This window comes from Scytonema millei VB511283 (genome assembly GCF_000817735.3).
Classification (GTDB): Bacteria; Cyanobacteriota; Cyanobacteriia; order Cyanobacteriales; family Chroococcidiopsidaceae; genus Chroococcidiopsis; species Chroococcidiopsis millei_B.
On the sequence record NZ_JTJC03000007.1, the window covers coordinates 57,672 to 115,342 of the forward strand.

The 57,671-nt window shown below is 43.0% G+C and carries 48 protein-coding genes and 2 CRISPR repeat arrays (2 of these 50 cut by a window edge); of the genes, 14 read left to right on the forward strand and 34 right to left on the reverse strand.

All coding sequences use genetic code 11. The features are described from left to right. Positions 1–532, forward strand: the 3' end of a protein-coding gene (gene coaBC / locus QH73_RS21490; protein WP_039716230.1) for a bifunctional phosphopantothenoylcysteine decarboxylase/phosphopantothenate--cysteine ligase CoaBC. The gene continues 677 nt to the left of window position 1, outside the view; only the last 532 of its 1,209 coding nucleotides appear in the window; its start codon lies beyond the left edge, outside the window; it ends in the stop codon at positions 530–532. An 81-nt stretch (positions 533–613) separates the two neighbouring features. Here coaBC and QH73_RS21495 read toward each other — a convergent pair whose 3' ends face one another. The 5 genes from QH73_RS21495 to QH73_RS21515 form a co-directional block, all read right to left on the reverse strand. Then, complete coding sequence (locus QH73_RS21495) at positions 614–1,345, reverse strand: alpha/beta fold hydrolase (protein ID WP_039716229.1); 732 nt, start codon at positions 1,343–1,345, stop codon at positions 614–616. Between the two features lie 78 nt (positions 1,346–1,423). Then, entirely contained in the window at positions 1,424–1,933 is a 510-nt protein-coding gene (fldA, locus tag QH73_RS21500) for a flavodoxin FldA (protein ID WP_039716228.1), read from the reverse strand. Positions 1,934–2,063: 130 nt separating this feature from the next. Continuing rightward, the gene (locus tag QH73_RS21505) at positions 2,064–3,587 is read right to left on the reverse strand and encodes a chlorophyll a/b binding light-harvesting protein (RefSeq protein ID WP_039716227.1); all 1,524 of its coding nucleotides are present in this window, start codon (positions 3,585–3,587) and stop codon (positions 2,064–2,066) included. An 85-nt stretch (positions 3,588–3,672) separates the two neighbouring features. Then, on the reverse strand, positions 3,673–4,734 hold the full coding sequence (locus tag QH73_RS21510) for a chlorophyll a/b binding light-harvesting protein (protein WP_039716226.1): 1,062 nt from the start codon (positions 4,732–4,734) through the stop codon (positions 3,673–3,675). A gap of 179 nt (positions 4,735–4,913) precedes the next feature. Next, positions 4,914–5,612, reverse strand: a complete 699-nt coding sequence (locus tag QH73_RS21515) for a phosphoribosyltransferase (RefSeq protein WP_039716225.1) — start codon at positions 5,610–5,612, stop codon at positions 4,914–4,916. Positions 5,613–5,871: 259 nt separating this feature from the next. On the opposite strand from QH73_RS21515, the gene QH73_RS21520 reads away from it, so the two are divergent. Further along, on the forward strand, positions 5,872–6,564 hold the full coding sequence (locus QH73_RS21520; RefSeq protein WP_039716224.1) for a uracil-DNA glycosylase: 693 nt from the start codon (positions 5,872–5,874) through the stop codon (positions 6,562–6,564). A 20-nt stretch (positions 6,565–6,584) separates the two neighbouring features. Here QH73_RS21520 and QH73_RS21525 read toward each other — a convergent pair whose 3' ends face one another. Next, positions 6,585–7,367 (reverse strand): hypothetical protein, encoded by a 783-nt coding sequence (locus tag QH73_RS21525; protein ID WP_132867457.1) that lies wholly within the window; start codon positions 7,365–7,367, stop codon positions 6,585–6,587. After that, complete coding sequence (gene pyrF / locus QH73_RS21530; RefSeq protein ID WP_039716223.1) at positions 7,364–8,077, reverse strand: orotidine-5'-phosphate decarboxylase; 714 nt, start codon at positions 8,075–8,077, stop codon at positions 7,364–7,366. The genes QH73_RS21525 and pyrF overlap by 4 nt, the downstream gene beginning before the upstream one ends. Between pyrF and QH73_RS28965 the strand changes: the two genes are divergently transcribed. Next, positions 8,064–8,198, forward strand: a complete 135-nt coding sequence (locus QH73_RS28965) for a hypothetical protein (RefSeq protein WP_286194158.1) — start codon at positions 8,064–8,066, stop codon at positions 8,196–8,198. The two genes, pyrF and QH73_RS28965, sit on opposite strands and share 14 nt — an antisense overlap. Here the strand turns inward: QH73_RS28965 and tyrS are convergent. Beyond that, positions 8,173–9,444: a tyrosine--tRNA ligase gene (gene tyrS, locus QH73_RS21540; protein ID WP_039716222.1), complete on the reverse strand. Its 1,272-nt coding sequence runs from the start codon at positions 9,442–9,444 to the stop codon at positions 8,173–8,175. The genes QH73_RS28965 and tyrS overlap by 26 nt on opposite strands. A 180-nt stretch (positions 9,445–9,624) precedes the next feature. Here tyrS and QH73_RS21545 point away from each other — a divergent pair, with 180 nt between their 5' ends. Both QH73_RS21545 and QH73_RS21550 read left to right on the forward strand, forming a co-directional pair. Further along, positions 9,625–11,535, forward strand: coding sequence for a transglycosylase domain-containing protein (locus QH73_RS21545; RefSeq protein WP_039716221.1), 1,911 nt, complete (start codon positions 9,625–9,627; stop codon positions 11,533–11,535). A gap of 194 nt (positions 11,536–11,729) precedes the next feature. Then, positions 11,730–12,428, forward strand: coding sequence for a pirin family protein (locus QH73_RS21550; protein ID WP_039716220.1), 699 nt, complete (start codon positions 11,730–11,732; stop codon positions 12,426–12,428). A gap of 169 nt (positions 12,429–12,597) precedes the next feature. Here QH73_RS21550 and QH73_RS21555 read toward each other — a convergent pair whose 3' ends face one another. Beyond that, the gene (locus tag QH73_RS21555; protein WP_039716219.1) at positions 12,598–13,965 is read right to left on the reverse strand and encodes a phospholipase D-like domain-containing protein; all 1,368 of its coding nucleotides are present in this window, start codon (positions 13,963–13,965) and stop codon (positions 12,598–12,600) included. 583 nt (positions 13,966–14,548) lie between these two features. Between QH73_RS21555 and QH73_RS21560 the strand changes: the two genes are divergently transcribed. Beyond that, on the forward strand, positions 14,549–15,799 hold the full coding sequence (locus QH73_RS21560) for a vWA domain-containing protein (RefSeq protein WP_132867458.1): 1,251 nt from the start codon (positions 14,549–14,551) through the stop codon (positions 15,797–15,799). Between the two features lie 57 nt (positions 15,800–15,856). Here the strand turns inward: QH73_RS21560 and mltA are convergent, their stop codons facing one another. Next, positions 15,857–17,053 (reverse strand): murein transglycosylase A, encoded by a 1,197-nt coding sequence (gene mltA, locus QH73_RS21565; protein ID WP_039717598.1) that lies wholly within the window; start codon positions 17,051–17,053, stop codon positions 15,857–15,859. Positions 17,054–17,425: 372 nt separating this feature from the next. Between mltA and QH73_RS21570 the strand changes: the two genes are divergently transcribed. Continuing rightward, positions 17,426–18,205 (forward strand): hypothetical protein, encoded by a 780-nt coding sequence (locus QH73_RS21570; RefSeq protein WP_039716217.1) that lies wholly within the window; start codon positions 17,426–17,428, stop codon positions 18,203–18,205. A 113-nt stretch (positions 18,206–18,318) separates the two neighbouring features. On the opposite strand, the gene QH73_RS21575 is transcribed toward QH73_RS21570, so the two are convergent. After that, a complete protein-coding gene (locus tag QH73_RS21575; RefSeq protein WP_039716216.1) occupies positions 18,319–18,990 on the reverse strand; it encodes a 2OG-Fe dioxygenase family protein in 672 nt (223 codons plus the stop codon). Positions 18,991–19,650: 660 nt separating this feature from the next. Then, positions 19,651–23,331 (reverse strand): transcription-repair coupling factor, encoded by a 3,681-nt coding sequence (gene mfd / locus QH73_RS21580; RefSeq protein WP_039716215.1) that lies wholly within the window; start codon positions 23,329–23,331, stop codon positions 19,651–19,653. 242 nt (positions 23,332–23,573) lie between these two features. Between mfd and QH73_RS21585 the strand changes: the two genes are divergently transcribed. Next, positions 23,574–24,902, forward strand: a complete 1,329-nt coding sequence (locus QH73_RS21585) for a hemolysin family protein (protein WP_039716214.1) — start codon at positions 23,574–23,576, stop codon at positions 24,900–24,902. A 247-nt stretch (positions 24,903–25,149) separates the two neighbouring features. On the opposite strand, the gene glgA is transcribed toward QH73_RS21585, so the two are convergent. Then, a complete protein-coding gene (gene glgA / locus QH73_RS21590) occupies positions 25,150–26,574 on the reverse strand; it encodes a glycogen synthase GlgA (RefSeq protein WP_039716213.1) in 1,425 nt (474 codons plus the stop codon). Positions 26,575–26,660: 86 nt separating this feature from the next. Then, the gene (gene hemC, locus QH73_RS21595) at positions 26,661–27,650 is read right to left on the reverse strand and encodes a hydroxymethylbilane synthase (RefSeq protein ID WP_039716212.1); all 990 of its coding nucleotides are present in this window, start codon (positions 27,648–27,650) and stop codon (positions 26,661–26,663) included. A gap of 309 nt (positions 27,651–27,959) precedes the next feature. Between hemC and QH73_RS21600 the strand changes: the two genes are divergently transcribed. Further along, positions 27,960–28,430 (forward strand): Spy/CpxP family protein refolding chaperone, encoded by a 471-nt coding sequence (locus QH73_RS21600; protein WP_039717597.1) that lies wholly within the window; start codon positions 27,960–27,962, stop codon positions 28,428–28,430. Here QH73_RS21600 and QH73_RS21605 read toward each other — a convergent pair. Beyond that, a complete protein-coding gene (locus tag QH73_RS21605) occupies positions 28,427–28,579 on the reverse strand; it encodes a hypothetical protein (protein ID WP_165587761.1) in 153 nt (50 codons plus the stop codon). The two genes, QH73_RS21600 and QH73_RS21605, sit on opposite strands and share 4 nt — an antisense overlap. Then, the gene (locus QH73_RS29420) at positions 28,573–28,704 is read right to left on the reverse strand and encodes a hypothetical protein (protein ID WP_445263849.1); all 132 of its coding nucleotides are present in this window, start codon (positions 28,702–28,704) and stop codon (positions 28,573–28,575) included. Before QH73_RS29420 ends, QH73_RS21605 begins: the two co-directional genes overlap by 7 nt. A 183-nt stretch (positions 28,705–28,887) precedes the next feature. Between QH73_RS29420 and QH73_RS21610 the strand changes: the two genes are divergently transcribed. The 3 genes from QH73_RS21610 (at position 28,888) to QH73_RS21620 (ending at position 30,888) form a co-directional block, all read left to right on the forward strand. Further along, entirely contained in the window at positions 28,888–29,886 is a 999-nt protein-coding gene (locus QH73_RS21610) for a sirohydrochlorin chelatase (protein WP_039716211.1), read from the forward strand. 117 nt (positions 29,887–30,003) lie between these two features. After that, on the forward strand, positions 30,004–30,294 hold the full coding sequence (sipA, locus tag QH73_RS21615; RefSeq protein WP_039716210.1) for a regulatory protein SipA: 291 nt from the start codon (positions 30,004–30,006) through the stop codon (positions 30,292–30,294). Positions 30,295–30,330: 36 nt separating this feature from the next. Continuing rightward, on the forward strand, positions 30,331–30,888 hold the full coding sequence (locus tag QH73_RS21620) for a peroxiredoxin (protein WP_039717596.1): 558 nt from the start codon (positions 30,331–30,333) through the stop codon (positions 30,886–30,888). On the opposite strand, the gene QH73_RS28970 is transcribed toward QH73_RS21620, so the two are convergent. Further along, positions 30,885–31,007, reverse strand: a complete 123-nt coding sequence (locus QH73_RS28970; RefSeq protein WP_286194159.1) for a hypothetical protein — start codon at positions 31,005–31,007, stop codon at positions 30,885–30,887. The two genes, QH73_RS21620 and QH73_RS28970, sit on opposite strands and share 4 nt — an antisense overlap. Before the next feature lie 45 nt (positions 31,008–31,052). On the opposite strand from QH73_RS28970, the gene QH73_RS21625 reads away from it, so the two are divergent. After that, positions 31,053–31,529: a hypothetical protein gene (locus tag QH73_RS21625; protein ID WP_039716209.1), complete on the forward strand. Its 477-nt coding sequence runs from the start codon at positions 31,053–31,055 to the stop codon at positions 31,527–31,529. 111 nt (positions 31,530–31,640) lie between these two features. Here the strand turns inward: QH73_RS21625 and QH73_RS21630 are convergent, their stop codons facing one another. The 14 genes from QH73_RS21630 to QH73_RS21695 form a co-directional block, all read right to left on the reverse strand. After that, positions 31,641–32,204 carry a hypothetical protein gene (locus tag QH73_RS21630; RefSeq protein WP_039716208.1) on the reverse strand — a complete coding sequence of 188 codons (564 nt, stop codon included), beginning with the start codon at positions 32,202–32,204 and terminating at the stop codon, positions 31,641–31,643. A 139-nt stretch (positions 32,205–32,343) separates the two neighbouring features. Continuing rightward, the gene (hpsJ-A, locus tag QH73_RS21635; protein ID WP_052290124.1) at positions 32,344–32,988 is read right to left on the reverse strand and encodes an HpsJ-like protein, cyanoexosortase A-associated; all 645 of its coding nucleotides are present in this window, start codon (positions 32,986–32,988) and stop codon (positions 32,344–32,346) included. Between the two features lie 154 nt (positions 32,989–33,142). Further along, the gene (locus QH73_RS21640; protein ID WP_039716207.1) at positions 33,143–33,823 is read right to left on the reverse strand and encodes a cyanoexosortase A system-associated protein; all 681 of its coding nucleotides are present in this window, start codon (positions 33,821–33,823) and stop codon (positions 33,143–33,145) included. Further along, positions 33,820–34,695 (reverse strand): cyanoexosortase A, encoded by an 876-nt coding sequence (gene crtA / locus QH73_RS21645; protein WP_039716206.1) that lies wholly within the window; start codon positions 34,693–34,695, stop codon positions 33,820–33,822. Before crtA ends, QH73_RS21640 begins: the two co-directional genes overlap by 4 nt. 35 nt (positions 34,696–34,730) lie before the next feature. After that, positions 34,731–35,861, reverse strand: coding sequence for an aldo/keto reductase (locus tag QH73_RS21650; protein WP_039716205.1), 1,131 nt, complete (start codon positions 35,859–35,861; stop codon positions 34,731–34,733). A 173-nt stretch (positions 35,862–36,034) separates the two neighbouring features. Next, positions 36,035–39,147: a CRISPR direct-repeat array (repeat unit 37 nt; unit sequence GTTTCAATCCCTAATAGGGAGACAATTAAATTTCAAC). A 210-nt stretch (positions 39,148–39,357) separates the two neighbouring features. After that, entirely contained in the window at positions 39,358–40,260 is a 903-nt protein-coding gene (locus tag QH73_RS21655; protein ID WP_132867129.1) for a transposase family protein, read from the reverse strand. Positions 40,261–40,391: 131 nt separating this feature from the next. Then, positions 40,392–42,401: a CRISPR direct-repeat array (repeat unit 37 nt; unit sequence GTTTCAATCCCTAATAGGGAGACAATTAAATTTCAAC). Positions 42,402–42,613: 212 nt separating this feature from the next. After that, positions 42,614–42,901 (reverse strand): CRISPR-associated endonuclease Cas2, encoded by a 288-nt coding sequence (cas2, locus tag QH73_RS21660; RefSeq protein WP_039716204.1) that lies wholly within the window; start codon positions 42,899–42,901, stop codon positions 42,614–42,616. Positions 42,902–42,922: 21 nt separating this feature from the next. Continuing rightward, a complete protein-coding gene (gene cas1d, locus QH73_RS21665) occupies positions 42,923–43,927 on the reverse strand; it encodes a type I-D CRISPR-associated endonuclease Cas1d (RefSeq protein WP_039716203.1) in 1,005 nt (334 codons plus the stop codon). A 42-nt stretch (positions 43,928–43,969) separates the two neighbouring features. Beyond that, complete coding sequence (cas4, locus tag QH73_RS21670) at positions 43,970–44,563, reverse strand: CRISPR-associated protein Cas4 (RefSeq protein ID WP_039716202.1); 594 nt, start codon at positions 44,561–44,563, stop codon at positions 43,970–43,972. Beyond that, positions 44,550–45,410, reverse strand: coding sequence for a CRISPR-associated endoribonuclease Cas6 (gene cas6, locus QH73_RS21675; protein ID WP_039716201.1), 861 nt, complete (start codon positions 45,408–45,410; stop codon positions 44,550–44,552). The genes cas4 and cas6 overlap by 14 nt, the downstream gene beginning before the upstream one ends. 23 nt (positions 45,411–45,433) lie before the next feature. Then, complete coding sequence (cas3, locus tag QH73_RS21680; protein ID WP_236147119.1) at positions 45,434–47,650, reverse strand: type I-D CRISPR-associated helicase Cas3'; 2,217 nt, start codon at positions 47,648–47,650, stop codon at positions 45,434–45,436. Between the two features lie 52 nt (positions 47,651–47,702). Further along, positions 47,703–48,461: a type I-D CRISPR-associated protein Cas5/Csc1 gene (gene cas5d, locus QH73_RS21685; protein ID WP_039716199.1), complete on the reverse strand. Its 759-nt coding sequence runs from the start codon at positions 48,459–48,461 to the stop codon at positions 47,703–47,705. 3 nt (positions 48,462–48,464) lie between these two features. Next, complete coding sequence (gene cas7d / locus QH73_RS21690) at positions 48,465–49,493, reverse strand: type I-D CRISPR-associated protein Cas7/Csc2 (RefSeq protein ID WP_039716198.1); 1,029 nt, start codon at positions 49,491–49,493, stop codon at positions 48,465–48,467. 16 nt (positions 49,494–49,509) lie between these two features. After that, on the reverse strand, positions 49,510–52,203 hold the full coding sequence (locus QH73_RS21695; protein ID WP_039716197.1) for a CRISPR-associated protein Csc3: 2,694 nt from the start codon (positions 52,201–52,203) through the stop codon (positions 49,510–49,512). A gap of 182 nt (positions 52,204–52,385) precedes the next feature. Here QH73_RS21695 and QH73_RS21700 point away from each other — a divergent pair, with 182 nt between their 5' ends. Further along, the gene (locus QH73_RS21700; RefSeq protein ID WP_039716196.1) at positions 52,386–53,249 is read left to right on the forward strand and encodes a WCX domain-containing protein; all 864 of its coding nucleotides are present in this window, start codon (positions 52,386–52,388) and stop codon (positions 53,247–53,249) included. Positions 53,250–53,286: 37 nt separating this feature from the next. On the opposite strand, the gene QH73_RS21705 is transcribed toward QH73_RS21700, so the two are convergent. From QH73_RS21705 to QH73_RS21715, 3 genes are all read right to left on the reverse strand, one after another. After that, positions 53,287–53,724, reverse strand: a complete 438-nt coding sequence (locus tag QH73_RS21705; RefSeq protein ID WP_039716195.1) for an Rrf2 family transcriptional regulator — start codon at positions 53,722–53,724, stop codon at positions 53,287–53,289. Positions 53,725–53,811: 87 nt separating this feature from the next. Continuing rightward, positions 53,812–55,527: a response regulator gene (locus QH73_RS21710; RefSeq protein ID WP_039716194.1), complete on the reverse strand. Its 1,716-nt coding sequence runs from the start codon at positions 55,525–55,527 to the stop codon at positions 53,812–53,814. An 8-nt stretch (positions 55,528–55,535) separates the two neighbouring features. Beyond that, positions 55,536–57,671 carry the final stretch of a hybrid sensor histidine kinase/response regulator gene (locus QH73_RS21715; protein ID WP_039716193.1) on the reverse strand. 3,948 nt of this gene lie beyond the right edge of the window, so 2,136 of the gene's 6,084 nt are visible here — the last part of the coding sequence; its start codon lies off the right edge, out of view; the stop codon is at positions 55,536–55,538.

Genomic DNA, 57,671 nt, shown 5'->3' on the forward strand with positions numbered 1-57,671 from the left:
ACAAGCAGCTGTCAATCGGGGTGCAGATGTAACTCTAGTACATGGTATTGTCAACGCAGAAATACCGTCAGGAGTGCGATCGCTACCTGTTGTCAGTGCGGCAGAAATGGAGAAGGCAATGTTAGAGTGCTTTCCTACTGCTGATATTACAGTGATGGCGGCGGCTGTAGCAGATGTGAAACCTGCAAACTACAGCAGCGAAAAGTTACCCAAGCGATCGCTACCCGAAAGTTTGCCCCTCGCACCCGTGACTGATATTCTCGCCCAGTTAGGACATTGCAAGCAGCCCCAACAAATTTTAATTGGCTTTGCTGCCCAAATGGGAGATATAGTCACTCCAGCCTTAGAAAAATTACACCGCAAAAAATTAGATGCGATCGTTGCCAATCCGATCGATCTACCCGATAGTGGCTTTGGCAGCGACAACAATCAAGCGATTTTTTTAAACAAAGCAGGCGATCGAATTGCGATCGCACCTGGGACTAAGTTAGAAATGGCACATCGGATTTTCAATCTGGTTGTTAGTTATTAGTCATTAGTCATTAGTCATTTGCTATTTATAGCTAATAATTTTGAACTTTTAATTTTTGACTTTTGACCTTTAACTTTTGACTTAACCCTTATTGACTATTACCTGCATTTGATTTAACAGACATAAAGATTGCCAGAAGCTAAGAATATGTTTTCCTGCTTGTTGCGATTGAAAGAAGTGAAAAAAGTGTCCGCCGTCAGGATGAAGGTGGAAGCGATCGCTTGCTTTTAACAAAGGTTGCCATTTATGGAGTTCGGTAGCTTCTACAATTGGATCGTCTAGGCTTCCACAAACCATTAATGGTACTGACACGCCATTATGAGGGAAATTAGCTCTTTGCCAAAGAGAATGGGGTGAAAGCGAACTATCGAGATCTTTTTCTAAAATCTTTACCAATCCCTCAATTGTGCGATCGTCATAACAACCAAATAAATTATAAGCCATTGTAGATAAAACTTTTTTCCGATTCAGAGCTTGTAAGTGAGTGTAATAGTGAACTTGCCAATCAAGGGCAACATCTGCACCTACACCTAGAAGAGTTAAAGAAGCAAGATTTTCAGGATATTGGCGTGCGTACAAGAATCCTAATAAGCCACTCGTGCTATGTCCAATTAAGTGAACGGGATGGGGTGTATTTTGTAGATAGTCGTGTAACAATCCTATGGCAATATCGAGCGAACTAGCTTCATCCTGAGTCTGCAAATATTCCCAACGAGCAATTGAAACTCGTTTAGATAAATAATTTAACAAAGGCTGTTCAAAACAACGCAAACTCGAACTAGTGTTTAACCACAAATAATGGGGAAATGACATGAAAAATTCCTTCAGAGTTGAGATGACTGGTAGGGTGCGTTGATGAACGTACCCCACAAATTTCTGTTAACTATGAAACTAAATGCCAAACTCTTTCTTGAGTTGTGCTACCCAAGCTTTGACTCGTTCGTCAGTTAAATCAGATTGATTATCTTCGTCGATCGCCAAACCAACAAACTTTCCGTTCTTTACAGCTTTAGATTCATTAAAGTCGTAACCATCTGTGGACCAATATCCAACAGTTGTACCACCTAACTCCGCAATTTTTTCTTCTAGAATACCCATTGCATCTTGAAAGTTATCGGCATAACCAACCTGATCGCCAGTACCAAAATAAGCTACCTTCTTACCACTGAAATCAATACTGTCTAGATCGGGGAAAAAACCATCCCAATCGCTTTGAAGCTCGCCAATGTTCCAAGTAGGGCAAGCAACAATCAAATTAGTATACTCCTCAAAATCGCTTTCATCCACGTCAGCGATATTATGCAAATCTACTACATCTTGACCAAATTCTTTTTGAAGTGATTCGACAACCATTTCAGTTTTTCCGGTTGTGGAACCATAAAAAATACCAACTTTTGCCATTCTATTCACCTTGATTTGTACTGATTGATAATGAGACTTGCGCTGAAAATGGGAGTCGGGAGTGGGGAGTCGGAGTATTTTGGATTTTAGATTGAACTCCCTCAGCTCCCTCAGCTTCTTCAGCTCTCTTCTAACCCCCGATCGCGGGAATCATCTGAAATAAAATCAGATTATCTAAGAGCAAATAAGCAAAGATTGCTCCGCCAATTCCACCAATAAAGAATCCAGTCGAAAATTGACTCCAGTTATCTACGGTTTGTAAAGACTCTGGAACGTTTGGTACTGTGATTGCAAAATTCGGTCGCGGAACTGTAACTAAGGTTTTTTCCTGTGAGGTACTACCGTAAATTGAGAACCCAATCGTCAGGATGGCAATCAAACTGCCTGCGGCGAGTAGACCGAGTAAATTACTGGCACGACTGTCGTTTAAGGAACCTAGCGAACTTAATATTGTAAAAGGACCAACCAACCAATAACCGTGAGCCATCCCAATTTCTAGCCCCCGTGAGAGAGGTGTTATACCAGGACGATAAATTGGTAAGTATTTCAGAAAGTTCAGCGTCAGATCGGCAGCATCAACTGACGAGAAGCGATCGCCTGTTTGAGGATTTGATAACGGTGGCTGGATCAAGTCGCCTTTTTTCAAATCGAATCCAGCGGCGATCGCTCGGGAACGGAGGGCGTGCCAAATGTGACCCAGGAGGAATATGACAGCTAGGACGAAATGGAAAGTTACCAACCAACCACGGCTAGAAACAATCCCAGGAGAACTTTCCAAAGTGCGAATTGGACCGTAAAACACTTCAGGGTATGCGGTATTGTTCACTGAGGCAAAGTACGCCGCAAAAAAGCCCATATAGGCTACAGCGCCAATACTATAGGCAAGATACGCTTCACCCGAATAAATTAAAACTCGACGCGCCCAGGCAAACGGCTGAGTCAAGATGTGGAAAATACCACCACCAATTAACATCAAACCAACCCAGATGTGACCGCCAACAATATCTTCCAAATTATTAACAGCCGCCATTCCTTCCGAACCCCAAGCACCGAACAAGTAGCCAAAAATGCGGACGGGGTTCAGCGTCGGATGATTAATAACCCTCACATCTCCGCCGCCAGCTACCCAAGGGTCAAATAATCCACCCCAAAACATTGCCTTGGCGACGAGAAGCAAAGCACCCAAACCTAAAAGCATCAGGTGGATGCCTAAGATTGTCGTCATCTTACCTGTATCTTTCCAGTCATAACCGAAAAAGCCAGCCAAGGTGGGATTATCTTCTAATACCTCGGGTCCCAGTAAAGAGTGATAAATACCACCTGCTGCCAGAATTACTGAAGGGATCAGATGCAAAACGCTGATGACGAAGTAGGGATAGGTACTAGTAACTTGCCCGCCAGCACCAACACCAAAACCGAGAGTTGCTAAATGAGGGAGCAGGATTAACCCTTGTTCGTACATTGGTAAACTTGGGTTGTAACGAGACAACTCGAACAAAGTCATTCCGCCAGCCCACAACAGGATTAATGCAGAGTGGGCAATATGAGCGCCCAACAATTTGCCCGATAGATTGGTGAGACGAAAGTTACCAGCCCACCAGCCAACTTCAGGGATTTGGTTTCTGTATGGACTATCAGAAATTACTGCTGTCATTTATGCCTTCCTTGAGAAATATTTTCATTTTTTTGATCGCAAGCCCAAACTTAAGTTGAAATTATTTGCATTAAGTCAGTAAACTTCAGGCGATCGGTTTGGGAAGGATTGCTGCCTCGCTCACTCTCCCTTTACGAAAATCCAGCCCGCGCGATCGCAGCGCGTGCCAGATATGCCCTTGGAGAAAAAAGAAAGCTAACCAGAAGTGAGTGTTGGCTAACCAAGTCCGAGAAGTCACGAACTCAGGATCGGGCGATGAAAAGTAAGGTACGAGATTCTGCCGAATCGTGAGTGCAGGACCGTAAAATACTTCAGGATAAACGGTGGTGTTGACCGAGACGAAGAGGGTCGCGATAAAGCCCATGAGCGCTAAAGCACCCAAACTGTAAGAAAGGTAAGCTTCTCCCGACCAAACAAATAGCGGATGCGTCCATTGAAACGGTTTGGTTGCAATATGGAACAACCCGCCCAAAATCAACATTCCACCAACCCAAATGTGACCGCCAACAACATCTTCTAGGTTGTCAACGCCAGCAATCCAGAAATTGCCTACTGCACCAAATAGATAACCGTAAATTCTGGCTGGATTGAGTGTAGGGTTGGTAACGACGCGCACATTTTCCACTGCTGGGTCGTACAAACCACCGAAGTACATTGCTTTGGCGACCAATAAGAACGCACCTATCCCCAGCAATACCAGGTGAATGCCAAGAATTGTGGTCATTTTGCCTATATCTGCCCAATCGTAGCCAAAGAAACGAAACCGACCTTCCAGAGTATCTGGTTCCCGCAGGGCATGAAAAATCCCACCATAACCCAAAAATGCAGATGAGATTAGATGGATCGAGCCGATCGCAAAATAGGGGAATGTGCTTGTCACCTCGCCGCCAGCACCCACGCCCCAACCCTCAGCCGCTAGGTGAGGTAGTAGAATTAAGCCCTGCTCGTACATGGGCTTGGCTGGATTAAAGTGAGCCAGCTCAAATAAAGTCATTGCTCCCGCCCAGAACACAATTAGCCCTGCATGGGCTACGTGAGCGCCCAGGAGTTTTCCTGATAAGTTGGTCAGGCGAAAGTTACCCGCCCACCAGGGAACTTCGGTAGCGTTTTGCTCCACCGATAACGGACTTGTAGCAACAGTTGTCACTGTGCCTCCTATTGAGAATAATATTCAACAGTCTGAGAGAACAGATTACAACATGAATCGAGTTATTGACAATAGTTTTTATTAAAATTTTTGAGGGAGCAGGGAGCAGGGAGCAGGGAGCAGGAGGAAAATAACTTACGACTTACGACTTACGACTTACGACTTACGACTTACGACTTCTAACGCCCTAACCACAACTTCTGTTGTTGCAGACAAGCAAGGGCGATTCTTGTTTCTACTTGAGGAAATTCTTCGTAAAAGCGACTGACACTCAGAAAAGATTTGGGCGTGTGCAAGACGACGATCCGATCGCCCCATTGCTCTAGCCAAGGTAGTAAGGTTTGAGGTGCGACGGGAGTGCAGAGCCAAACTGCGATGTGATTTTGCGATCGCAGCGTTTGGGCGGCTACTGCCATGGTCATTCCAGTGGCAACGCCATCATCGACTAAGATTGCAATCGTATCTCGCGTTTGTTGGGCGATCGCGCTTTGTTGTGGACGACCGGAATTGAGGACTGCCATCTGCAATTTTGCCTTGCTCAAGGCTGCTTCCAACGCTATTTTTCCCGTTGGTGAATTTTGCAGCGCGATTGATGTTTGTCCTGCCCACAAGACGTTACCATCTGCTGTAACTGCTCCAATCGCTAGTTCTTGATTTTGGGGATGACCGATCTTCTTTGCCACAACAATATCTATCGGACAACGCAGCCGCCGCGCTACTGGCACTGCTACGGGCAATCCCCCTCGTGGTAAAGCATAAACAATCGGATAAGGGGCAACGTTAGAAACAGCCGCAATTTTGTCCAGAAGACGATGAATTTCCGGTGCTAGTTGTTCTCCAGCAGCAACGCGATCGCGAAACAATATAGCAGTTGACATACTTTCGGCTGAGGACGGCTACTGCTTATATCTTCAAGGATGTTTCCGCAGTTTAACTGTGTTCTACAGGCTTTTTTCCAATCGGCTAGCAAATGCAACAAGATTTATTTGGTAATAGTTTCCTCATTTTCAGTCTTAATCGGGAGTCGGTACGGGAGTCGGGAGTTGTAGGGGAGATAAGTAGCTAGAAAGAGAGTTAAAGAAGTCACAATTTCGCTACAATTGGAAGGTTTGCTAGCGCAGCTACAATTTTTATTCCATGTCTAGCGAAGACCAACTCAGCTTATTTGCAAGTTCAGATGTCGTCGAACCAGTCGCACCGCCGCAACTGGATCTGATTCCTACAGATGCGAAAATTCCCATTCCCATAGGGACTTACCCCAGCCTAGTTGAATTGGCACAGCACTGCAATCAGTGCCAGCGCTGCGAACTGGGAGAAACGCGCCATCATGCGGTAGTTGGGCGAGGTCATCCCCAAGCCCCGATTATGATTATTGGCGAGGCACCAGGGCAAAACGAAGATGAGACAGGGTTGCCCTTTGTGGGGAAAGCCGGACAACTTCTAGATAAAATTTTAGATTCTGTAAAATTAGATACAGACAAAGACATATATATCTGCAATATCAATAAATGCCGACCACCAGGAAATCGTACCCCCACGACTGATGAAGTAGAGGCTTGCAAGCCTTATTTATTAGAACAAATTCGCCTAATCGATCCAAAAATTATTCTTTTAACTGGCGCAACAGCACTCAAAGGTTTGCTAGGCGAAAAAAGAGCGATATCTAAAATTCGTGGTACGTGGTTGGAGTGGCAAGGACGCTTGTGTATGCCCATCTTCCACCCTGCTTATTTGTTACGCAACCAATCTCGCGAAAAAGGTAGTCCTAAGTGGTTGATGTGGCAGGATATTCAAGAAGTGAGAAAAAAACTGGATGAGATGCGCCAGTAGGGTGCGTTAAATAACGCATCCTACTCCTTCGTATCTCGCGCCCGACTTCTGGCTCGACAATCGCGCAACCAAGTTTCAATCGCCTGGGCAATAATACCATCACTCGTTTCCTCTGGTGGTGTGGGGGGTCTTTTGCCAGCGCGATCGCCAATGCGAGTAAACATACTAGCCAAACGCCATCCATCTTCAGTTTTGGTGAAAAAAGCCCAGTGAAACCCCTGCAATTCTACGGCGCGATCGCTCAAATACTGTCGCTCTAGGGTAGTAAAAAAGACCTGCTGCACGTCCTCACCATCCGCCTGCGGCGATTTAGGCTGGTAAACACCAGGATCGGTCGTTAAAGGTTCAAACTCTGGATTCCCTGCTATCAATACATACGTATAAAGGTCTGTACTGCGACTCAACCTACGAGCGCGTTGACTGGTGCGATTGGCATATCCCGGTAAATCTCTGAGAAGTCGATCGGTCAGAGTTTTAATATCTTGAGTAGAACAACGGGAGTCGGGAGTCGTAGGGGCGGGTTTAGCAAATAGATTCACCACCTCACCCGGAAATCTTGGTTCAAAACCCGCCCTTACAGGGGAGTCGGGAGTTGGGTAAATCCTAGTAGGGGCGGGTTTACCCAAGATATTTGTTATTAGTGAAGTATCTCGGTAAACCCGCCCGTACAAAAGTTGGTAGGAGCGCACGGCTGTGCGTCCGGCTGGGGTAGTCGAGACAGCAGGAAGTGGGGATAAAAAGGCAACAAAAATCCAGAGAAACTGTAAAATCCTCACTTTCCCAGCTCCCTCAGTTCTCTTCATTCAGCCGCTATCTCCTGACAAATCCGTTCCCACGCCTCCTCTGGACTGGCAGCAGCAGTAATTGGACGACCGATGACGAGATAATCTGCCCCTGCTTGAATTGCCTGCGCAGGAGTCAGCGATCGCGTTTGATCGCCTTTTGCTGCCCAGCTCGGACGCACCCCAGGACAAACTAAGAGAAAATCATCGCCGCAAGTCTGCCGCAACTGTTCCACCTCTTGCGGCGAACAAACAGCCCCATCTAACCCTGCTTCCCGTGCCAATAAAGCCATCTCTAAGGCGTATTCTGGTAGTTCTAGGGGAATTTTTAACTCAAAGGCAAGCTGACGGGCAGAAAGGCTCGTTAAAACAGTAATCGCAATTAATTTTGGTGGTGCTACACCTGCTATCTTTGCTCCCTCCTGCGCTGCTTGTTGAGCCAGTGACAAAGCCTCTTTACCAGCAGTCGCATGAATCGTCACTAAATCGACTCCATACCCTGCTGCTGCTCGACATGCCCCAGCTACCGTATTCGGTATATCGTGAAACTTGAGGTCTAGAAATATTCGCTTTTGCCGCTGTTTCAACGTAGTGAGAATACCACTGCCACAGCTCACAAATAATTCCAACCCTACCTTCCAAAAGCTGACCTGCGGCAACCGATCCAGAAGCGCGATCGCCTCTGCTTCTGTCGGTACGTCTAGGGGGACAATGATTTTGTCTGAAAGCATAGAAATCGGGAGTCGGGAGTCGGGAGTCGGGCAAGAGAGCAGGGGAGCAGGGGAGCAGAGGGAGCAACTACCAACTACCAACTACCCATTACCCATTACCCATTACCATTTACCAATTTGACAAATTTATTCTTGCCAACCTGTAAGACTTTACCATCCAATTCATCTGGAGAATTGAAGATTAGGTCTACTTGGTTGAGGCGATCGCCATCTAGTTTAACGGCTCCGCCTTGAACCTGCCTACGGGCTTCAGAACTAGTCGGACACAAACCACTGGCGCTGACAATGTAAAACAATTTCGCCGGAAATTTGATTTGAGCTAGTGAAAATTCTGGTACGGCTGAAGTATCGGCTGTATTGCCTTGTACCAGTGACATTGCTGCTTTTTGAGCGTTTTGAGCGGCTTCTTTGCCGTGGTATTGACTGACAACCTCTAAAGCAAGCAGTTTTTGGCGATCGCGGGGAGTTTCCGGCAATCCATCTAAGGGTAAATTTGTCAATAGCTCGAAATAATCTTTTAGCAAATGGTCTGGGGTTTTTTCCAGCTTAGAATACATCAATAGCGGGTCTTCTAGCAGTCCCACTTGATTTCCCAGCGACTTAGACATTTTCTGGTTGCCATCCGTGCCAATCAAAATTGGTAACAGCACGCCAAACTGTGGCTTTTGTCCGAAATGTCTTTGCAAATCTCGCCCTACAGCAATGTTAAATTTTTGGTCTGTTCCACCCAACTCTACATCTGCTTCTAGCGCTACAGAATCGTATCCCTGTACTAGGGGGTAGAGAAATTCGTGGATGTAAATGGGATTTTCTTTCTCGTAACGTTCGGCAAACCCTTCTTTTGCCAACATTTGCCCGACAGTCATCGTAGACAACAATTCTAGAATTTTGGTCAAATCGAGTTTTGACAACCATTCTGAGTTGTAACGAACTTCCAGCTTGTCGGGAGCAAAATCTAAAATTGGACGTACCTGATCTAAATAATTCTTAGCATTCTCGGCAACTTCTGCTGCACTCAATTGACGGCGAACTTCCGATCTGCCAGTCGGATCGCCAATTCTAGCCGTGAAATCGCCAATCAGCAAAACTGCTTTATGTCCGGCATCCTGAAACGCTCTGAGCTTGCGGACTGGAATACTATGACCTAAATGAATCTCAGCGCCAGTGGGGTCAATCCCGAACTTGACACGCAAGGGTCTAGTTGTCATTTTTAACAATTTTTCCAGACTTTCTTCAGGATTGCTAGAATCAGGCTGGTCTGGAAAGATTTCGCTGACACCGCGCCGTAGCCAATTTGGATCGGGTGTCGCGGTGGCTAATTGAGAGCTTGGCTCTTGCCTTGGGGATGATAAATTCGTTACACTCACTCGCAACCTTCTCAATCGCTTAATTGACAGACTACTATAGTGACAAAATTATCCGCTGATTTGGCGATCGCGATCGTAATCAGTTATCAGTTATCAGTTATCAGTGACCAGTTATCAGTTAATTCCCACTTCCGACTTCCGACTTACCAATCACTTGTTCCATGAGGAAATCAAACCGCTGTGTCTTCTAGCATTGCCCGAGAAAAACTGAGATATTCATCACCTGGCTGGAAATTTATTAAAGAAGTCAGTCAGGTGACAGGCGGAACCCTTCTAGCAGTCATTATGTTGACTAGTGCCATTGTAGCTGGAGGACTAGTCGGCTTAGCAATTAGCTTCCGCAACCTACCCGATGTCAGAGTCCTGCGTAACTATATTCCTTCCGAAACATCTTATTTTTATGACATAAACGGTAAAGTTCTTGCCAGCATTCACGGCGAAGCCAATCGCGAAGTCATACCTTTAAATAAAATCTCTCCAGAATTAAAACGAGCAGTTCTGGCGATCGAAGACAGTCATTTTTATTCCCACAACGGCATAAATATTAGTAGCGTCGGGCGTGCCTCAATTGTCAACTGGCAACGCGGGGCAGTTGCAGAAGGCGGCTCGACACTGACGATGCAGCTGGTTAAAAATATTTTTCTGACGCAGCAGCGCCGATTTAGCCGCAAAGTTGCCGAAGCAGTCTTAGCCATTCGTTTAGAACAAATTCTCAGCAAAGACCAAATTTTAGAAATGTACCTCAATCAAGTGTATTGGGGACACAACACCTATGGTGTAGAAACAGCAGCTCAAAGCTATTTCGGCAAGTCAGCCGCAGATTTAAATTTGGCGGAAGCGGCGATGATGGCAGGAATCATTCAAGCACCGCAAAACTACAGCCCATTTGTCAGCATGAAAACGGCGAAACAACGCCAAGAAACTGTTTTGAACCGAATGCGAAGTTTGGGCTGGATTACGGCAGAGGAAGACGAGAAAGCGAGAGAAACGAAAATTACCCTGGGGAAAGTTCGCTCGTTCCAACGTAGTAGTATGCCCTTCGTCACTAATACTGCGGCTCAAGAGTTAGAACGGGAATACGGGCTAGAAGCCGTGCAAAAAGGCGGGCTGCGGGTGCAAACTACCGTTGATTCCAGAATGCAACAGCTTGCTGAAGAAACCGTAGCAAAATGGCATAAAACTATTCGCTCTCAGGGAGTCCGCGCCGACCAGATGGCTTTGGTGTCAGTCGATCCGCGCACTCAATTTATTAAAGCATTGGTAGGTGGGGTAGATTATCAAAAAAGCGAATTTAACCGCGCGACTCAAGCCCGCCGCCAACCAGGATCTTCTTTTAAGCCGTTTGTCTATTACACGGCATTTGCTTCAGGAAAATTTACGCCCAATAGCGTTATCAACGATACTCCGGTTAGTTACCGCATCCCTGGGGGAATTTGGACTCCGAAAAATTACGATGACTCTTTCAACGGTCCCATGCCAGTGAGGCGATCGCTCGAAGTGTCGCGTAACATCCCCGCCGTGAAGCTAGGTAGTGCTGTGGGTTTGAATAAGGTGGTCGAGACGTGCCGCATCTTAGGCATCAACAGCCCGATGGAACCAGTTCCATCTTTACCATTAGGCGCGATCGGTGTCACGCCTCTGGAAATGGCAAGCGCCTACGCGACAATTGCTAATTACGGATGGCAGTCCAAACCAACGATTATTGCCCGCGTCACCGATAGTAGTGGTAACGTTATCCTCGATAACTCGCCCAAACCCCAACTCGTTTTAGAACCTTGGGCAGCCGCTACCTTAACAGATGTGATGAAAGGGGTCATTACTAGCGGTACGGGAACCGCCGCCCAAATCGGTCGCCCCGCCGCAGGTAAGACGGGAACCACATCTTCAGAACGGGATATTTGGTTTGTTGGTTTCGTGCCACAATTAGCAACAGCTGTTTGGGTCGGCAACGACAACTACCGTCCTGTCGGTAAGGGTGCAACAGGAGGCGTATTCGTCGCCCCGATCTGGCGATCGTTTATGTCTCAAGCCTTAAAAAATACGCCAGTTGAGAATTTCCGTCCTCCTTCGCAGTTCGATCGACCTAAATAAGAGAGCTGAGGGAGCTGAGGAAGAATTTTGGATTCAATCTAAAATCGTCAATCTCAAATCTAAAATTGATTCACGCACCACTTTCTTTGTGAGGAAAGCCGTACATGGTGGCGGTTCTCTTTTTTTAGCTAGTTAATTTAATATTGAATTAATCGATATTGAACTAATTGATCGAACCAAGTTGGAGGAAAGATATGATTACACTCAGACAAAGCCAAGAACGGGGACATGCGAATCATGGGTGGTTAGATAGCTATCACACCTTTTCATTTGCAAATTACTACGACCCCTCTCACATGGGGTTTCGATCGCTGCGCGTGATTAACGAAGATCGAGTCCAGCCAGGAAAAGGGTTTGGGACTCACGGACATCGGGACATGGAAATTCTCACCTACGTTCTTGAAGGCGCACTCGAACATAAAGATAGTATTGGGAATGGGGAGATCGTCCGACCCGGAGAAGTACAAAGGATGAGTGCTGGAACGGGAATTATGCACAGCGAATTCAATCCTTCTGCTACCGAACCAGTTCACCTCTTGCAAATTTGGATTCTGCCCGATCGCCAAGGCTTAGAGCCGAGTTACGAACAAAAAGCATTTTCAGTTGCCCAAAGACAGGGAAAATTACGCTTAATTGCCGCTAAAGATGGACGCGATGGTGCTGTGACAATTCATCAAGACGTGAATTTGTATTCAGCCATATTGCAACCGCAAGATCGGGTCACTTATCAATTGCAACCAAATCGTTATGCATGGTTGCAAGTAGCGCGGGGTGCAGTGACGCTCAACGGTCATAGCTTGAACGCGGGAGATGGAGTAGCAACCAGCGCCGCTGAATTGTTGGAAATTAGCAGCGATCGCGATGCGGAAATCTTACTTTTCGATCTGGCGTAATTGCTGCGGGAGTTGAGGGGAACAATACCAATTTACAAACAATTCGCAACTCAGAATTTCCTGACTTCTGTACGGGCGGGTTTTGGACAAAGATTTATCGTTACCAAGCGTGAATCTGCTGGCTAAACCCGCCCCTACAACTCCTGATAACTGACAACTGATAACTGATTTAACGGCATGGTTTTGCTTGAGGCATACTCGCTTTTCCTAATATTGCCGTGCGGTAAAGGCGATCGAATTCCCGTTCGTAGTGGGCTGCAACTGTGGGATGATCGATAATAACTAAGGTTTCATCGTTGGAGTAATTTGCTGCTTCCGACCAATTATGGCTACCTGTAATGACTTGTCTGCCATCTAATATTGCCATTTTACTGTGTACGCCGCGATCGCCTGTTATTGCTTTAGGAAAACCAACTGTATTAATTGGACGATACCAAGGTTTGATATTATTAACACCCTGTTTGCGACGAGTCGGACATAATCCCATTGCATCGTAAGCTTTAGAGTAAGATTGTCGATAAAAATCTGGATCTATTAGGATTTTAATATCTTCTATTCCTGTATCGCGTACTGTTGCTAAACTATCGCTAATTTCTCGATCTGAAAACACGAAAACAGCAACATGTACGCTTTTTTTCACGGTTTTAACAAAGTAAGAAATTGTACCGTTGCTAGTCATGCCAATACTTTCAGTGCGATGAGCGGGTGAAAAGTTTAGCGTAACGTGACCCGTTCCAACTAAAATTGTTAAAGGCTGTCTGCGGGGCTTATGAGATTTAAATAATCCTTGCCACATATAATTAAACTCATCTGTTAAAGTTTGAGCAATTTGAGGATTGTTGGGAATGACGACCATATTATTTGGATTACCTCGACTTGCCGGAACCTGAAAATCTCCATGCATATCGGAAGTTGTAAAGTTACCGCTTGATATAATTGTGGTTTTATTATCTACAACTAAAAACTTGTGATGCATTAAGCCGCTGCCTCTAGTTTTACCCTTGGCAGTATCGGAGTCGTCTTTAATTTCAATGCCATGCGATCGCAACAAAGCTAAGGCATCGATTGGATATCGTTTTAGTTCTTCGTAAGCTCGGCGATCGTGTTGCTTCATGCGAGTAATTTCCGCTGAAGTATAATTTGCTAAAGTTTTATTATATTGACTATCAATTATTATTCTGACTTTTACACCTGCTTTCTGTTTAGCAACGAGTGCTTTTGCAACCAGAGGGAGTCGAAATTCCATCACTGCTAAATCTATTGACGATTGAGCCTGAGATATGGCATCGATCGCTTTTTGTTCTAAATTGTCCCCTAGACGTATAAAATGCCGATAAGGGTCTTGATATGAAGCGGCTTGATTTTGATTAAAATAAACTTGAATAGCAGAGTCTTGAGGGAGCGGTTGAGTAATTTCTAAGTGTGTTTTGGGTTTGACTATCTGAAATAAAACAAACCCAAAGACTAGTAAAAATACAAATAAAGCTATTTTGACTGTTCGTAAATGCTTGTGGCGAATTAAGTATTTCTGTCTCATTCCTAAAAGTCGCGTTTTCTAGATATTTTCTGGAGTTTTGAGAAATGTGTCGTCACAAATAGCTGGAAAGCTTGACTTATGGCGATACGAACTTATAATTCCCAATTTCCGAGAATTGTTATTCTCATACCATTTCTCTAAAATTCGGTTATAGAAGCTCTTCTGTAGCCCTCCTTTTTAAGGGAGTTAGAGGATCGAAGAACTCAGTTACCTCCTCGCCAGATCCCCCCTAGCCCCCCTTGGGAAAGGGGGAAACCAAAGAAAGTTGCACGTCGTGTCTTTCACTCAAATTTGGTTTTAGAAAAGCTTCTATAGCCCCCCTTTTTAAGGGGGGGTTGGGGGGATCTCTCTTGTCGCAGTCAAAAAGTAAAATGGTATTAGACTACGCCAAAGCGATCTTTTTGATCGCGCAGGATTGTGCAGATTGGCTCAGAGAAAACTTTCTGGCTATTCTTATTGCTATTTAGGCACGATAAATCTTAATATCTAAAATAAACAAACTTAGTGCGATCGCCATAGTAAACTTGCAACAGGACTGGCAATATAAGTATCAAAAAATATAAGTAGTAAGTCCAAGATAGACATGAAAATAAAAATAGTTTGCGCTTCACTACTTTTGGTATTAACTCCTTTATCGCTTGCTATCAGCGGCTGCGATGCTGAAGGAAACAATTATGCAAATAATTCTGATGTAACTTCTACTACTCAAACTACAGAAATCAAGACAAACTTAACACAATCAGATCGATCTACCGAACTCGATCCGTATGCAGCAGAAGCCTACTATCAGCAGCTATTGGCACAATATGGGGAAAATTATCAAGAGTGTTTAGAGCCTGTATCAGTTAATCTCGATTCGGTTACGAACTCAAATGCTTCTGAGGTAGATCCCACAGAAAAAATCACTAAAATGAAGCAGCAAAATAAAATTTTTGTGTTAGACGCTTCGGATTCTATGCGAGTGTTTACAGGTAGTGGTACTACGAAGTTCGACATTGCTAAAGCTGCGATCGCTCGTTTTGTCAGTACATTTCCTTCTACAACTCAAGTTGGAGTTAATATATTTGGCGATCGTAGCGCCGATGCAACACCAGATCCGACTACTGTATGTGCTGCTAGCGAAACTATGTATTCTCTAGTACAGTTGAGCAGCTTAATTTTAGCACCAGCCAACGAACCCACCTTAGAGGCTGAATTTAAACCAATTTATAAACCAATAACGGCAAGCCTATCAAGATTCAACGATATTCTAAGCGATCGCAATGGGGCTAGCAATCAAAATATTATTTATTTAATTACTGATGGGACAGACAATTGTAATGGTGATGCTGTAGCCACAGCCAGAGAATTGCACGATTCTCCGGCAAAAATTACGGTAAATGTAATTGGCTTAGATGAAGATGAAACCACGCAGCAGCAGTTGCAAGCCATAGCTGAAGCTGGCGGAGGCGATTACTTTCTAGCGCGCGATGCTAATGAATTCAACACTGCTTTTGAACGGACACAAGAGAAAATCGAGGCAGAAAAATATACAACAATTCAACTAACAGAAAATCGACCACAAGCGTCCACAAATTCTAATCCTAGCATCAATCAGATTACGGCTTGTACTACAGTTAAAATGAATCGAGAGCTAGGTCAAATTATTAGTCAGGTGAATCGTTTATCTGCACTCCAAGGAACAAATCTTAAGTATAATAATCATGTTCTAGCCCGGTTAAAAGAAAGGCAAGAGCGGATTACCGCATGGCGCGATCGCTTGTTAACTAATACTGGCAATCCTCAAATAGATTTAAATTTATTTCGGCAGGAATTGGCACAGGCAACGCAATAATTAGTTGACAGTTGACAGTTGACAGTGAAAGGACTGATGATTATCAACCGTTAGCCGTCAACCATCAACTGCTTTCTTCAACAACAAATAATAAAGTTGTCCGTTACTGACTGTAACTCCAGCACGCTTTGCTGCTAGATCGCCAGTTCCCATAAAGTAATCGACTCTACCTGCTCCTTTGATGGCGCTACCCGTGTCTTGATTGAGGACGTAGCGGCTAACAGTACGCTGTTCTAGCTGTCCTTGCCGATCGAAATAAGGAATTTGGGTATGAATCAGCGCTAAAGCACCAGGCGGCGTAAGTGACTTATCTGTGGCGATCGATCGCTCGGCTGTGACTGGTACTCCCAGGTATCCGTGAGGTGGAGCGTTGTTTGTGGGTTGAAAAAAGACAAATGTACGGTAGCGGGGTAGATACGTATTTAATTCTGCCGGGTGTTGGCGAAAGTATTGTAGTACAGCAGGTAGAGTTAACCCATCGGCGGGAAGTTTGCCATCTTTAATCAGTTCTTTGCCGATGCTGGTATAAGGAAATTTAGTCTTGCCAGCATAACCAACAGTCATGATACTACCATCTGTCAGGTGCAGGCGTGCCGAACCTTGGATGTGAACCAGAAAGGCTTCTAGGCGATCGCGCAGCCAAACCAGTTCTCGTCCGTGCAGCCGACTTTTCGCTCCCAATAAACCGTTCTCGCCTTCTAATTCAGCTCTGGTAGGATGGGGTTCAGTCCACGCAGCAAAGTCAGGTGGGAGTCGATAAAGAGGATAGCGGTATTCAGCCGTTTTAACGCGGCTGGCAGGATAGATCGGCTCGTAGTATGCAGTAAATAGTACTTCACTCTTACCGTTTTGTGCCGGAAATTGATACAGTTCAAATTCTTGCTGGACGGCGGCTTGTAGTTGTTTTGGAGAACGGGAGTTAATCACCAACTGGCGAAATCGCACTAAACTACGCCAGACGCGATCGCGGGTAATCTCGCGTAGGGGATACTGTTGATAAGCTGCAATTGCTTGCGGCGATCTCAAATATCGCAAACTGTTATCGATCGCTTTGAGTAAAGCTTGGCGATCGCCTTTTTTACCTTGACCCCAAATCTGTTCGTCCCAACCCAAGCGATCTGATTTTTGTTGTATATTAGCAGGTACGAGCTGGACTGTGGCAGCACTAGCATGAATTGTAGAAGCATTACCTGTAACTTCTGCCGACAGTGATTGAGCCAGGACTAGGGCAAATAGTGCTACTGTCTGTTTCATCATTAACGAACTATACACCAGCGATCGCACTTATGCGATCGGCTTATAGTTTTTTAATCAAGTTTTGATAGCTAGACACACCCTATTTGAGCGATCGCCAATAAGATTTAATGTTATTACGTAATTATTAACTCGATCTGAGACTAGTAAATACTGCGATCGCATTTAAAATTTTCAGTAACTTAATAATTGTAATTCTGCATGAATAACTCAAATGTCAACATTGTAAAAAGGAATCAGAATAACTCATGGGTTTTCAATTGTATTCGCCCGATAGTAGCCCCTACAAGAAAGATAATGCTAAGTTATGTAGCAATTGCTTATACTAACACAGGGTATTAACTTAAGACTTAAGGTAAGTGAAATGTAACTATGGCTGCATTTGATCCAGAGCATTTGATCGATACCAACATGGAACTATCATTGATATCTACTTCAGAAGAGGTAGATCTTCTCCGCGAACAAGTAGAGTTTCTCCGCGAACAGATGGAGTCTTTGCATCGAATGGTAGAACGTCTAAACTCAGAGTCGCTTGACAAGCAGCAACAAATACAAGAGCTAGAGCAAGAATTAGAACAAACAAACAAAGAATTGTGCCGCGCACTCGTCCCACAGCAGCAAGAGATTACCCCAGTAGAAGATTACCAAGGTAAAGCCCTCGATCGGCAAGTTTCAGTCAGCAAGTCTTTAGCTGCACTATTCAATACTACTTGCAATCGCGCCATCCCTGCAAAGATACTGGAGGTAGAAAAGGCAAACAAAAGTACTGCTATATTACCAAGTATAGTAGCTCAGCAAATCTTAAATAATTCAAAAGAATTAACAGTTCATTCACGGCAACTTGGTTCTCAATTCAAAGAGCTTGGATTACAGTTTATTGCTAATCAAGCTAGTTTCATGAAATTTCAAGAGGAAGTAGCTCGGAAATTAATAGAACTGCCGCAGCAACATAAAAATGCAATGATTATGTCTCAGCGTTTGCAAGCATCTCGAACGAAAACAGAGGCAAACGTAAGGCAACTTCAAGAACATGTGGAGCAAACCAAAAAATTGTCAAATAAATCCAAGGTTTATGTAAAGTCAGTAAAATCGAGATCTGCAAGTTATTCCGACTTAAAAAAATTTGCGAAAGCCGATTTAAGCTTAGCTTAAATCGGCTTTTCATCTAAGTTGATAATAGTTCAATAAATACTATAGCGTTTCCCATGCAGGTGTAATACATGCGTAGGTGCGCACAGAGAAAGCGCCCCTACAAGTGACAACGACTATGACAGCAGACTCGGACAAGTTAATACAAACACATCCCTCGTTCCATCTATTTCATCATTTAGAGGTTTAACGGGAGTCGTGTAATGGAAAAATTCGCGATCGTTAAGTAGTAAAAGTTCTCCAGGGTTAAGAGTTTTATTAAACACAGGGCTTTCCTTTTTAGATCTGTATAAGTGTGTCTCTCCCCCTTGGACATTATTACGACCGATAGAAAAGATCGCAATCAGATCTGTCCCGTCTCGATGAATTCCCTCTGGTGCTGGATTGCCAAAATTGGTTGCAGAACAAGTCGTTCTAATTTGATGCACGCCAATTTCCCGAGAGTCAGAATACAATTTACAAGCATCATTAAAAGCAAACAGCAATCTTGTAAAATCTTCATGCACTACCAGAGCATCATCAATTTCATGAAACTCTCTTTGAATATCTCCTACTACAGGATTATATTCTTTGCTTTGAAATAAGCGACCGTGAGGTAATTTCACCACTTTTCCGTCTGTTATGCTAAAACGGGATAAACGGCGGCGGCGATAGTTACCCTTAATGTATGGATCTACTGGCAAATCTTGGAAAAAGCGCTGCAACTCTTCTAAGTTAATAAAATTTGCCTTTTGTAATGTAAATAATAAGTCGTAGCCTAATTTTTTTGAATTTAGTACTTTTTGCATAGAAAACTAATCCTTTATTTTCGATCCCCGAGTATATTTACTCGTAAAAACAATCCATATTTATAGTATAATTTGGATTTTTCAAACTGCTGTTAACTTCATTACAAAAAGTTTCACTTTATTAACAAAATGGCAAAATTGTCTCAAGGAATACTAAATTTTCTTCGAGCCATATTTTGTAAGTAAAAATACTGAAATCGTGTTTAAATACGGCGTTAGCGAAGCTGAACGAAGTTATCGCTTGCCAAACTGAAGATAAGAAATTTCCCTACCCTAAAACCATTCGATATCTTTATACAGTGGGTTACTAACCAATATGCACGTATGGCAACCTCAGAAAGAATTCTACCGAACGCAAATATGGTGAGGGCGGGTTTATCGCGTGATTCTTGCCTGTACGAAGAAGCTAGGTAAAAACCCGCCCCTACAGACGCTTTTAATCCTAGCAGGGCGGGTTTTTCATACCGAAAAAAATACACGATTGACGCCAATACAGTTCAGTTAAAAGCGATCGATCCTCGAAGATCCCCCCAACCCCCTTGGAAAGGGGGCTACGACTCCCCCCTTTTTAAGGGGGGCGAGGGGGGATCGTCTTATCTGAACCGTATTGAGATCGACCCACCCCCTACAAATGACCAATGACCAATGACCAATGACCAATCAAACCATAACCGTTTCTGGAACTGCACCTTGCATCTTGCTCAAAGCATCAATTAACGTTTGCAATTGCTGTTCGGTTTTGAGAACTGCTAAACCGCGCACGGTGACTTTACCAGGCGAGTAAACAAAGCGCGATCGCAAACTATCGGGTAAGTTGGCGATCATCAAATTCCAAGCAGGTTCTTCCATCGCAGTTTCTAAAACTACGTGCTGTTTACCTTCGGGTTTGATGCGGCTAAATCCTAATTTTCTCGCTAGTTGTTTCAATTCCATGACGCGCAATAATTGAGTTGCACCTGTGGGAATTGCCCCGTAGCGATCGCTCCAATCTGCGGCAAGTTGGATTAACTCTTCTTTGGTTTTCGCCGCTGCTACAGCCCGATACGCGCTCATTTTCTGGTCTAAATCGGTAATGTAATCTGTGGGAATAAACGCCGTCAAATTCAAATCGATTTGCGTATCTTCCACTTGAGGAATTTCCTGACCGCGAATTTCGCGCAAGGCTTCTTCTAACATTTCCATATACAGATCGAAACCAATCGCATCCATTTGACCGGATTGTTCTACGCCTAATAAATTTCCTACACCGCGAATTTCCATATCGCGCATTGCTAGGTGATAGCCAGAACCGAGTTGGGTGAATTCTTGAATTGCCCGCAAACGCTGCCTTGCCGTATCGGATAGCGCCCGTTGTTTGGGATAAAATAACCAGGCATGAGCCTGAATTCCCGCCCGTCCGACACGCCCCCGCAACTGGTAGAGTTGGGATAAACCGAAGCGGTGAGCATCTTCAATTAGAATCGTATTTACACGCGGGATATCTAAGCCCGATTCAATAATCGTGGTGCAAACCAGAATATCGGCTTCCCCGTTACTAAAGGAAAGCATTGTTGATTCTAATTGGTTTTCATCCAATTGTCCGTGTCCAACGGCAATTCTCGCCCCGCCAACAATTTCTCTTAAAATTGCCGCTGTCTCTTCAATTCCTTCCACACGCGGAACGACGTAAAAAACTTGTCCGCCGCGATCGAGTTCTTGACGAATAGCGCTGCGAATTGATTCAGTATCGTAGGGTGCGAGGTGAGTTTTAATCGGTCGGCGGGAGGGAGGCGGCGTAGTAATCAGACTCATTTCCCGAATTCCCGACAAAGACATATACAAAGTGCGAGGAATGGGAGTTGCAGAAAGAGTCAGTACGTCTAATTGAGTTTTCAAGGCTTTAATTTTTTCTTTCTGGTTCACCCCAAATCTCTGTTCTTCGTCGATTACCAATAGCCCTAAATCGCGGAAGCTGACACCTTTACCCAATAGTTGGTGCGTCCCGACCACAATATCTAACTCACCTGTCGCCAATCGCTTGAGTAATTCTTTCCGTTCCTCCGCACTGCGGAAGCGGTTGAGTAAGCCGACATTAACCGGATAAGGGGCAAAGCGTTCTTTTAACGTGTGATAGTGCTGTTGCGTCAGAATGGTGGTAGGGGCAAGCAAAGCAACTTGCTTACCTGCGGTGACAGCTTTGAAAACGGCGCGAATTGCTACTTCAGTTTTACCAAAACCCACATCACCGCAGACCAAGCGATCCATCGGGCGATCGCTTTCCATGTCGCGCTTGACATCTTGAGTCGCTTTGAGTTGGTCTGTTGTCGGTTGATAGGGGAAAGAATCTTCTAATTCTACCTGCCAAGGAGAATCAATTGGGTAAGCATAACCCGATTGCTGCGATCGCTGAGCATATAATTGCAGCAGATCCACCGCCAGTTTCTTGATCGCTTTTCTGGCGCGGTTTTTCGTGTTTGCCCACGCCTTACTCGACATTTTATTCAGTTCTGGCGGCTTGCTATCAGTGGCGCGAAACCTTGACAACGAACCGAGTTGATCGGCAGCGACGCGCAACAAACCATCGGCATATTGCACGACTAAATATTCTCGCGTTTCGCGATCGATTGTCAGACTTTCCAGCCGCAAAAACTTGCCGATCCCGTGATTTCGGTGAACGACAAAATCCCCCGGACGCAACTTATTCGGATCGACTTGCTTCGAGGCGGCGCGGCGACGCTTGCGGATGTAACTAGGGGTAGCGAGGCTGTGCTGACCGTAAAATTCGCGGTCAGTCACCACCATCAGACGAAATGTAGGGAGAATAAAACCTTCTAATTCTGCTACCCCCGAATATTTCAACGCCACGGGTGTACGTTGAGCTTGCAACTTATCGATCGCCTGGTAGTCGCGAGGATTGGGGATAAATTGGGCGGGACAATCGTGTTCTTGCAACAGGGCAACAGAACGGGATGGTTGCGCCGAAACTAACCAAGTCGAAAAACCGCGATCGCGTTCTTGTCTAATTGTCTCTGCTAACTTCCCAAACGCATGAGGAGTGACGGGAATCGAACGACTGGCTAGATTGAGGGGTGAGGAGTGAGGAGTGAGGAGTGAGGGGTTTTCTTCAACTGCTAATTCCGATAAATATAATTCCTGAAATCCTTGGGCTGTTGCGAGAGAGTCTTCAAATGTTCTATGGACTTTTGGTAGTTGGTTGTTAGTTGTTAGTTGTTGGTTGTTGGTTGTTGGCAAGTTAACTCCGAATTCCGAATTCCGAATTCCGAATTCCGAATTCCGAATTCCCATTTGTTGCCACTGTTCCTCTGCATTTTCCACCCAGCGATCGCTGTGCGCTTGACATAGTTCTAGTTCGTCAATGGTGATAATCGTATCTTTGGGTAAATAGTCAAGAAGGGATGCGGGTTGGGGGAAAGCTAAACCCAGAAAGCGGCGGCTACCTTCTGGGTCATTTCCTGCGTCGAATAGTTCTCGTTCTTCTGGGGAAAGGTAGGTTTTAACAATTTCTGTTTGTTCCTCCGTTAGTGCTGCTTTGACGATGGGAGCAAAATTGGTTGGTGTAAGCACGACTTGTGATATCTTGTCAAGTGCCGTGCCACCCACGGAACTGCGTTGAGTCGCTGGGTCGAACTCGCGAATTTGTTCGATTTCATCGCCAAACCACTCCAAACGCACGGGCAATTCGGAAGAGACGGGAAACACGTCTACAATGTCACCACGCCTACTCCATTGTCCTTCAGTTTCTACCGTGGGTACGCGATCGTAACCCATTGCTGCAAGGCGATCGCCAAAGTCACCTAGATCGAATTCCATCCCCTTACTAATGGTCAAGCAGTAGGGTTGAAACACGTCTGCTGGTGGTAAGTGGGGTTGTAAGGCTCTTTCTGTCGCCACAACTGCGATGAGGGGTGAGGAGCGAGCAGCGAGGAGTGAGGGGCGGGAAGTAGTATTTTCTCCCTCAGCTCCCTCAGCATCCTCAGCTCCCTCAGCTCTCTTATTTCCCGTTTCCTCAATCAAATCTGCCAACACCTGCATCTGTCCCCAAGTCATTTCGGTTTCGGGGTCGAAGGGTTCGTAAGGCGATGCTTCTGAAGTGGGGTAAAAATGGACTCGATCCCATCCCATCGATTCGAGTTGAGCCGTCCAACGTCCGGCTTCTTCCAAAGTGGCGCAGATAACCAGGAGGTGATGCTGTTGTGCTTGTGCTAAAGCTGAAGCCACCAATCCTTTAGGCAGGCGCGAAACGCCATTGAGAGAACAAACCTGCTGGCGATTGAGTTTAGATATGAGTTCAGTAGACAGTGGCGATCGCCCTAAGGCGCGCACGATAGAAGAAAAAGCCATAAGTTATTAGCTACAGCAGACGGAAAATTATAACGGGATAGATGCTATTTCTCCATTCTAAAATTCTCAACAAAATTAGGGGGAAGGGTAATCGGTAGTTGACAGTTATCAGTGGTGCGTGAAGAATTGTTGCATCATGACTTGGAAGCGAGAAACTGGAGATGAAAAGATCTCCGATACTGGATAATAGGTAGCCAACGTTCAGCACCGCTTGCCCTGAGTAGCAGCAACAATTAAAACTAATGTCCTCCATTTCTCTTGAAGTTCTGACGATTCTCCTACTGATATTTGCCAATGGCATCTTTGTGATGTCGGAACTAGCGATCGTCTCGGCAAGGAAGGTAAGGCTACAAAGTCTGGCTAACCAGGGGGATAAAAAAGCTCGTGTAGCTCTAGACCTGGCAAATGCTCCCAATCAGTTTCTAGCTAGCGTGCAAATTGGCATTACGCTACTAGCAATTTTATCTGGTGCTTTTGCAGAGTCGGCTGTAGCAACTAGGCTGGCTCCACTTGTGAGTTTAGTACCTGGACTTGCGGCATACAACAGCGCGATCGCTTCTGTAACAGCTGTTTTACTCGTCACCTATTTGACGCTGATTATTGGGGAACTCGTACCAAAACAACTAGCACTCAACTATCCAGAGAAGATTGCAACTGTTGTTGCCATGCCGTTGCGGTTTCTGGCAAAAATTGCTGCTCCTATAGTTTATTTGCTGAGTGCCTCAACCGATCTTGTCGTGCGACTGTTGGGGATTAGACCTTCTACCGATCCACAAGTGACAGAAGAAGAAATTCGCGTTTTGATCGAGCAGGGTACGGAAGCGGGGACGTTTGAAGCTGCCGAACAGGATATGGTAGAACGGGTATTTCGGTTAGGCGATCGCCCCGTTAGTGCTTTAATGACACCCCGTCCTGATATTGTCTGGCTAGACTTAGAGGACACTGCTGAAGAAAATCGCCAAAAAATCCTCGATAGCTGTCATTCCCGCTTTCCAGTTTGTCAAGGAGGCTTAGATAACGTGTTGGGAATCAGTCACGTTACGGATATGTTAGAGCGTTGTTTGTCCGGTCAATCCCTCGACCTTACCGTATCGTTGCGACAACCCATATTTGTTCCCGAAAGTACTAGGGGATTAAAAATCCTAGAACTATTTAAACAAACGGGCATTCACATGGCATTGGTGGTAGACGAATATGGCGTGATCCAGGGTTTGGTGACGCTGAATGACATCATGGTGGAAATTGTGGGTGATGTTCCTAACGCAGGTAACTTAGAAGAACCGATGGCAGTGCAGCGAGAAGATGGTTCTTGGTTGTTGGATGGAATGTTACCTGTAGATGAATTTTTTGAAATTTTTGATATCGAAGAAATTCCTAAAGAACACAGAGGCAGTTATCAAACTTTAGGCGGATTTGTGATTACTCATCTCGGTCGCATTCCCGCCGCTACGGATCATTTTGAATGGGAGCTTTTGCGATTTGAGGTGATGGATATGGATGGTAATCGGGTAGATAAAGTGTTAGTGACTCCGATGGAAGGTAGAGGGGTAAAGCAGGATAAGGAAGAGTAGGTAATTGGTAATTGGTAATCGGTGAAATAATCAGAATTATTGTGGGGCGGGTTTTAACCGAGAATTTCCCTACCATCAAAAATCTATTTGCTAAACCCGCCCTCATGAGATTTACAATCGCATACATTTTTATACGACTATTTTGGTAGGGGCGGGTTGATTAATACATAACCTCGGATGGGCGGGTTTATTGAGATTTTCAGATGAGAGTCAATATTTCGGGTGAACCCGCCCCTACATTAGGTAACTATTTCGGAATTAATTCTTCTGTTTGTGGTTGGGGTGTTTCTACTTCCTCAGTAGTGCCGTACATTGAGTTATACATTTTCACGTATTCTTTTGCCGACTGATACCAACTGAAGTCTTGTCGCATTCCCCGTTGTTGTAAATTTTGCCAATTGGGTTTGTAGTGGAAACCTTCCCAAGCACGCACCATGCAAGTATAAAGGTCTAAGGGTTCGTAGCGATCGAAACAATAACCCGTACCGACACTATTTTCAGGGTCGTGATGAATAACAGTATCAACTAAGCCGCCAGTACGACGTACAATTGGCACGCAACCGTAACGCAACGCCATCATTTGACTGATACCGCAGGGTTCAAATCGACTTGGCATCAAGAAGGCATCGCTACCAGCATAAATACGACGGGCAAGGGCATCATTGTAGAGTAAATACGTTGCCATCCGCCCGGGAAAACGCGATGCCATCTGCCATAATTGAGTTTCATAATAGCGATCGCCCGTGCCTAAAATAATAATTTGGGCATCGGTATACGAGAGAAAGCGATCCAAAATTTGGATTGCCAAATCGATTCCTTTCTGTTCAACCAACCGCGTCACCATACCTACTAAAAAAGCTTTAGAGTTAACCTCTAATCCCACTTCTTCTTGAATGGCAACTTTATTTGGCTTCCGCTGTTCTAAGGTCTCTGTTGTGAAAGTTTTAGCAATATATTTATCGTTTTCTGGATTGTAGACATCAACATCAATGCCGTTAACAATACCCCATAATTTACCGCTAATAAAAGACATTAAACCTTCAAGAGTTTCGCCATATGCTGCCGTTTGAATTTGTTTGGCATAAGTCGGAGAAACTGTATTCACGCGATCGGCAAATTGCACCGCCGCCGCCATTGTATTATGTCCTTGCATGTACCAAGGACACCACGTAATTTTTTCTAAATACCAGCGCCAGGGACCTTGATAAGCCAAGTTATGAATCGTAAATACGCTAGTAATATCTGGAGATTGGTGCATCCAAACGGGAATCATCCCTGTATGCCAATCGTGACAGTGGACAATATCGGGTTTCCAATAGTTCCAGCAAAATTCTGCTGCGCCGTTAGCAAATAAGGTGAAACGCCAGTGTTCGTCTTCCCCAGAATAAATGCGACGGGGTGCAAATGCCTGATGCCCGAACAAATACAAGGGAACATCCGTTCCAGGCAGCACGGCTTCGTAAACCTTAAATTCCTGAAACATAGCAGCTCCAGACCAGATTGGATCTTGGGGAATCTCCATTTTGTCTGGTAGAAAGCCGTAATAGGGCAGAAAAATTCGTACGTCATGCCCCATTTCTCTGAGAATTTTCGGTAACGCTCCGACGACATCGCCCATTCCGCCAACTTTGGCGACTGGCGCTGCTTCTGCAGCAACAAACAAAATTCGCATGTTTAGTGAGTAGTGAGTGGTGAGTAGATTGGTAGAGGTCGCTCGGTATAGAGACGTTACATGTAACGCCTCTCCACGTAACGTCTCTACAATACCTGTCCGCGTTGAATTTGCGCGAAGATTTCGGCTAGTATCTCTTGCGCTCCTTGTTGACGAAGGCGTTGGGCTAATTCGATGCCAAGCTTTTCTGCCTCTGTAGGCGCACCAGTTACGGTATCTTTAACCAATCTTTGCCCGTCTAAACTAGCTACCATACCCGTAAGAGTTAGCACATCTCCCTCTAGGCTAGTGTTAACGCCAATAGGCACTTGACAGCCACCTTCTAATTCCCGCAAAAAGGCACGTTCTGCAAGAGCGCGATCGCGTGTGGGTACGTCTTCGATCGCCTTAATTAAAGATAAGACTTCTTCGTCACCCTCACGACATTCTATTCCCAAAGCGCCCTGTCCGACAGCGTGCAAGGAGATTTCTGCTGGAATGACCCGATCGACGCGATCGCCTAATCCTAGTCTTTGTAGCCCCGCTACTGCCAATACTAGGGCATCATATTCTCCCGCATCGAGTTTTTGCAGGCGTGTAATCACGTTACCACGCACGTCTTTAAATGCTAGGTGGGGGAAGTGATAGCGTAGTTGTGCCAGTCGGCGTAAAGAGGAAGTCCCGATGACGGCTCCTTCTGGTAATGTATCGAATTGTTTATCTTTATATTTAGAATGTAAAACTAAAGCATCTGCCGGATTTTCTCTTTCTGTAACCGCTCCCAACATCAACCCTTGCGGTAAGCGAGTCGGCAAGTCTTTCAAGGAATGTACGGCAAAATCAATTTCCTGATTGAGCATTCCCACTTCTAACTCTTTTGTAAATAACCCTTTATCACCAATCTTGGCAAGGGCAACATCGAGAATTTTATCCCCTTGAGTAGACATGGTGTGGACTTCAAACGTGCGATCTGGAAAAGCTTTTTGCAGTTGTTCTTGCACCCAATAAGTTTGAACTAAAGCCAATTGGCTCTTGCGCGAACCGATGCGAATTGTGCGGGCAGGGCTGGAAACCGTGGGTGAGGCGTTAGAGGACATACTAAAGCAGCATTTATAGCTTAAATCTGAGTCACTCGATCTAGACTACCGCAGGACTGCACCCAATGGAGTCAGTTATCAGTTGTCAGTTATCAGTTGTCAGTTGTCAGTTGTCAGTTATCAGTTATCAGTTATCAGTTGTCAGTTGTCGGTTATCATCGCTCCTCGCTCCTCACTCCTCACTCCTCATGACTAAAGTCATAGTTACATTCGTTACTTTCTCCACAGGCGATCGCGATTTTTCCATTCTTATGATAGTGACATCAAATCTCAGTCACGCCAGAGAACGATCTCATGCAATTTATCACCATGAAATTAAAACATATTCCTGTATTAGCCAGCGCGATCGCCTTGAGTATTGCCACTGTAACGCTAGTAGCTCAAGCTCAAGCTGAACCCGTTGCACCTGGATCGCCAACTTCCGCGTCACAAACAATCGCTCAAGCTCAAGATAAAGTTCCGCCTCGATTTGAAAAACTGGGGCTGACTCAGGAACAAAAAGATAAAATTGCTGAAATCCGTCGCGATACCCGCACCCAAATCGAAGCAGTCATGACACCAGCACAGCGGGAACAACTCAAAACCGTTAGAGAAAGCAGGCAACGCCGCCGCGAAGCGTTAGCTTCTCTCAACCTAACTCCAGAGCAGAAAACCAGACTGCAACAAATTCGTCAATCCGCCAAATCTCAGTTTGACGCAGTACTAACCCCAGAACAGCAACAACAACTACAGCAAATGAGACAAGAACGAGGCTGGAAGGGACGAAGAGGCGAACTCTAAGAAGTCGTAAGTCGTAAGTCGTAAGTCCTAAGTCGTAAAGAGGTTGTGGGGTGCGGGGTGTGGGGTGTAGTGGAGAGAATTCGGAATTCGGAATTCGGAATTAATGCGTGAATGCGTGAATTGTCTTGCTCCCTCAGCTCCCTCAGCAACCTGGCGCTTCCTCAGCTCTCTTCTCCCTACTCCCTACTCCCTGCTCCCTGATAACTGACAACTGATAACTGATAACTGATAAGATATCTAGGCACAAGTGAACTGTAACAGCATAGGGAAACATCGGTTGAAGTCCGAGGCTGTGCCGCAGCTGTAAACGGATTTTAGATTTTAGATTTTAGATTTTAGATGACAAGCCAATCCAAAATCGGAAATCCAAAATTCAAAATTGCGTAAGCCAGAATGCCTGTGCTGTTATCCGCTCACGCTATTTCCCGCGTCGCACGGGAAAGGAGCTAAAATCTCAATGCTTAGCGATCGCCATTTAACTTCGTTAGAACATATTTCTCTACAATTACCACCTCTGCCGCTACAGCGTCCTCTATTACTGATCGGTCATGGAACTAGAGATGAATCTGGACGGCAGAGCTTGCTAGATTTTGCCTCTGCATACCAAGCTTTAGATACCTCTAGACCAGTTCTACCCTGCTTTCTGGAATTGACAGAACCAACAATTCAGGAAGGGGTAGATCGATGCGTAGAGAAGGGTTTTACGGAAATTTCCGTGCTGCCAATTTTGCTGTTTGCCGCACGGCATAACAAATTTGATGTAACGAACGAACTCGATCGCGCTAGAGCCAGACATCCACAGCTCAAATTTTACTACGGACGGCATTTTGGGATTACGCCTGGAATTCTCGATTTGTGGCGATCGCGTCTAGCAGAAATAGACCATCCTCAAATTCAGCGTGCAGACACCGTATTATTATTTGTCGGTCGCGGTTCTAGCGATCCTGATGCCAATGGCGACGCTTGCAAACTCGCTCGTATTCTCTGGGAAGGTAGCGGCTATACTACTGTAGAAACCTGCTTTATCGGTATCACGCACCCGCGCTTAGAAGCAGGTTTCCAACGTGCTTTACTCTATCAGCCCAAACGGATTGTCGTTTTACCTCACTTTCTCTTTACGGGTACGCTCGTTAAAAAGATTTTTGATGTCGCAGCTCAACAGCAACAAAAATATCCCCAAATTGAAATCGCCTGTTTACCTGAAATAGGACTGCATCCCCTCCTATTTAGCATTCTCAGAGAAAGAGAAATCGAAACTCATTTAGGTCAAGTCCAGATGAATTGCGAGATGTGCAAATTTCGCCTAGCAGCTGTAGCAGGTGAGACGCATTCTCATGGCCACAACCACGACAGCCATCACCACCATCACCATCATCACCACGACCATCACCACCCGCCTGTAGATCCTTACGCTAATGCGGTAGACTATCATCAAAAAATCTGGCAAGTTCCATAATGGATTTGGTAACAGGTAATGGGTAATTAGTAGTTGCTCCCCTGCTCCCAACTCCCTAGTACGGGCGCACAGCAGTGCGCCCCTACCGACTCCCAACTCCCGACTCCCGACTCGCTAATGACAAAAGAATTCACCATCGGCGAAACAGTCCGAGTTGTCGCCTTACCGCCTTACATTAAAACCGCCGAGCCGATGCCGATGCTGCGCCCGCCCGATACAATTCGCCTTCGGGAAGAAGGGATAGTCACGGATCGCCGTCCTGGGGGATATTGGGTCGTCCGGTTCGATCGCGGTACTTTTCTGCTCGATAGCCAATATATTGAGAGCATCACATCAGAAGCAGAATCACCACCTGCATCTCATGTGGAACCATCTTCACCTGCGGATGCCGATCGCAGCGATGATTAATGTAAACTTATGTTAACTGGACTTTCAGTTGACATCATGATATCTCGTCGAACTTTTTTAACCTCTGTTTTTGCGTGCTGCCTGTCTATTTTGGTTTGGTGTGGTTTTACCACCCCAGCCTTAGCGCTTGGGGGGAAGCTACCACCAGTGAACCAACCCGCACCGCAATTTACTCTACCTACCAATACGGGAGATGGGGAAGTTTCGCTTTCCGACTTGCGCGGTCAGTGGGTCGTACTTTATTTTTATCCCAAGGACTTTACAGCAGGCTGTACCCTAGAAGCCAAGCGGTTTCAACAAGACTTACCCAAATACATCGAAAAAAAGGCTCAGATTATTGGTGTGAGTGCTGATTCCATAGATTCCCATGCTGAATTCTGCGATTCAGAAGGGTTAAAATTTCCTCTGCTTGCAGATACTACAGGGGAAGTGAGTAAAGCATACGGTTCATGGATTGGTGTTGTTTCGATGCGCCATAGTTTTCTCATCGACCCAGATGGGATTTTACGCGAAACTTTTGTGAAGGTAAACCCTGCCATTCACAGCACGGAAGTTCTAGCACGGTTAGAGGAATTACAAAAAAACACTGTCTAATAGCGCTTTTCAATTGGGTAAAACACGAGATCTGTAGGGGCGCACAGCTGTGCGCCCCTACAAATGCCACGCACGCAATCGAGAATTGCTATAAAAGCTAAAGTGTAGAGACGTGCCATGTCATGTCTCTAGTTATTTTTTCAGCTTAGTTTTCAGCGTGTCTTATGGACTTCGAGCCGAAATACCAGCCTATTAGACGAAAAGTCAGGTATCAAGTCAGCGATCGCGAATCGATTGAAATTACCGATCGCAAACCTTTAGAAATATTACGAGATACAGAAGGATTAATCCGCCGTCAAGCTGTAGCCGCGATCGTCCCAGTTGTATCGCAGCCATTAGCAGCTAAAATCGAATCGGCTTCAGAGGTTGCGGAAGACTCGTTAAGCGTGTTAGCAGAAATCGATCTTGACGCAATTAGCGATGTGGAGTTACAGCCAGCTAGAATCTTAGTTGGCTTGAGTTTTGTGGGTTTTGGCGCACTGGCGATCGCTTTACTAACTTTATTTATTGATACTCTGCATCCCCAACTTACCCACCAGCAGCAAATTCACCAATACTGGTATCCTTACGTCTTTTTTGTCTCTTTAGGCGTGACAGGCTTGCTCACGTTGGGGCGAGAATTAATGCGTTTTAATAGATAGGGAGTAGGGAGTAGGGAGTCGGTAGGGGCGCACTGCTGTGCGCCCGTACTAGGGAGTAGGGAGCAGGGAGCAGTAAGGAAAAAATGCATGTCACCGATCGCCAATTACAAATCATCGCATCATCCCAAACTGGCTTCCGCCACGAATCATCGATTTGCTGTTGGCATCAAGATCGATCTGACATTGAGTTGGAATAGCACTGAAGTCACAAGTGTAAGAAGCTAGAAGTTGCTTTTGCTCGTTGAAAACTCTCAGATTGTAGCCGCGATCCATAGCATCAGTACCAAAATGATGCACGAATTCATATTGTTGAATGTAGTCTAAAGAATTCCAATTTTGCCGTTTTACATGCAAGTCGATGCGTCCTGAATCGCCATTTTGTTGAGCGGGATAAGCCAGCCAATGACTCAGCAAATCTCCGCCAAATTGCTCTTTTGCCCACCACAAACTGGGAGTTGTCACAGTGTCTTGAGATGCAGTGTCTTGAGGTGTGGTATTGGGCGCGATCGCGCGATCGCTTTGGTCAATTGTCGCTCGCATTAAACCCAGTTCTAGCAGAGCTTGAGAGGGCTGAGCTGTAACCATTTGTAACGTGGAGTTTGAGTTTGGCAATGGCGCGATCGCCCCCAAGCTGATTCCCACTAAAATTCCTGACAATTTCCAGAATGAATTCATCACCCTTGCTGCTGGCTGCTACTTTAACTTGTATCTCGACCTTATTAACATAATTCCTACTTAATGGCAAGTAAATTTGTCATTTGTCATTGGTCATTCGTTATTTGTGAGTGACTAGTCACTAGCCACTAGTCACTAGTCACTGATTGAGGATTTTGCGAGTTTTCTGCCAAATAACTAGAAAAAACGTTCCAGAAATTAGCGCTCCCAAGCATATCTTGATTGTATTTTTGATTTGCGTTCCAAGATTATTTTCGCGGCTAGCGGCTTGGGCTTGAAGCGATCGCTCGTTCTGAGATAAGCTCGCTAGCAATTGTTGTTTGACTACTTGTGGATTTCCTATTTCTGGCGGAGTAGCTTGAGGATTAATACGGCTTAAAATTGCTGCTATATCTGCTGAGGTTTGGGCTTTATTTATCTGTTCTTTTAACTGCTGGATTTGTTCCAATCTTGTAGCAATTTGCGCTGAACTTTGTTGGTCGATTCTGACAATAGCGCTAATAGATAATGGGACGAGCAAAAGGTACAAAGCTCCTCCTAATAAGCTCAGCCAGGACAAAAATTTAAAGAACCGAAATTGAGATTCTCCAATTAAAACAAAAATTAATCCTAAAATTGGAACGGGTGCGCGTTCTACAATTTGATTTGCTAGCTGAAACTCCCATGCAGGGTTAGTAAAATTAAAAGGAATAAGAAGTGCTAGCAGATCTAGTAAAAATAAAGTTAATAAAGTATAGCCTGCTAAACGAAATAAGGGTTCGAGATGACTGTGCGACTGTGCCACAAGATGAATGACCTGTTGTACTATTTTCTTTGAGACAAAGGAGAGGGGGAAGACAAGGAAGCAGAGGGGGAAGACAAGGAAGCAGAGGAGCAATTCTAGTCACTAGACACCAACCACTAGTCACTCTTTACTGATAACTGATAACTGATAACTGTTAAAGAGAAAAGCGAGAACTCCACCACTTATACCAAGAAAACCAAGCCTGCTCTAAAGTGGAGTATGCTTCAGGTACAGGCTGTTTTAAAGGTAAAGATAAATGAGTCCAAATGCAACGGTTATCTCTTAATTCTTGTCTTCCTAATAACCATAATGCAATGCGTGGAAATTGGAAGTCGTAGCGCAAGCGGTTTGAATCAAATTGGGAAGGAGTAAACGTACTTCCACCACGAGAATTAATACATGCATTTAAATATGCTTTTTGTTGATGTACGAAAACTGCGTAATCACCTAATTGCGGATCGCGACGAATTTGGAGTGGAGAGCGATTGGTTGGAAATGATAGATTAAGATTATCTGCGATCGCTTGTTGTCCATCTCCTACAGTATTTAATTCGTAGCGCGTATCGACATCGAGTAGCAAGTTGTTTTGTTTGTATTGATAGCGTTTACCTGGAAAAGCTACCTTACCATATGGTTCTTGTTCTACAATTCGATCTGGTAGCGGTTGACTTGCGACTTGCTGCCACTGTGGAAGAGGGACTGTAGCAGGAAATGTAAAAGGGGTAACTTTTCGCTTACCAATGTTTGAATCGAGTAACACTCGACTAGATACAAACAATACATTGACAAATGTGAAAATTAATAGCGGTGTTCGCCAACGCTGCCAAAGCTTCATAGTTCAGAAAGTTCTCTCTTGTCTGAATGTTCGGAAAGCGATCTTTTACTAGTTAAATAACAGAATCCCCCGAATAATAAAGTAGAAGTTAGAAAAAAGACTTGCGAACCCGTACCGACGTGCCAGTATTTAAATGTAGCTTCGGTTGTGTAAGCGTGTAAAATAGCTAGAATAGCGACTCGGAATCCATTAACAACAAAAGCGATCGCAGTTGCGGCTAAAGGAACGAGGATTTTTTGAATTGTTTTAGTCGGAAACATGACTAAAAACAAGACAGATAGTTTTAATAAAGGAAATATACTTTCCCAACCAGAACAGCCAGCGGCTACCTCTACAGCTTTGCCATTAGCCAAAATAATATTGACTCCCTCTCGATAAAACTCTACTCCTAGATAAGTTAAAATCAAAGACGCAAAATTCGCCGTGTATAGAGCTAGAATACCAATTCGGTTAATCAGTAACTCTACGGGAATCGAAAAAGCAAAGATAATGAGTATTTCTTGCCAATATTGATGTAACCTATTTGCTCCAGAAGCAAGTAAGAACAATCCTATAGCGGCGATAAAGGGAATAAAATGAAAGAGATTGTCAAAACTAGTCATCCATAGGCTTCTGAGAAGAACAAACCCGAGAAGACTGAAACCGAGAAAGCTAGAAAAAATATCGCTTTGTAAAATTAATTGATGTCGTTTTTCCCATAACAAAGTTGCCACAGCGAACCAACAAAGAAAACTGAGAATGAGTTGATTTGAATCGGCATTACTCCGCCAGATTAAACTTGTATGAATAGTTGCTATACCACCTGCGATCGCCATTAACCAAAACTGTGGTTGTTGCAGCGATCGCCATCCATCTCGCGAAAAAACTTTCATAAAATTACTAATGACAAATGACGAATGACAATCTATTATCCCCATAACCTACGTCTAGGAGATCCATTCAAGCGATCGTGAGTATCAGATAATAATTGTGGAATATCTAATTGTTCGGGACAGCGCGGTAAACAATCACCGCATTGAGTACATTTATTTGCTTTCATGCCAGGAAACCAGTGTCCGGCATTTTCAAACATTTGATAGCGATATTTGCCGTACTCCTGCATATTGTAAGCAATCGTCAGATTTCGCAGGCGCAAAACTTCGGGAATATTAATTTTTTCAGGACAAGGCAAACATTTGTAGCATTGACTACAGCGATCGCTGGCTAAAGTTGTGGCAGCATGAGTTTCTAAACGCTGTAAAACTTCAATTTCTGCATCAGTTAGGGGTGTATCGCAGTCAGCGACTTGTAAAGGGACGCTTAATTCTGCTGGGGTAGCTGCACCAATACTGAGGGTAGTAATACGGCGATCGCTCAGTAAAAAGCGATAATTGAGTTCTAATGGAGAAAAAGGCTGGCACAAATCTTTCAGCGTTTCTGGTGGACTATATAAGAGTCCTCCCTTATCCGCAGGAGAAATAATAAATACACCCATATCTTTAGTATGGGCGAGTTCTATTGCTGGGGCATGACGTTGAAAAAAGTAGTAATAATGTAGGTTGACAAATTCAAATAGATCGGTGGCGATCGCTGCTATTATCACATTTAAAGGTGCGTGCGTGGAAAAACCAACGTGTCTTACCCGTCCATCAGCAACAGCCTCCCGTACTGCTTGCATACAACCATGCGATCGTTGTACGAGATCGAGATGTTCCCAAGTGTTAATTCCGTGAATTCCTAAGCAATCTAAATAATCGACTCCAATACGTTCTAAAGACTCATTGATATAACAACGCATTGAGTCCGCATCTGTCGTAGGGGGAATTTTGGTTGTGATGAGAAGCTGGGAACGAGGGACGGATAAACCTTTTTTGAGTGCTGCACCCAGATATAATTCGCTGTCACCATAGCCTCTAGCTGTTTCAATGTGATTGATGCCTAGTGCAACTGCGCGATCGATCGTTTGATAGGCATTTTCCTCTGAAGCCAAGTAACGCATCGTGCCTAACGAAAACGCCGAAAGATTGAGGTTCGTCTTGCCAAATCGTCGGTAGTGCATTGAGAGTGTCCAGTCTGTACTAGGTTCAATCCCTAATGGGAGACAACTAAATTTCAACCATAGCGCAGCAGGCGATCTTATTCCAATACTTCCGAAAAAAAAATCAATTCCTAATAGGAATATCGTTAAATTTCAACATGCACTGTGTAGCCTGTTCCTTTAGTTTCATTGCAGGTTCAATCCCTAATAGGGAGACAATTAAATTTCAACATTCTGCGGTGGCGTACCGCTACCCGAAGCGTTGTTGTTTCAATCCCTAATAGGGAGACAATTAAATTTCAACTTGCTCTCGCAATACCAGTCGTATAGTTCCAATAATGTTTCAATCCCTAATAGGGAGACAATTAAATTTCAACCCCCTTGTGGATAGGTTAATAAGAAAGCCTCTCTTACGTTTCAATCCCTAATAGGGAGACAATTAAATTTCAACCAGTTACAGTTAAAGCACCAAGAGCGGCAAGTAAGTTTCAATCCCTAATAGGGAGACAATTAAATTTCAACCCCTAGCGTTGCTTGCATTAGAGACTTTCCAAGTTTCAATTCCTAATAGGGAGACAATTAAATTTCAACCTCAGAAGCCAGTTTAGCTTAATTCCGTGATACAGAGATAGCTAGTTTCAATCCCTAATAGGGAGACAATTAAATTTCAACTTGGATTAGCAAGGAGATGCAATGTTCTGCCTCGTGTTTCAATCCCTAATAGGGAGACAATTAAATTTCAGCCTACAACAGCATCCGCCGTTCTTACTACCAGTTTCTAGTCATGTTTCAATCCCTAATAGGGAGACAATTAAATTTCAACTACTCCAAAAACTCTAAATAAGGAGTCCGATAAATAAGTTTCAATCCCTAATAGGGAGACAATTAAATTTCAACTGGCTCGAATGTCGTCTGTCGGATTGAAGGAAATTTGTTTCAATCCCTAATAGGGAGACAATTAAATTTCAACACCCAAACTATCCTGCGACAAGGAAATGGATAGAAGTTTCAATCCCTAATAGGGAGACAATTAAATTTCAACGCGCGAATGGGAATTTCGGCGAGAATTGAAGCGGGTTTCAATCCCTAATAGGGAGCCAATTAAATTTCAACTTAGGAGCGGCACTATTTCCTGCCACCTTGAACTTGTTTCAATCCCTAATAGGGAGACAATTAAATTTCAACGGCTGCAAAGCTACAGTATCGCCATCAGATTTTATTCTGTTTCAATCCCTAATAGGGAGACAATTAAATTTCAACGTCAATTGGTGCGTTCGCAGCTACTTCTTTGTGATGGTTTCAATCCCTAATAGGGAGACAATTAAATTTCAACGGTTGAGGCAGTGTTAGCTGAGTATCAAGGCAGAGGTTTCAATCCCTAATAGGGAGACAATTAAATTTCAACAAAGTCACATAAAATTATTACTTTGAATTCTACCGCGTTTCAATCCCTAATAGGGAGACAATTAAATTTCAACATCTCTGATTTGTGCAAAGCATTCAGAATATCTTGTTTCAATCCCTAATAGGGAGACAATTAAATTTCAACCTTGCGTACGGAGTTGAACGATTTCTTCAAAGCGCACGTTTCAATCCCTAATAGGGAGACAATTAAATTTCAACTTGATCGTGGCGTAAGCATAGCGAAACCTGACGTTGTTTCAATCCCTAATAGGGAGACAATTAAATTTCAACCCTAACGACTACGTTAGTTCCAACTCCAGTTAAATCGTTTCAATCCCTAATAGGGAGACAATTAAATTTCAACGTATCGGCGAAGAATACTCGCTTGCTACAGCCGGTTTCAATCCCTAATAGGGAGACAATTAAATTTCAACACGCTGCGCGGTGCTAATCCTTTGCTGCGCCGATAATCGTTGTAGTTTCAATCCCTAATAGGGAGACAATTAAATTTCAACAAAGGATGTAGCGATTCTCAGGGAGCAGGTCAAAGTTTCAATCCCTAATAGGGAGACAATTAAATTTCAACCTTCGCCATCTCCCAGTCCTTCGCCTAGCCCAGATCCCGTTTCAATCCCTAATAGGGAGACAATTAAATTTCAACAATTCCTTTGATAAGATAGGCATCAAGTTTCGCAAGTTTCAATCCCTAATAGGGAGACAATTAAATTTCAACTGCGTTGTGCTGAGCTTTTGGGGGATGAATTAGATTGGTTTCAATCCCTAATAGGGAGACAATTAAATTTCAACGATTGCGGCAACCTCCAAGCCATAGTCTGTCAAGTTTCAATCCCTAATAGGGAGACAATTAAATTTCAACTGTAATACAAAAGCTTGGGTGAGGATTTACGGTACGGTTTCAATCCCTAATAGGGAGACAATTAAATTTCAACTTTCTGTTTGGCTCTTAAGGCGACTCCCGCACCCATGTTTCAATCCCTAATAGGGAGACAATTAAATTTCAACACTCAGGCAATAAAGTAACAGCAGCATCACGCTCGGTTTCAATCCCTAATAGGGAGACAATTAAATTTCAACCGATCACTGGTGAGCCAATCGACATCGAGCGCAAAGTTTCAATCCCTAATAGGGAGACAATTAAATTTCAACTAAGAGTAAAATCTTCACTGCTTCTGATGGGGAACCCAACTGTTTCAATCCCTAATAGGGAGACAATTAAATTTCAACCCCAACAATATCTAAAACTGTATCTACAGCATTTACGTTTCAATCCCTAATAGGGAGACAATTAAATTTCAACACTGAAATATTTCTGATAGTCGGGAGATCCATCGCGCTTAGTTTCAATCCCTAATAGGGAGACAATTAAATTTCAACACTTTGACCCGAGAATATGACAGCTTTTACCACCGCAGTTTCAATCCCTAATAGGGAGACAATTAAATTTCAACGTAAAAAAGTAAAGATTAATCCTGAAGCAATTTTGGTTTCAATCCCTAATAGGGAGACAATTAAATTTCAACCTTCGCCATCTCCCAGTCCTTCGCCTAGCCCAGATTCCGTTTCAATCCCTAATAGGGAGACAATTAAATTTCAACAACTCGCTTCGTTGGCAGAAAAACCAAAGAAATCGTTTCAATCCCTAATAGGGAGACAATTAAATTTCAACCCGTCACGATAGAGCAGATAGTCAAGGATGGCTATGTTTCAATCCCTAATAGGGAGACAATTAAATTTCAACCACATCGATCGCAGAGCCACCACCATCAGATTACGTTTCAATCCCTAATAGGGAGACAATTAAATTTCAACTCCACGCTGCATTGAATGCCGATAAATTTGCTTATGTTTCAATCCCTAATAGGGAGACAATTAAATTTCAACATTGGCGTACTTATATTTTCTTTGTTGTATTGCGGTTTCAATCCCTAATAGACTCGTCCGGAAATTTGCAAAGCAGTCCACGTCTGGCTTTGCACAGCATTAGCATGAAACCAGAACCGACGTAATCATAAGGCTTTGAGAGAGTTACTAATAGCAACTATCTGTAAAAATATTCATGGCTAAAGCATAACTATTCTCCAATTTACAATTTTCATGAAACTGGTAATATTAACGCGCCAATTCTTAACCTAACCAGCCCACAAATGGTAAGAATTACCTGCTCATAAATTTGAGAATTCAGGGGGAAACGTTGTTGAGCGATGCGGAAAATTTTGACGAGTCTAATTACGTGTTCGACAAAGATACGGCGGCTGGATAATTTTTTATTTTCCTCTTTTTGCTTTGTCGTTAATTCTCCTTTTCGTGGTTTCTTCTGAGGAGTCGTAATCTTCTCTCCTCCTTGATACGCTTTATCTCCTTCAAACATTTGCTCATTCTCAAACTTTTTTTGTTGGTCGCGGAACAAACTAATATCGCTCGTTGGACCCTTTTTACCTACCTCTATATCTACAATATCTTTGCCTTTCGGTAAGACAATGAATTGATTTTTAAATGTCTGCTGCCTTTTCTTGCCCGAAAAATACTCTTTTTGCTTCTGATAGTCTGAAGGTCTTTCTCTTGGTTGTTCCATACTATCTACTATTAACTGAAATTCCCTCAATAATTCTAAAGCAATCGCGTAATCACCATCCTTTTCTTCAACTTGTTCAAGAAGACTGGCAGGTAAAATTTTTCGGAATATTCTTAACCAGTAATGAAACGTATCATTTGCCTCAGTTTTTGACACCCCAAAGTGCATCCCTAAAACCTCAAACGTTGGCATCTGTCTTAAATAAAACAGACACAAACATACCGACTCGGAAACATTGAGTTTCGGTTTACGTCCTCCTCCTTTCTGATTTATCCGGATTTTTTTACTTTCTCTGTCTACTTGCTGGTTTTGATGATGCCTTTGAGCTTGGCTCAACAAGTCTCGAAACTGGTCATGTGTAATTCCCAGTATTTGCTTTGTCCGATGCGGATTCTCTTGGATATAATCAAGAGGATTTTTCATAGTGGTAGAGCGACAAAATTTCGTTCTACCATTTTTTTAGCACTTAAATAATATTCCGGACAGGTCTAATAGGGAGACAATTAAATTTCAACGTGGGAAACAACTAGTAGTGTAATCATAAATCTGCCTAAGTTTCAATCCCTAATAGGGAGACAATTAAATTTCAACGAGAGAATTCTACAATCTGCGTTTGAGAATGCTAGTTTCAATCCCTAATAGGGAGACAATTAAATTTCAACATCGCGATCGCCCCTGAGCTAGAGCGGGTGCATATCGTGATGTTTCAATCCCTAATAGGGAGACAATTAAATTTCAACGCCATTTGTACAGATTAATCGCTCGAATTGCAATCTGTTTCAATCCCTAATAGGGAGACAATTAAATTTCAACTTATTGCCGTGGGGCGACATCAACAATTGCTAACACGTTTCAATCCCTAATAGGGAGACAATTAAATTTCAACACTTTGATTGGGCGGTTAACTCAGGCGTGGGACGGTTTCAATCCCTAATAGGGAGACAATTAAATTTCAACCACAGTCTCAACACCACCAAAAGTAATTTATCGCGTTTCAATCCCTAATAGGGAGACAATTAAATTTCAACCATCAACTGTATCAATCAAATGCTTGAGAGATCGCCCTGTTTCAATCCCTAATAGGGAGACAATTAAATTTCAACAGTCAATGCTGAAATTTCTCTTGCTAGTCCCTTGTGTTTCAATCCCTAATAGGGAGACAATTAAATTTCAACGTAATTCCCCTAGCTCTGACGATACTCTTTACAGTTTCAATCCCTAATAGGGAGACAATTAAATTTCAACTCCCGTTTTCCAACTTCCAGAAATAAGGTTTAAGTTTCAATCCCTAATAGGGAGACAATTAAATTTCAACATGCTCACCGCTAACCGTTATTCCCGCCGCTACCGTTTCAATCCCTAATAGGGAGACAATTAAATTTCAACTTGTTCCCAATGAATTTAAAACCGGGGTAATTTCGTTTCAATCCCTAATAGGGAGACAATTAAATTTCAACCCTGTATATATAGATATCCGTACTAAATAAGCATATATGTTTCAATCCCTAATAGGGAGACAATTAAATTTCAACCCATCAAATCCGAGCTTTGCCACCTGCTTTGGGAACGTGTTTCAATCCCTAATAGGGAGACAATTAAATTTCAACTGTAGAATTCTCTCTACCTTGCTAGGATTGATATTGCTGTTTCAATCCCTAATAGGGAGACAATTAAATTTCAACTATTGCTAGGAAGTAAAGCTAATAAGCAGAATCAATTCGTTTCAATCCCTAATAGGGAGACAATTAAATTTCAACAGGTGAAGCATGGCTTGGCTAATCTCTACCTCTACAGGTTTCAATCCCTAATAGGGAGACAATTAAATTTCAACTTAGCGCTGGCTAGCTCTAAAGCCGCAGCGTTGGTTTCAATCCCTAATAGGGAGACAATTAAATTTCAACGTTTTAATCCACATCGCATATTGCTGACTTATTTACCTGTTTCAATCCCTAATAGGGAGACAATTAAATTTCAACTCCTATCTTCAGCTTGACTGGTATTGCTGAATTCATTGTTTCAATCCCTAATAGGGAGACAATTAAATTTCAACACTCTAGAATTGCCTATCCAGCGTTTATCTTTGTAGTTTCAATCCCTAATAGGGAGACAATTAAATTTCAACTAGTGTTTCAAAAGTACCGTTTTAGAGACACAATTGTTTCAATCCCTAATAGGGAGACAATTAAATTTCAACTCCTCTTAAAGCCCCTAGCGTAGTTTGCATTAAGGTTTCAATCCCTAATAGGGAGACAATTAAATTTCAACACTCGTCACGCATCTTTTAGCGATAAATCAATTAATAGGTTTCACTCCCTAATAGGGAGACAATTAAATTTCAACCGAGCTTTAGTTGATGGTGGCAGCCTTTGAGTATTGTTTCACTCCCTAATAGGGAGACAATTAAATTTCAACATCGTCACGCAGCTTTTGGCAATTAATCAGTTAATAGGTTTCACTCCCTAATAGGGAGACAATTAAATTTCAACTACCAGTACCTACTATTCCTCCTCGCAGACTGTCACCAAAAGTTTCACTCCCTAATAGGGAGACAATTAAATTTCAACGGCTGAAGCCTGAAAACTAATCCATATGTAGTTTTCAAGGTTCGAGAGCGCGGATAGAGCAATAATAGCATGACAAAAGCTGGTTAATGCATGGTACAAATTGCTAAAACCCAGTTGTAGCAAAGAGCGCGGTAGGTTCTCAGCTATTATTCCTGTAATCTTTTGAATCGTAAGACCTCCAGCATCTTTTTTCAAACTCTCCGTACCAACACCTACCCATCCGCGCACTCAGCAAAGAAAACAGTGTCATCATAAACTGGTTCACCACCAATACGCTCAACTTTACCAAAACAGCAGGCGCATAGGAAATAAAATCGAATACTATCAGTATCCGGCTTAATTAACTTATTTAAACGCCAACGCAATTTAGCATATTGAGTATCGCTCAACTGGCACTCAAACACGCTGTACTGCACCCATTGCCCGTAAGACTTAAGAATATTATGGATTTTGGTACGGCGCTTATCTTCGGAAATATCGTAGGAGACGATAACATTCATATTTACTTTTTACCCTTACGCCTACTTCAAAACCAACGGCGGATACTTCTCAATTTCACCCATTAAATATTTCGCCAGTAACCGCGCTTGTAGTTCAAATGCTTCTTGGTAACTACATTTACGTCCTAAAACTGGGTGCTTGAACTCAGATTGCTTCTTCTGCGCGTATAAGCGCAAGAATGTTTTTCGCCCTTCCCCAGTCAGGGATACCGCATGACTTAATGGTTCTGTCACAAATTCTACGGGTGTCAAAAGTCGCTTATTTAATGCAGATAACACGACTGCATCTACTATCAAGGGACGAAACTCTTCCATTAAATCCAATGCTAGCGCTGGTCTACCATAACGTTCGCAGTGGAGATATCCTAAGTATGGATCGAACCCAACAATATCGATCGCCCCTTGAATATCATGCCGCAATAATGAGTAGCCAAAGCTGAGTAAAGAATTAACTGGGTCAGTCGGCGGACGACGGCTGCGCGTGGTAAAAGTAAATTCTGTAGCCCGAATCAGTTGGTGGAAGCAGTTGAAATAAGCCGCACTACCAGCACCCTCCAAACCCCGCAGCGAGTTGATACTGTTAGTTGTGTCAATTGGTGCGATCGCCTGCTCTAAACGTGTAATATATGCTGATAAATCTAAGTCTGGAAATTCCCGTTGGCGACGGATAAGTAGATTTCGGTAGTTTTTCAGCTTACCGCGCACAAATCCTTGAACGACATGAATTGCTTGGACTGACTCACCAACTGCTTGCCATTGTGCCTTGCGAACAAAAATGTTTTTACTAACTTCTGGTTCCAATCTACCTAAATAACGACCTGTTTCTGTGAGAAAAGTCAGAGGTATATGACGTTCCAGCAGTTCGGAAATTGCCGCTGGTGAAACTGTAGCACGTCCCATAACTACAACACCATCTATTTTAATTAACGGCACATCTAAAATTGTTTTTTTATCAAATTTGACATGAAGGCGTTCATCTGTTTTGCCAATAAAAGCATCTTCCTGAGTGATATAAACTGTACCCATGTTTGCATCTATAGTTGATAAATTAGAATGATAAAACTAAAATTACGTGGCTTCTTGATAGCGTCCAACCTTATCTACAGCACCAGGTAAACAACGTGAAAATAAACTACAACCATCACAGCGTTTTGTTTTGACAGCCTTTGGCATTTCTCCTGTCGTTAGCAAGGTTTGAACGGCTTGAATAGTTGCGATCGCACTTTGACGCAGTTGATTAGTAATTTCGACTAATTGGCGTTGATGCGAATGGGCATAGTAAATATAGCCATTACTAATAGATTGTCCAGTCATTTCTTCTAAACACAAAGTTTGGGCGCAAACTTGCAGTTCGTCGTTATCCCATTCACCTTTGCGTCCTCGCTTGTATTCAACTGGATACCATTGACCATTTTCTACTTCAATTAAGTCAGCCTTTCCGATTAACTTGTATCGTTCTGACTTCAGCCAAATTGCCCGAACTTGCCAAGTTTCTTCTCGACTTCCTTCTCCTAATGTATGAACGCGATCGTGCAAACTCGTACCTTCAATCGTATATTGGTTATCAATAAATTCTCCCGCACAAAACATTCGCCAGCAGCGGTGTGGGCAGTAAATATATTGATTTAATGCAGCAATAGGAATGTATTCAAGATCGTCCATAGTTTTTATAATTTGAAGAACGCGAATCAATTGCTAATAGGCGGCGCACCATGCCCATACCCATTGTTGTTTTACGTCCTACACCCGTATATAAAGCAAAGTCAGCTAAAGCATTAATTTGCTTAATTGCGATCGGTTCGACATCTCCAAGAATACGATAGCTAATTTCACCAATACAACCGATAAATTTACTGTCGTAATTACTAAGAACTTCCGTATGAATCTTGACAAAACTTGGATAAATTGAGTCAAATGAGATATTATTTAATTCAATTCCACTATATTTATTCCATCGCCCTAAAAGACTGTTGAAGACGCATTCTTTCACGGGAAGAATCGTATCATATTCACCTTGACGGAAGGCTACAGGTGTAGCAAAAGTGAAATTCAGAGTGCGATCGCGATCGCTAGCTTGTTCGTATAATTGGGCATAGGTGCAAGCATTCGCCCAAGGCTGTGTCGATTGGGGAGTACCGAGAATGCTGGTAACGTACAAATCGGCGGAACCTAAATGCCAAGGGTGTTGTGGATTAAGATTCAACCACAGTGGGGTTAATTTGCTAAATAGAGTGTCATCGAGTAGGGAAATACGCCACCAGCAGGAAGTTCCTGCGGGAATGGGTTTTTGATGACCAAATTGTAAGGTATGGTGATGTTTGTGCTGTTGTATTTGCAAGGGTGAGAGGGTAAAAGCTTTATCTGCGTTGGAGGAATGTAGATAATCTCCCAAGGTTTTATCGACGGAAGTAATCAGAGTGAGAAATAAGGCGTGATAGTGTCTACCAGTGAGGAATTCTGGGTATATGGGAGATTGGGGAATGAGGTTGAGGACGAGGCTGTGAGGCATAGTGAGTTTAGACTTAATGGAGATTAAACAATAAAAACTTCATCATCTGGAAGACGTAGCTGTTTAAACTTCATTGCCATTGTTAAAATTCCTGATAAGCCTGCTAAAAACTCGTATTGTCTTTCATCATCATTGCAAGCAATAGTTATAGGATACGAAACAATTCCTTGTTTATGTAACTGGAAAAGAGTAGCAGCATTAGTTCGAGGACAAATAATGACTCCTGGCAAAAGATTTTTTGATAATGTCTGCAATTCAGGTGTTGGACGTATTGCTCCTCCAACGCTGCGAATAATTTGACAATTTTTAAAAGCTGTTAATTTATTCAGTTCCGTGTTGATAAACTCTTGTTGACTATCAAGATATCGCATTCTAAAACTCAGTTTATAAGTCTCAGTTGCACGAGTTCTGATTTCGATAAAATCACCGTTTTGAACAAATTCGTAATAGCGCAATAGATGAAAAGGATCGATTTGACTTTTCTCAGCTTCATCTAAGATAAAACCGAATGGATCGCGAATGGGAAGGTTTTCAAATAAACTATAGCGAAAAGTAAATAATGGGGCATAGCTTGTACTAAAAATTTCAGCAAACTCTTTGAGTTCAGCTACTATGTCATCTTGTTTAAAAATATCTTCGTATGCATCTATTGTCGTGCGTCCAGCTTGTAAATCATCCCACTCTTCAGGTGATTTTACTCTAATATAGTTTTTAACAAAAGCTCGCCCACCTTTGATATACTTCCAGTCTTTTTTGAGTTTATCTAAAGACATTTGAGCAATATTTTCAGCACCTTGCAAAACTTTCATTCTGTAGCGATAGTCTTGCCAAGTGCGATTTCCCCCAAGAATTGATTTTAAAGTACCAAACAATTTTGGAATTAATTCAGCAAGTGCTAAGTTTTCAGAATTTTTTTCCAGTTCTAATAAAGGACGTGCGATTTCTAGAGATGCTTCTGAACGCCAATAAGCTGTTAAAAAAGGCTTGTCTAAACAGGGAAGTATATTGAGTAAATCTTTTAGCGCGGTACGACCTCCAGTCGTATTAAGAGTATTTAAACCTTCTTGCCAAGCATTAGCAGGCAAGTAAGCAATAGCTTCTGAATCAATATTAGTTTCAGATTTACCTAAAACACGTCCTACTCTACCTATTCTCTGCCAAAAAGCAGCGCGATCGCGTGCCGAAAAAATTAACCAGTCTAAATTCTGTCGTGTTGGTTCGGGGTTCCTTTCAAAGTTAAATCCTACATCTACAGTGCTAGTTGCCAAAATAACTTGACACTGCATAGCCTTTTGTCTATCTTGTTTAGGTGCAGGTCCCGTAATGCGTCCGATATAATCAGTGAGTCCTCGATTATCTAAAACTTTTTTGAGAAGATTAATATTATCCAGAGAATCCAAAATTACAGCACCATTTTTATCTGGACTTTCTCGAAGTCGATGAACAACTTCTGTAGCTAATTCTGCTATCCACACTTCTTTACTGTCTGGCTTCGGTTTTAACTCTAAGTTGACTGCTGTTTGTGATGGGACAAAATTAGTATTAGCTGCTTCTCCATCAATTCTCGCAATCCTCACCCCTGCCTGTTTTAAATTTTCTAATGCTGATTCACAAGCTGGTTCTGGTGTTGCTGTCAGCAATACTATCTTCCGTCCATGTTGAAAAAAGCCAAAGACGTGAGAGTATGCTAGATAAAACAGCATTCCTACTAGCTGTTTAGCATCGTAGAGATGAAATTCGTCAAAGATGACTGTAGAGAATTTAGTGTAAAAACTAGCAGCAATATTATCTCTGTCTAGCTTGTTGTATGCAAAAAAAGTTGCATAGTAGAAAATATCAGGATTCGTTACTAACAGAATTGGTGTATTTGCTCCAACATCATCAAAAATTGTAGCAGGATTGCGCAAGACATTATATAGTTTTTCTCCTGAACGACTGCCAACTTTATCGTTAGACCAGCTTTTAATATCTTGAGCCGAAGCTGATTTGACAATATGAGGTAAGTTAGCCTCACGCACAAACTGCTTAGCTGCTTCTGTTTGCTGTTCAATTAAAGCATTAGTTGGTGCGATATAAACAGCACTTTTATGTGGCTGATGTTTTAAAACTGTCAACCCTGCTTTAGTTTTACCCGTACCAGTTGGTGCTAAATCGAGAATAATATCGGCATTTTTTGATTGTTCAAACACATCAACTTGATGTTGAAGTGCTTTTGTCATGAAAGATATTTCTTCTGGCAAATTTACACAAACCGAAATACTACGAGGTTCTAGCCTGGTAACTAATCTTTGATTATTCATTGCTACTGCCTCTACCGCAAAAATGTAAGTCTGCTGGGATGATTGTTTCATCAATCTGCCAAGCACAACCTCGAAAACGTAGATTTTTAATAATGGGTGCGGGAGGGATAGAAATTAAATCAAAAGCTAAAGTTTCTAGTTGCTGTGGTAAATCGGTAGCATTTAGATAATGTTGACTTTGATATTCACCTTCCGGTAGTAAATTAACTGATGATTCATTGAGTATGTTGACTTTAACTTTACTCATAAATTTACCAAGACGAATATAATCGGGTAATTGGCTATTTCCAAACACCAAAGTTTGAAATCTGTTACCGCGTTCAATCATCCGCAGTTTTCCAGTTTGGGGAAAATTACTTGGTCTAAATGAATTAGGTTTTTTCCCTTGGCGCTGTAATGGTAAATCTTCTCTTGCAGTAGCAACCCGATTATTAGTCATTGAATACCAATAAGCATCAGAAAGAGCATTAAAACGTTCAAATCTGAATGCAATTTTATCTAGAGGTGAAGCTGGTAAGATATAAAAATCTCGTGCTATTGGTTGTAAATCTTCTTTGTAGGTTGGTCGTCCTGTAGCCTGACCTTGGAGGCGATAGGGGGAATTTACTAAACCTAAAGCATAGGTAAGAGCGTAATTCCCAATGACCCCCTCAGTATAATAGGTATCAGACAACTCCCTAGAGGCAAAAAAAACTGGTTCGAGACAGTATAATTCAATAAGTTTTGCTTGCTGAAAAGGAATTGTTGACATAATCTAACTCTCTACTTCAACTGGAGTATTTTTTCCTTTACTTTTAGTCTTTTTCTTTTCAGCCGCAACCTGACGGAAAGATTCATAGGATTGGCTTAAGCGTTTGAGAAAACTATCGCGTTCTGCTTCTGACCAATGAGTCTCTACATCAGCAATTAAATTGACTAATTCTGCTTCAGATAAATGCACAGATACTCCTCTTCTATTTCTCCAATTTGCAATGGCTTGCTGGCTAGCTGTAATTAATTGGTTAGAATTCAGAGGGTGTTCTAAAGGTTTACCTAAAACATCGTAAGTAGCTTGTACGAGTTCTAAAGAACTTGGTAGTTCAGTAATACTACCAAATACACCTAATATTTGATTTTCCATGCGTCCCACACGACTGGACACAGCACCGTAACGACTGGTGAATAAAATATTACCGACGACATATCGTAGTTCATCAGCAGTCACATCTTTGAGAGTGACGACATCTAAAAAATGTACGCCTGGTTTGATATATTCGCTCGTATTTAAAGCTGTGGAAGCGTTACTTTTTTCATCGCGCATCGTACCATTTTCATAAATAGCGTTAATTGTGCGATCGCCCACAACGTCACTAGCAGGTAAAATACTAAAAGCATCCTCAGTCCAAATACGGCTTTTTTGTGCGCCACCACCACCAGCAGCGAAACCATACAGGAAACAATCTACGCACATTTCACAGGGTGAATTAGTATTTAAAGAACAAAGAGAGCCATCTTTACTATTAGTATATAAAAGCTCATGCGCTCTTAAATGCTCTCTACCATAGCGTCTTTCCGGTGCTATTTGCTTACGCTTAGTCATTACCAAGCGTTGAATTATAGTTTTTTGATTTTCACCTTCTAAACCTGCTTGGACAAACTCACTACACATTGGTTCGCCAGAACCTTCTGTACGAAAAATAGTTTCAGAATGAGTTGTTCTTAAAACTACTAAAGTGATAAAACGTCCTTTAGGAAAATTTTCGTAAGTGGTTGCAAGAACTGAAGAAAGCTTTTGAATCGACATAATTAACTCCTATTAATTAAGTATTGGTAGTATTTTCATCTGAATCGTCTTGAGATTGAGATTTTAGTTGCTTGCGTGCTTCCTCAAGAAAGAATAAATAGGCAGCTTCTAAAGTTTTTCGGTCAGATAGAAACTTTTCAGGACGTGCTGAATAAACTTCCTCATATAGCTTTCGCAAAACCTCGTAATAACGCTTAACTTGTTCTAGCTTCGTCGCACCAACACCGTGTTCGCGAATACGATCTAAACGGGTGTGGTATTGTTGTATCAAAGCTGCAAAAATCATCTCTAAATCTAAATGAGATTTTTGAGTGCGAATAGCAGCAATAAAAGCTGTGAAAGGTTCTGTTTGAGCAGTACGTTTGAAAGAGCTTCCCCAGATTTTCGCCTCCGCTGCTATTTGAGCAGCTTCTTTGAGATACTGAGTCAATAATGCGGTTTCATTTGGCATAAGATTCTTCAATAAAGTATTTAATGATTCGCAAATCCGACTCCAAATTGCACTCAAATTTGGTTCATCTTGTTCTCGTAAAATCCAACGTAGTAAAACATAATAAAGTTCTATTGGTCTCGCACAAGCACGAGCTAAATCGTACAAACAATCATCGGCTTTTTGAATACTTGCTACAGATATTGCTAGTTTGCCAATACAACGTAGACGCTCAAGAATTTTTTCTGCATCTTGACGTTCTTGATATTGTCCATTCCCTAGTAAAGGTTGCAGAGCAGCAGGAATTCCTTCTACTCGTCCGTAAACATCATTAAATAACTCGACTTCTAAGTTGCTACTAAGAGTAAAAGGAAAGCCAATATCTAAAGACAAAGATATTTCTAAACCGAGTCTCAGCGATTTAAGTAATGCTAAAGAAGCGTTAGTTTCTCCCCACACTATAGGAATAATCACTGTTGTATGTACAAATTCTGGACGCTTCGGTAACGCTGCACCAACTACTTTATTAGCTTTAAATTCAAGTATGTTATCTCGATATAGCTGAATTTCATCAACAGTGACAGTGCCACCCTCAGCATTTGTTGCTGCGAGTTGTTGTAGAAGTTCGCGCCAAATTCTTAATAATTCAGGTGCAGAACCTTTAGGTAATGCTAAATGTAAATAAAGTGGGTCTTGTTTTTTAACAGATGGGAAATTTGCCCCAACCGACATCAATTGATAAGCTAAAGCTGCAATTGAATCTGCTTGTCTTTTAGGCTCTGCATTGATACCACCTGGTAAGCGATTAGAAAAAGCTTGGACTTTCGTACCTGGAGGCATATTATCTGAAATTAGCTCATCTATATTATTAGAAGTGGAGCCTAAAGAGCATCTTTGTCTAGGATTTGCTTCTATATAAGCATTTAAATCATTGACTCCATTTAACCGAATAGCAAAAGGTAAATTTACCATTCTGTTAACGGCTGCAATCACTTCCTCAGATACCTCTATGTCCTCTGAGGATTGTGTACTTTTCTTTCTAAGTTGGAAAGATTCTTTGAGAGCTTCTTGAATACCTTCAATTCCATTAATAGCAGCTTTTGCAGCAAATAAAGGTCGCCCATATTGACCATTAAATGGTTCAAGAGCAATCCGTTGCTGTTCAGAAATACCAGTATGACAAGCAATTTTGTCCCAAACTTCTTTAGGACTTAATCCTACCTCACGGTAGCTGAGATAAGCTGCTTTCAATCCCTCAGATATGGCAAATTCTTCTGCATTACTCACAGGTATTAAACCAACTTCAGTCGCTTTGTTTATTGCATCTGCACCAGCCGCATCGCCCCACTTAGTCACATCTTTAGCAATCTTGTCTGATTTATAACTAGCTTTTTTCTTTTCTAGAAGCGCCTCAATATTTATTAATACTTCCTCTATATTTTGCTGAATAGCTTGATGAGTAATCTTAATACCATCCTTAGTAGGTCTAACAAGTCTTTCGATATTATTCCCAAAAACTAAGTCGATTTTACTTTGCCAAACACCCGCTATTTCTTTTGTCAAATTTACTTTTGGTAGGGCTTCACCTTCAAACAGTTCGCCATCAGGAAAAATTGCTAAAGAATTCAACCCATGCTTTTGTAAAACTTCTTCACAAGCACCTAATAGTAAGGCTGTAATATAACCTTTATCTTCAGTTAAACGTAATCTAAGCAGGTTGCAGCTTCGCCCAAAAGCAACAGTTAATTCCGTTTCTAGTTTGCGAAAACGTTTTTCATCTGGAATTCCTAAATCAAACAAATCAGCAGCCGTCAGCATCGCCGCCCATCGTTCAATGTCTGGGTCTTCTGGTAAAAATCTTGCCGCATCGCTGATGTTGTGACCTGAATGTCGTTCAATTAGCTTTCTGACTAATTCAAAGTCATCGTCTGTCACCACAAAAGTTAGTACACAAGCCCTTTCAAGCTGTTCTCTTAAAAAGTCCTTATTTCTGGCTAGAGTTTTGACATTACGCCCTTCAGTATCTAATTTATTCAAGTCATGAACAGCCGTTGCAGCTAGCAGCAATGGTCTTTTATCTTCAGATACTCCTGCTATTCGACTTACCGTCAAAATAAATTGACAGGCAGAATCTAAATGCTCTGCAAGGGTTGTTCCTTTCCTTACCCCATACTGATGATGGTGTGCGTGATTTTCGTATAGTTGAGGGCGAATTTCACTGAAATAACGCTCCTCCAAACTTTTGGGAGGGCGATTTAAAAGCCTATTGCGCTTAATCATATACAGTTATTTCAATCCAAAATCAAGTCTAGGTTGCTGAGCCAACTTTTGAGATGAGTGCTTATACGGAGACAATCTTGCAAGTTAAAGCTGTGTCACTGCACTTTTTGCAATCAGACTATTTATAATTACATTTATGAATATGACATAACGTTTTAGAAAGTGCAAGTGTATTACTGTAAATGCCCAGAAAAAAAGATACGATTACACTGTCAATTCCGCCAGGGACTAAGGAAAAACTCGAAGAAATAGCCCGTCGCCTCAATATCCTTTGGGGCAAAGAAGCCAGTGTTTCTGGCTTAATCGTGGCGATCGCACAACACTCTGTAGAGATTGGAAAGCCCTTCACGCTTGACGCTAACCAAATTAACGCTTTACAGCAGGCGATAAAAGCCCTCAACGATGCAGGTCACATAGGAGAAGCACAAACTGTACTTGCACTCTTATTGGAACGCGGCAATCTCGAAGCGCCACTGCGTCAATCGCTGATGAAACAACTCGGTCAACCCGTTCGAGAATGGAGGAGTAGGATAGAAGAACTAATTCAAACACAGCAGCCTTTTTACCTGCTCTATCAAAACTCTCAAGATCGGGAATTAGATTATAAAGTCCGTCACGCTCAAGTAAGATTTTTTGAAAAACGCTTCCATTTGATGATTTGGTGCGACGAGACAGCAGACGTAGAAGATGATATCCCAGAACTGCCCGAACTATGGCACAACCGTTGCCTGAGCTTTGACAGAATTAAATCTGTCGTGGCTACTAGTGGGGATTGGCGAGACGAACTCGATTACATAGAAGTGCAATTACACTTTCGGGGTGGGCTAATTAAAGCTTATCAACCGAAGGAAGAAGATCTTGAAGATGACACAATCGGTGATGTACGTCAGGTAGTGCGACGAGTCGCTAATCCCTTCTGGCTAATTCGAGAAGTGGCACGGTATTGGGAAGATTGCGTCATTGTATCGCCGGAGAGTATGCGCGATCGCCTCAAGCAAAAAGTCCTTACTTTATGCAAGTTGTATGATATCGAAACCAGAGGTTAAATTAGGCAAAGATACGAACAGAAACTAGCTGCTAAGCCTAAATATAGTACATATAATCTAACTGCCTGCGAGCGGAAACGCGATCGCACAAGTCTTGGAGCGTATAGTTTTGCCAAACTGTGTTAGCCGCCTGTTCTGCTGATTGCCAAACTTCCTCAATCGCACCTCTTTCTGCGGCTTCAGGAGCATTCTTCTCTCCTGAAGAAACAATGTCTAATCCTTCGATACAACGCAAAGCATCTAGCAGCGTAATTTGGCGTGGTTCTCGTGCCAGGATGTAACCACCCTTAGCTCCACGTACACCTTTAATCAATCCGCCTCGCCGCAATATCGCCAGCAGTTGATCCAAATAACGCTCTGGTATATCTCGTCTAGCTGCTATCTGTCGAATTTGGAGTAGCTGAGCGCTCTGATAAGCATTCGCCAACTCTAGCAGCGCCAGCAGTGCATATTCAGATTTGCTCGAAAGTTCCATTGGAAAAACTAGAAGGTAAACAGAATTAGTATGACTAGCTTACACCACCAAGCGATCGCATATCCCGGCGACACGAACAAAACCCCCTCAATCTATGGATTGATGCATGGGTAGCGTCACGATAAATTTTGCTCCTTGGCTTGGCGTACTTTCGGCTGTAATACTGCCACCATGCCGCTCGACAATCTTACGGCAAATCGCTAAACCTATGCCCGTGCCTTCGTATTCGCTGCGACCGTGCAACCGTTGAAAAACTTGAAAAATGCGATCGCAATACTTTCGATCGAAACCAATACCGTTATCTTCAACTGTAATTTGACAAAGATAAGTATTTAGCAAATTCTCAGTTAATTGTTCGCGATTATCGATAATTTGACTGTAGATCTTCACGCAAGGAAGTTCATTTTTTCGCCGAAATTTGATGGCATTGCCAATCAAATTTTGCAATAACTGACGCATTTGTAATGGGTCTGCATGAATGGTTGGTAGCTCGCTCAACTCCACGCGCGCCTCAGTTTGCTGAATTAACACTTCTAAATCTGATAGTACCTCTTTTGCTACCTTGGCAAGATTCACGACAACGAAAGGTTGCGCCCTAGTTGTAATTCGTGAAAATACGAGCAAATCGTCAATTAAAATCTGCATTCTCTGGGCGGCGTTTTGCATCCGCCTGATATAATCAGCCCCCTGTTCGCTCAAGATTTCGCCATATTTTTCTTGAAGTCTGTTGCCGAATGCCTGAATCTTCCGCAACGGTTCTTGCAGATCGTGCGAAGCAATCGAGGCAAATTGTTGCAATTCGGCATTCGATCGCGCTAGCTCCTGAGAGTAGCGAGTTTCTTGTTCTAAAAGTTGAGCTTGAGTTATGGCAATACCAATTTGATCGGCTAGCTGTCCCAGCAACTCTGTCTCAAAATCAGTCCAATCTCGCGGACTACTGCATTGATGGGCAATTAAGAGACCCCAGAGTTCTTCTTTGATAATAATCGGCACGACCAGTTTTGCTTTAACTTGGACTTGCCGCATGAATTCAACTAAACAAGGCGCAATGTTTTCTTCCCGTTCCACATCGGCAATGCCGCGAATTCGCCCTTGACAGTAAAGCTGATGGCAATCCTCTGGAAAAACTTCCGCAGCAAATTGCTGTCCCAGAACTGAGAACCAACCAGGTAGCACTGCCTCAGCAACTGCACTACCAGTACCATCCGATCGCAGGCGATAAATTAAAACTCGATCCGCTTGCAGAATCTTCTGGACTTCGATCGCCGCCGCTTGTAGAATCTCCTCTAACTGAAGAGATTGACGAATTTTCAGCGCGACTTCCGCAAATAATTGCGATCGCTGATACTGCCGTTGGCGCTGCTCGATCTCCTGCTGTAACTGTACGTTTTGCGCTTGGAGTTGCTTGGCTAGCGATCGCAACCGAAGATGCGTCTGCACCCTTGCCAACACCTCTTCATGCTGTAATGGCTTCGTTACATAATCGACTGCTCCCACCTGCAAACCCTTCACTTTATCTGCTGTTTCAGACAAGGCAGTCATAAAAATTACCGGAATCTCCCGCGTTGATTCATTCGCTTTGAGGCGGCTGCAAGTTTCAAAACCATCTATCCCTGGCATCAAAATATCTAACAGGATCAGATCTGGCGAGGCATATGCTGCTTTTTGGAGCGCGCTTTCACCATCTTCAGCGATCAAAATTTTGAAGCCGTAATTAGTTAAGAAATCGAATAGGATTTCCAAATTAGTAGGAGTATCATCGACCACTAGGATCGTGCCTGGTTCGGCAGTAGCCACGCTCATTCATGCCTCTAAGTCTCTAAGTATTTTTTCACAAACTCCAGAATTTGTTTCTCTTTATAACTTTTAGCGAGTTGACGCAGATGCAGCGCAAATGGTAGAAACCGCCGATCTAATGCTTCAATTCTAGCGGCTTGTTCCAAGATGCCTCGAATATCACCCCTCATTGCCAAATCGAGCAACTTCGCCATCTCCTCAACTGGGGGAGGAACGATCGCTCCTGCTGCTGCTGGGTCAGGGAGCAGGGAGCGGGGAGCAGGGAGCAGGGAAGAGTGAGAAACGATCGCTCCTGCTGCCAATTCTCTTGGTGGGGAATTATCTAAAGCTTTAATTGTCGATTCTTCCTCATAAATCCATTCCAAACCTAAGTGAATCCTTAATTTTTCTAATAAATCTGTCTCGCGAACTGGCTTCGGCAGAAAATCATCGCAACCGACTGCTTGACTCTGCCGCCGATCGAAATCGAACACGCTAGCTGAGATCGCGATCGCCACTACACCTGCTAACTCTGGCAATGCTCTGAGATGACGAGTCACTTCAAAGCCATCCATCCCAGGCATGACTAAATCTAGGATCGCGCAATCAGGCTGAAACGCCTGTGCCTTAGTCAAACCATCAAGACCGTCGATCGCTTCTAACATTTCAAACCCCAGTGGCTCCAGCATATTGACTATGACAGAACGGTTCGACCATTTGTCGTCTATGACCAACACTTTCAATCTGTCGCCTTTAAAACCGATAATTCTCCGTTTACTCGTGTTAGTAACCTCAGCTAATTGGCAAATTCTCGGGAATTCTAGCTCGAACCAAAAAGCACTCCCTTGACCCAAAGTACTCTTGACCTCGATGTCACCACCCATCTTTTGCACTAACTGTTTGCTAATTGCCAAACCCAATCCCGTTCCTTCAACGTGATGACGATGCTTGCCTACCTGCTGAAATGGCAAGAAAATTTCTTCTAACTGTTCTGCTGCCATGCCAATTCCGGTATCTTCTACTTGAAACCGCAGCTTTCCAGCGCGATCGCTCACTTTGAAAGTCACGCTACCTTTTTCGGTAAACTTGACGGCATTGCCCAACAGATTGAGCAAGACTTGTCGCAGTCGTTTCTCGTCAGCACGAATGAATTGCGGTAGGTTAGACGGCTGGTAAGTTAAACAAATGCCTTTTTGCTCGGCGCGAATTTGACAGATATCGACAATCCCCGCTAGAAATTCTAAAAAATTGAAATCGTGACAATCAAGTTCCATTTTTTGAGCTTCGATTTTGGAGATGTCTAAAACATCGTCGATTAGAGTCAGCAAGTGATCCCCACAGCGATAAATGATATCCAAACCATTCTTTTGTTGCTCGGTCAAAGCTTTTTCTCTCTTGAGAATTTGAGCGTAACCCAAAATGCCATTGAGCGGGGTGCGGAGTTCGTGGCTCATATTGGCTAAAAATTCACTCTTAGCCTGACTCGCAGCTGAGGCGGCTATTTCTGCTCGCTGGCGATCGCCAATTTCCTGTTGCAGTTGTACGTTCTTTGCTTGTAGCTCTAGCGTCCGCTCCGCTACTTTAGTTTCTAAAGACTGGTTATAGTTTTCTAAATCGTGATAAAGACGAGCATTTTCGATTGAAATTGCGGCTTGAGCAGATAGCAGTTGTAAAATTTCCAGGCGGTCGGGTGTAAAAGCTCCAGTTGTGAGATTGTTTTCTAGGTAGAGAATGCCCGTCAGTTTCCCCTGGTGCAGAATTGGCGTGCATAAAACCGATTTTGGTTGGCGATCGACAATATAAGGATCGGTAGCAAAAATTTCTGCAACAGTTGCATTATTTAAAACGATAGATTCTAGGGTTCTGGCTACATAATTGATAACCGAAATCGGTAGAATCAGACAATCTTCGCACGTTTCTAATATTTTGAAAGGAAGTACTTTCCGTCCAGCAATTTCATCTAAACTACTCCCTCCAATTGCTTCGATGTAAAGTTCTCCTGCTTTATCTAAAAGTAAAAATCCTTTTTCCGCTCCGGCATTTTCCAGCACAGTTTGCATGAGTTTAGTCAGCAAATTGTTTAAAACAATTTCGCTTGAAAGCGCTTGCGAGGCTTTCATTACAGTTGCTAAATCTAGGTTTTTGGAGCTTTTAAGTGGAGTAGAGTTTGC

Excerpts from the sequence above, each read along its gene's own strand:
- QH73_RS21495 (WP_039716229.1), bottom strand. The coding sequence starts at position 1,345 with ATGTCATTTCCCCATTATTTGTGGTTAAACACTAGTTCGAGTTTGCGT.
- fldA (WP_039716228.1), bottom strand. The coding sequence starts at position 1,933 with ATGGCAAAAGTTGGTATTTTTTATGGTTCCACAACCGGAAAAACTGAA.
- QH73_RS21505 (WP_039716227.1), bottom strand. The coding sequence starts at position 3,587 with ATGACAGCAGTAATTTCTGATAGTCCATACAGAAACCAAATCCCTGAA.
- QH73_RS21515 (WP_039716225.1), bottom strand. The coding sequence starts at position 5,612 with ATGTCAACTGCTATATTGTTTCGCGATCGCGTTGCTGCTGGAGAACAA.
- QH73_RS21520 (WP_039716224.1), top strand. The coding sequence starts at position 5,872 with ATGTCTAGCGAAGACCAACTCAGCTTATTTGCAAGTTCAGATGTCGTC.
- QH73_RS21525 (WP_132867457.1), bottom strand. The coding sequence starts at position 7,367 with ATGAAGAGAACTGAGGGAGCTGGGAAAGTGAGGATTTTACAGTTTCTC.
- pyrF (WP_039716223.1), bottom strand. The coding sequence starts at position 8,077 with ATGCTTTCAGACAAAATCATTGTCCCCCTAGACGTACCGACAGAAGCA.
- QH73_RS21550 (WP_039716220.1), top strand. The coding sequence starts at position 11,730 with ATGATTACACTCAGACAAAGCCAAGAACGGGGACATGCGAATCATGGG.
- QH73_RS21555 (WP_039716219.1), bottom strand. The coding sequence starts at position 13,965 with ATGAGACAGAAATACTTAATTCGCCACAAGCATTTACGAACAGTCAAA.
- QH73_RS21560 (WP_132867458.1), top strand. The coding sequence starts at position 14,549 with ATGAAAATAAAAATAGTTTGCGCTTCACTACTTTTGGTATTAACTCCT.
- mltA (WP_039717598.1), bottom strand. The coding sequence starts at position 17,053 with ATGAAACAGACAGTAGCACTATTTGCCCTAGTCCTGGCTCAATCACTG.
- QH73_RS21570 (WP_039716217.1), top strand. The coding sequence starts at position 17,426 with ATGGCTGCATTTGATCCAGAGCATTTGATCGATACCAACATGGAACTA.
- QH73_RS21575 (WP_039716216.1), bottom strand. The coding sequence starts at position 18,990 with ATGCAAAAAGTACTAAATTCAAAAAAATTAGGCTACGACTTATTATTT.
- mfd (WP_039716215.1), bottom strand. The coding sequence starts at position 23,331 with ATGGCTTTTTCTTCTATCGTGCGCGCCTTAGGGCGATCGCCACTGTCT.
- QH73_RS21585 (WP_039716214.1), top strand. The coding sequence starts at position 23,574 with ATGTCCTCCATTTCTCTTGAAGTTCTGACGATTCTCCTACTGATATTT.
- glgA (WP_039716213.1), bottom strand. The coding sequence starts at position 26,574 with ATGCGAATTTTGTTTGTTGCTGCAGAAGCAGCGCCAGTCGCCAAAGTT.
- hemC (WP_039716212.1), bottom strand. The coding sequence starts at position 27,650 with ATGTCCTCTAACGCCTCACCCACGGTTTCCAGCCCTGCCCGCACAATT.
- QH73_RS21600 (WP_039717597.1), top strand. The coding sequence starts at position 27,960 with ATGAAATTAAAACATATTCCTGTATTAGCCAGCGCGATCGCCTTGAGT.
- QH73_RS29420 (WP_445263849.1), bottom strand. The coding sequence starts at position 28,704 with ATGTTTCCCTATGCTGTTACAGTTCACTTGTGCCTAGATATCTTATCA.
- QH73_RS21610 (WP_039716211.1), top strand. The coding sequence starts at position 28,888 with ATGCTTAGCGATCGCCATTTAACTTCGTTAGAACATATTTCTCTACAA.
- sipA (WP_039716210.1), top strand. The coding sequence starts at position 30,004 with ATGACAAAAGAATTCACCATCGGCGAAACAGTCCGAGTTGTCGCCTTA.
- QH73_RS21620 (WP_039717596.1), top strand. The coding sequence starts at position 30,331 with ATGATATCTCGTCGAACTTTTTTAACCTCTGTTTTTGCGTGCTGCCTG.
- QH73_RS28970 (WP_286194159.1), bottom strand. The coding sequence starts at position 31,007 with ATGGCACGTCTCTACACTTTAGCTTTTATAGCAATTCTCGATTGCGTG.
- QH73_RS21625 (WP_039716209.1), top strand. The coding sequence starts at position 31,053 with ATGGACTTCGAGCCGAAATACCAGCCTATTAGACGAAAAGTCAGGTAT.
- QH73_RS21630 (WP_039716208.1), bottom strand. The coding sequence starts at position 32,204 with ATGAATTCATTCTGGAAATTGTCAGGAATTTTAGTGGGAATCAGCTTG.
- QH73_RS21640 (WP_039716207.1), bottom strand. The coding sequence starts at position 33,823 with ATGAAGCTTTGGCAGCGTTGGCGAACACCGCTATTAATTTTCACATTT.
- crtA (WP_039716206.1), bottom strand. The coding sequence starts at position 34,695 with ATGAAAGTTTTTTCGCGAGATGGATGGCGATCGCTGCAACAACCACAG.
- QH73_RS21650 (WP_039716205.1), bottom strand. The coding sequence starts at position 35,861 with ATGCACTACCGACGATTTGGCAAGACGAACCTCAATCTTTCGGCGTTT.
- QH73_RS21655 (WP_132867129.1), bottom strand. The coding sequence starts at position 40,260 with ATGAAAAATCCTCTTGATTATATCCAAGAGAATCCGCATCGGACAAAG.
- cas2 (WP_039716204.1), bottom strand. The coding sequence starts at position 42,901 with ATGAATGTTATCGTCTCCTACGATATTTCCGAAGATAAGCGCCGTACC.
- cas1d (WP_039716203.1), bottom strand. The coding sequence starts at position 43,927 with ATGGGTACAGTTTATATCACTCAGGAAGATGCTTTTATTGGCAAAACA.
- cas4 (WP_039716202.1), bottom strand. The coding sequence starts at position 44,563 with ATGGACGATCTTGAATACATTCCTATTGCTGCATTAAATCAATATATT.
- cas6 (WP_039716201.1), bottom strand. The coding sequence starts at position 45,410 with ATGCCTCACAGCCTCGTCCTCAACCTCATTCCCCAATCTCCCATATAC.
- cas5d (WP_039716199.1), bottom strand. The coding sequence starts at position 48,461 with ATGTCAACAATTCCTTTTCAGCAAGCAAAACTTATTGAATTATACTGT.
- cas7d (WP_039716198.1), bottom strand. The coding sequence starts at position 49,493 with ATGTCGATTCAAAAGCTTTCTTCAGTTCTTGCAACCACTTACGAAAAT.
- QH73_RS21695 (WP_039716197.1), bottom strand. The coding sequence starts at position 52,203 with ATGATTAAGCGCAATAGGCTTTTAAATCGCCCTCCCAAAAGTTTGGAG.
- QH73_RS21700 (WP_039716196.1), top strand. The coding sequence starts at position 52,386 with ATGCCCAGAAAAAAAGATACGATTACACTGTCAATTCCGCCAGGGACT.
- QH73_RS21705 (WP_039716195.1), bottom strand. The coding sequence starts at position 53,724 with ATGGAACTTTCGAGCAAATCTGAATATGCACTGCTGGCGCTGCTAGAG.
- QH73_RS21710 (WP_039716194.1), bottom strand. The coding sequence starts at position 55,527 with ATGAGCGTGGCTACTGCCGAACCAGGCACGATCCTAGTGGTCGATGAT.